Genomic DNA, 57671 nt, shown 5'->3' with positions numbered 1-57671 from the left:
CCTTGGACATCACGTCAGAAATCTCGGTTTTTGCAGGCACATTGGCGAGGGTTTCAGGACGATTAAGCTGTGGCTTGCCCTCGGTAAATGACCATAAAAACTGAGAAAAATTCTCACCATCCTGCTGCATTTTCATATAGGCATGGGCGTTAACCACGATGGCGTCTAATTTCAAACGATGACGGATAAGGCCAGCGTCCTGCATCAGTGCATCAATATCCTCATCCGTCATCGCCGCCACCTTGCGCGGATCGAAGTGATGGAAAGCATTACGATAGTTTTCGCGCTTCTTCAGCACGGGTATCCACGAAAGCCCCGCCTGTTGCCCCTCAAGACAAAGCAGTTCGAATAAATGAGCATCGTCGTAGACGGGCTGCCCCCATTCATTATCGTGATAGCTGATATACAGGGGATCGGATGAGACCCAACCACAGCGAGTTTTTTTATCTTCAAACGTCTGGCTCATAATCCTATTCCTTGTGAGAAACCCTTTGCGAATCATTGGGGTTTTAGTGCTGTTTGCAGGGCAACAATGCCAACAACGTGAGAGACAACTATAACGCTTCGCGAAGCGTTAACTATTTATTTCAACCCACCTTGACGCAGTCGCAACCTCGTCAAATAGTTAAGAGTGCAGCATCACAAAATAATAACGAATAACGCCTCCCTTTTAATGGAGTGGCATCAATGATTAGACCTCTGGCATCGGTTTGTTTAGTGAGTTGCGCCCTGCTCTCACTACCTGCTTTGTCGTATGATTTAAAAGATGTTTTTGTGAATAACAATGGCTCGAGCGATATCGTTCCGCTCGATCGCGCTTCAATGTCCATAGACCCTGGGTTTTCAACACATTGGGTAGGCAGCAATTCGCTGGCCTCTGCGGCGTTAAACCCAACCACCCAACAACAAGTGGGCTCTTTGGGCTGGCGGTTAGATTCCAATCTAGAATTGTTCACGCCCTATGCTGAAATCAGCTATCAGCGTTTATCGAGCAACGAGTCTTATAAACAGGTGGGAGAATTTAGCTCGCCGCAAAACTTATTTAGCCGTGAGATCCCCAATCAAGAAGCGCACTGGGTTGATGTCACCGTGGGTGCCAATATCCCGCTAACCAATTATATGGCCGCATTTGCCGAGCTATCGCAGACCAATCGCCTCAATAATAGCGAGCAATTTATGTACAACATTGGCGTTAGCGCCAACTTTTAACTCGACCTTCACGGAGAATGTTCCCAGCCTTTGCCATGTTTTATGGCAAAATACACGCAAAATCCCACCCTTTGAGACGGGATTCGGGCTGTATATCTTACGTTCAGGCGGTATACTGCAACATTCTATATAAATCCACTTGTATCGCGCGAACTCATCCAATATGCAAAAGTTTGATACCAAGACCTTTCAGGGGCTGATCCTGACTCTGCAGGACTATTGGGCGCGCCAAGGCTGCACCATTGTTCAACCACTGGACATGGAAGTTGGCGCTGGCACCTCACACCCAATGACCTGCCTGCGTGCACTCGGCCCAGAGCCGATGGCAACCGCCTACGTGCAACCATCCCGCCGTCCAACCGATGGCCGCTATGGCGAAAATCCTAACCGCTTGCAGCATTACTACCAGTTTCAGGTAGTCATTAAGCCATCACCAGAAAATATTCAGGAACTGTATCTGGGCTCATTGAAAGAGCTAGGTTTAGATCCGCTGGTGAACGACATTCGCTTCGTCGAAGATAACTGGGAAAACCCAACGCTGGGCGCATGGGGCTTAGGCTGGGAAGTATGGCTTAACGGTATGGAAGTGACTCAGTTCACTTACTTCCAGCAAGTTGGCGGCTTGGAATGTAAGCCGGTAACCGGTGAGATCACCTACGGTCTGGAACGTTTGGCGATGTATATTCAGGGCGTAGACAGCGTTTACGATCTGGTCTGGAGCGACGGCCCGCTGGGTAAAACAACCTACGGCGACGTGTTCCATCAAAACGAAGTGGAACAGTCCACGTATAACTTTGAATACGCAGACGTCGATTTCCTGTTCTCCTGCTTCGAGCAGTATGAGAAAGAAGCCAAAATGTTGTTGGAGTTGGAAAAACCTCTGCCTCTGCCAGCGTATGAACGCATTCTGAAGGCCGCACACAGCTTTAACTTGCTGGACGCCCGCAAGGCGATTTCCGTCACCGAGCGTCAGCGCTACATTCTGCGAATCCGTACCCTGACCAAAGCGGTCGCTGAAGCCTACTATGCCTCTCGTGAGGCGCTAGGCTTCCCAATGTGTAAAAAAAGCGACGATTCTAAATTAGAGAATATTTGAGGCAGCCATGACCCAACAAACTTTTCTGGTGGAAATCGGCACCGAAGAGCTGCCACCGAAAGCGCTACGCTCTCTGGCAGAATCTTTTGCAGCTAATTTTACCGCTGAACTAGACAACGCAGACCTCGCCCATGGCGAAGTGACTTGGTTCGCTGCACCGCGCCGCTTAGCACTGAAAGTCGCAGCGTTGCATGAATCTCAGCCCGATCGCGAAATTGAAAAACGTGGTCCAGCCATTGCTCAGGCATTCGATGCTGAAGGCAAACCAACCAAAGCCGCCGAAGGCTGGGCTCGTGGTTGCGGCATCACCGTCGATCAGGCTGAACGTCTGACCTCCGACAAAGGTGAATGGCTGTTGTTCCGCGCGCACCAAAAAGGTCAGAGCGCACAGCAACTGCTGCCAACGCTGGTGACCAATGCATTAGGCAAGCTGCCAATTCCAAAACTGATGCGCTGGGGCGACAACGATACTCAGTTCGTGCGTCCGGTTCATACCGTTACGCTGCTGCTGGGTAGCGAAGTGATCCCTGCCACTATTCTTGGTATACAGTCCGATCGCGTGATCCGCGGCCATCGTTTCATGGGCGAACAACAGTTCACCATCGATAACGCTGAGCAATATCCGCAAATTTTGATGGAACGTGGCAAAGTCATCGCTGATTACGCCACCCGTAAAGCCATCATCAAACGTGACGCCGAACTGGCTGCGCAGAAAATCGGCGGCATCGCTGATATGAGCGAAAGCCTGCTGGAAGAAGTGACTTCTCTGGTTGAATGGCCAGTGGTGTTGACCGCCAAGTTTGAAGAAAAATTCCTCGCCGTACCTGCTGAAGCGCTGGTTTACACCATGAAAGGTGACCAGAAATACTTCCCTGTGTATGACGCTGCCGGCAAACTGCTGCCAAACTTTATTTTCGTCACCAACATCGAATCTAAAGACCCACAGCAGATTATCTCTGGTAACGAGAAAGTTGTTCGTCCACGTTTAGCCGATGCGGAGTTCTTCTTCAAGACCGACCGTAAACAGCGTCTGGAAGATAACCTGCCTCGTCTGGAAACCGTTCTGTTCCAGCAACAGCTGGGAACGCTGCGTGACAAAACCAATCGTATTGAAGCCTTGTCCGGCTGGGTTGCAGAACAAATCGGCGCTGACGTCAATCTGGCGACCCGCGCTGGCCTGCTGTCCAAGTGTGATTTGATGACCAATATGGTCTTCGAATTCACCGATACACAGGGCGTTATGGGCATGCATTACGCACGCCACGACGGTGAGAACGAAGAAGTTGCCGTTGCCCTGAATGAACAGTATCAACCACGCTTCGCCGGTGATGCACTGCCAGATTCTCTGGTGGCATGTTCTGTCGCGATTGCCGATAAAATGGATACCCTTGCCGGTATCTTCGGCATTGGTCAGCACCCTAAAGGTGATAAAGACCCATTTGCTCTGCGCCGTGCTGCGCTGGGTGTGTTGCGTATTATCGTTGAGAAAAAGCTGCCGCTGGATTTAGTGACGCTAACTGAAGAAGCTGCGCGCTTATACGGACAGAAGCTGACTAACGCGAACGTCGTTGATGATGTAGTGGAATTCATGCTGGGCCGTTTCCGCGCTTGGTATCAGGAAGAAGGCCACAGCGTTGATACTATTCAAGCTGTACTGGCTCGTCGTCCAACCAAACCAGCAGACTTTGATGCGCGCGTGAAAGCAGTTTCACATTTCCGCACGCTGCCTGAAGCCGCTGCGCTGGCTGCTGCCAACAAGCGTGTTTCCAATATTCTGGCTAAATCAACCGAAGTGCTGGGCGATCACGTTCATGCTTCTGTATTGAAAGAAGCGGCAGAAATCAAACTAGCAACCCATCTGGTTGTTCTGCGCGATAAGTTGGAACCGCTGTTTGCTGAAGGTCGCTACCAAGAAGCCTTATCAGAACTGGCCGCGCTGCGTGAACCCGTAGATAACTTCTTCGAACAAGTGATGGTTATGGCTGACGATGAGCAAGTGCGCATCAACCGCCTGACTCTGCTGAGCAAGCTACGCGATTTGTTCCTACAGGTTGCGGATATTTCTGTTCTGCAGTAATCCCGAGAGTAAAATAAAGCCCGCCTTTCGGCGGGTTTTTTACTTTCTGGCTGTTATCCCAAAATTATCAGGTTAAACTAACTTGATGAGTAGAATTTCAACAGAATGATATCGACCGAATTTTTTCGCGTGGTTACAGGAGTAATTACATGTCATTTGCAGTAACTAAACAGGCACAGCGTTGGTTGATGCCAATTTTCGCCGTCATTATGGCGTTTCAACTAGCTGGCTGTGGCGACAACGATAAAGAACAACGTAAAGCTTTCATCGACTATCTGCAAAATACCGTCATGCGTGGCAGCATCACCGTGCCAACCCTGAGCGAAGACCAAAAGCAGAAACTCGGCAACTATGTCAGCGATTACGCGATTTTAGTGACGTTTTCACAGAATTTCAGTCGTTCTATGGATAGCAGCTTAAATCCGCTGTTTACCACTATCGATCAGATCCGTGTTCCTCAGGACTACCTGCTCAAACGCGACGATCTGCGTCAGGAAGCTGGTGCACTAAACCTGCTCGGCCAACAGATTCAAAGTGCGAAATCGACCGCAGACACTGCGCGTGCCGCACTTAAACAGCCTGATGATGTGAAAGCAGTTTATGACCAAGCCTTTGCGAAAGTCGTCACCGATCCGGCGAATGCCGTGATGCCAATCATTCCTATGGCGGCTAGCCTGTCACAGGATTTGATTCAGGTCGGTGATTTCCTGCAAAGCATTGGGACTCAGGCGCGCTTTGATAACCAAAGCATCCAGCTACAAACCCAGCAGCAGGTAGATCAATACAATCAGTTAATGACCTCAATTGCTGCCAAGCATCAAGAATTGTTAAATGCGAAAAACCGCAGCGCGGCTATTTTCCAGAATTAATCTTTCTTGATCCAAATTCAGGCCCCTCAGGGGCCTTTTTTATACCCAAAAAACACTACATGTAATTTTATAACGCGCTGGGTGAAAACCTGAGGTGTGTTGATGACGTGCTGATGGGATGCAAAATAACTTGTGAAGAGAATCACAATTTAAAAACAAAACCACTAACAACTTAAGTGATTTACGTCACATAAATTCACCCATGACGGGCGATATTTTAACTTTGTAGCAGACTTTCAGCCTACTTATGTGATCAGTATCACCATAAACACCCCAATAGAGGGGGGCGTTACGAGATCAAGATCACAAATCCCCCACGGGGTACGCGAGATGAAAACGGCGTGATAGAGTCGATTTTGCATACAGAACGACAGGACGGTTTTTGGCGAAACCACCACAACTATTACGACGCGCAACATCTTAGCGCGCACCACGAGGGGTGTTTTATGTTATCACCAGATATCAAGGTCAAGGTACAGAATTTTGGCCGCTTCCTCAGCAATATGGTGATGCCCAATATCGGCGCATTCATCGCATGGGGTTTGATTACCGCTTTATTTATTCCTACCGGCTGGCTGCCAAATGAAACATTAGCCAAGCTGGTTGGCCCAATGATCAGCTATCTGCTGCCATTATTGATTGGTTACACCGGTGGCCGTTTAATCGGCGGCGAACGCGGTGGCGTCGTGGGTGCAATTACCACCATGGGCGTGATAGTTGGCGCAGATATGCCTATGTTCATGGGCGCAATGATTGCAGGCCCATTAGGTGGCTGGGCAATCAAACGTTTCGATCGCTGGGTTGACGGCAAAATCAAAAGCGGCTTTGAAATGCTGGTGAACAACTTCTCCGCGGGCATTATCGGTATGCTGCTGGCGATGCTGGCATTCATGGCGATTGGGCCTTTGGTAGAGTCGCTTTCAAAAATATTAGCGGCTGGCGTGAATATTATGGTGCAGAACAACCTGCTGCCATTAACGTCTATCTTCGTCGAGCCCGCCAAGATCCTGTTCCTAAATAACGCCATCAACCACGGTATCTTCTCACCGTTAGGTATTCAGCAGGCAACAGAAACCGGCAAATCCATTTTCTTCCTGATTGAAGCAAACCCAGGTCCAGGGTTAGGTGTTCTGCTGGCTTACATGTTCTTCGGTAAAGGCAGTGCAAAACAGTCCGCTGGCGGTGCCGCAATCATCCATTTCTTTGGTGGTATCCACGAAATCTATTTCCCATATGTGCTGATGAATCCACGTCTGATTCTGGCCGTGATTCTGGGTGGCATGACCGGCGTATTCACGCTGACCCTCTTTAACGCGGGCTTAGTTTCCCCTGCGTCTCCAGGTTCTATTTTTGCAGTCTTGCTAATGACACCAAAAGCATCTCTTATCGGCGTCGTGCTGTCGATTTTGGCTTCAACGCTGGTTTCATTCTTAACCTCTGCCATGTTGCTTAAACGCGCTCGCGTCGGTGATGAGGAAAGTAACGGCTTAGCGGAAGCCACTCGCCGCATGCAAGGTATGAAGCAACAGTCTAAATCGGGTGGCAAAGTGACTGGCATAGAACCTCAGCCAGCCATGCGTGCCACGCTTGATTTATCTAAAGATTTACACCATGTGCGTAAAATTATCGTGGCCTGTGACGCCGGAATGGGCTCAAGTGCAATGGGCGCGGGGGTACTGCGTAAAAAGGTAAAAGACGCAGGGCTGAGCCATATTTCCGTAGTAAACTGCGCGATTAACAGCCTTCCTGAAGACGTTGATCTGGTGATCACTCATCAGGATTTAACCGAACGCGCAATGCGCCACGCACCACAGGCGATGCATATTTCATTAAGCAATTTCCTTGATAGCGGCCTGTATACCGATCTTACAACCCGTTTACTGGCGGCTAAACTACCGCAGGCGGCAAACGACAACCGCCTAATCAATCAAACTATCATCGCCGCTAACGATGACTCATTTGAATCAACCGATCGCGAAGAGAATCTGTTTAAACTCAGCGCGGCCAACATCTTCCTGAACTTAACCGCCAACAACAAAGAGCAAGCCATTCGCTTTGCCGGTGAAATGCTGGTATCTGGCGGCTATGTCGAACCGGATTACATCGACGCCATGCTCGCCCGAGAAGCACTTACCTCAACCTATCTAGGAGAATCTATCGCCGTTCCACACGGCACCGTAGAAGCCAAAGACCGCGTATTACGCACCGGGATCGTCATTTGCCAATACCCTCACGGCGTTCGATTTGGTGACGAACCAGACGATGTCGCTCGACTGGTTATTGGCATCGCCGCGCGTAATAACGAGCACATTCAGGTCATTGCCCGCTTAACCAACACACTGGATGACGAAGGCGTAATCGAACGTCTAGCGCAAACCACCAGTGTTCAGGAGATCTTAGATCTTCTGTCTGGCGAACAAGCGGCATAAGGCAATTACACGGCGTCGTTCACCGCAGCCAGACGGCCTTAAAAAAGTGCCGTTGCTGTCGACGCTGTTCTTGGGGGCTCCCCCGCCCCCCTTTTTACGGATAGGTTTGAGGTCAAAAACATGAAAGCGATTCATTTTGGTGCAGGTAATATCGGTCGTGGCTTTATTGGTAAACTATTGGCAGATGCACAGGCGGAACTCACTTTTGCTGACGTAAACCAGCCGTTGGTCGATCAGCTTGCTCACCAACAAAGCTATCAGGTCAACGTCGTGGGTGAAAATGCACGCGTCGAACAGGTTAACCGCGTAAGCGCCATTCATAGCAACAGCGCTGATGCCATTCAACAAATTGCACAAGCAGATATCATCACCACCGCCGTTGGCCCGCAGGTTCTTAGCAAGATTGCCCATACGCTAGCGCAGGGGTTAATGGCTCGTCATAGCAATGGTAACCAACAGCCTATGAATATCATTGCGTGTGAAAATATGGTGCGTGGCACTAGCCAACTCAAACAGCATGTCCTCGAGGCAATACCCGCCGAGCTTCACACTTGGGTGGAAGAACACATCGGTTTTGTCGACTCTGCGGTAGACCGTATCGTGCCACCGAGCGCCGCAGCGAACGACGATCCGCTGGAGGTCACGGTTGAAACCTTTAGTGAGTGGATCGTTGATAGCACACAGTTCAAAGGCCAGTTGCCGCAAATTACCGGAATGGAGTCTACCGCTAACTTAATGGCCTACGTTGAGCGTAAACTCTTCACTCTTAACACTGGGCATGCGATCACCGCTTATCTTGGCCAGCTTGCGGGTTATCAAACCATTCGTGAAGCCATTCTCGATCCCGCGATTCGTACCGTGGTAAAAGGCGCAATGGAAGAAAGCGGTGCGGTGCTGATCAAGCGCTACAGCTTTGACCCCCAACAGCATGCGGCCTATATCGAAAAAATTCTTGGCCGTTTTGAAAACCCTTACCTGCATGATGATGTCGAACGTGTTGGGCGCCAACCACTGCGTAAACTTAGCGCCGGCGATCGCCTGATTAAGCCGCTACGAGGAACGCTTGAATACGGTCTTACCAACCACAATTTGATCATCGGTATTGCCGCCGCCTTGAGCTACCGCAGTCATCAAGATCCTCAGGCGTTAGAAATGACAACGCTCCTTAACGAAATAGGCGTAAGCAACACCGTGATGCAAGTTTGTGAGCTGGAAGATCAGCCAGAACTTGTCGCACAGATCGCTAATGTGTATAACGCCATGCAGCGCAAAGCATGATGTAACCCATATGATTGGAGTTGCGGCGAAGCGGCAACTCCAAATGAGAAGGGTAAAATGAAATTAAATCGCGTGCGTAACAGTGCACAACCTGAAAGAGAAAGGGAACTTCCGAGTGTCGCCGCCCCAGAAAAGCAACGATATCCGGGAAGTGAAGCAATGACTATGGCAACAATGGAAGAATCTGACCTTTATAAAAGCCAAGCTTTTGAAAACCGTATTCTTGAGCGCTTGAACGCTCGACAAACGGTAGCGGGTTTTATTCAGGCCACCGTAGGGCTGCTCGCCGAAGCGGTAGATCTTTTGGTTCTTCAAGCCTTTCGTAAAGATGACTATGCGGTGAAATATGCGGTGGAGCCCCTGCTGGAAGGAAGCGGCCCACTGGCTGATTTGCCCGTGCGGCTAAAGCTTATCTACGCGCTAGGCGTGATTAGCCGTGATGAATATGAAGACGTTGAGCTTCTACTCGCCCTCAACAACGAATTGAAGCATGAGAACAAGATCTACAGCTTTACCGACGATGAAATACTCGGGCCAATCAACATGCTACACAGCATGACCGCGCTTCCTCCGCAGCCCACGCTTCATTTGCCCGAAGACGTTGTTGATGATCTGCTAGTGAATATGCAAGAACAGCGTTATCAACAAATGGTTCGTTCAACGCTGGTGCTCAGCATCACCGATTTAGTCACTCGTTTGTGCCATAAGAAAGCCTTCTAATCTCCCCAGTTTTCAAGACTGGGGCGTCTTCTTTTCAGCCAATCCCCACATTAACGCCGACAGCTGTTAAACTATCTCCTAATCCCTAAAAGTATTGATGACCGGAAGATATGTCATGAAAGAAAAAGCAGAAATTAAACGCCTGAGCGACAAGCTGGACGCACTGCGTCGTAAAGAAGCTGGCCTGCTGTTACAAGAGATTGATTCTGTAACTACGCACGCGCTAGATGAGAACCGCACCGAGCAAGAAAAATTGAACGCAGAGATCGAGCGCCTGCGTGCCGTTCAAGCAAGCCATTTCAGCACCAAAGCACAGCAGCTTTTAAAGATGCCATTCAGCCGTGAAATCACCAAAAAAGAACAGGCTGATATGGGTTCTTTGAAAAAGGCCGTACGTGGTATCGAGGTGGTTCACCCAATGACGGCGCTAGGCCGTGAAATGGGCCTGAAAGTGGTTACTGGCTACGCGAAAAAAGAGTTCTAATCTTTTACTCTTAGCTGAAACAAACCCCGCACTGCGGGGTTTGTTTTATAACGCGATTAACTACCGATTACCGACGTAGCGTTTCTTCTTACCCGCATCTTCTTGATGTGCGCGTTCAATCTCTTCAGCAAGAATCTGCACACCCTTCTCGATTTGATCCGGTTCAGGAACATAGTTCATGCGCATACACTGATGCGTATGTGGCCACTCGTGTTCCAGACCAGGGAAGAAATAGTGCCCCGGTACCATCAATACGCCGCGTTGTTTAAGCCGCTGATACAAAATTTCCGTACTGATCGGCAGATCGATAAACCATAGCCACAGGAAAATCGCCCCCTCTGGCTTATGAATCAAACAGCGCTCTTCCGGTAAATAGCGACGAATCACTTCGATCGTCTGCTCTACACGCTGGCGATAAAACGGTTTGATCACCTCGTTGGATAGACGCAGCAAATCACCACGCTCAATCATCTCGAGCGCAATTGCGGGGCCAAGACTGCCAGGGGAAAGGCTGATAATTCCGTTCATGTTACTGATTGCGCTGATCACTTTCTCGTCAGCAATCACGATGCCGCAGCGAGAACCCGGTAATCCCAACTTCGACAGGCTCATGCACAGAATAATGTTAGGGTTCCACAGCGGATTTACATCAGAGAAGATAATTCCTGGGAACGGTAAACCGTAGGCGTTATCGATCAACAGAGGAATGTTGCGCTGCTGAGCCAGAGCATCAAGGCGAATAAGCTCTTCGTCGGTTAAAACATTCCCCGTTGGGTTAGTCGGACGAGAAACGCAAATCAGCCCAACATCATCGCCAATATTGAGATGTTCAAAATCAACGTGATATTTAAACTGGCCTTCAGGCAATAGCTCGATAGTGGGTTTCGCTGAAACAAACAGATCTTCGTCTAACCCAGCATCGGCATAACCAATATATTCGGGTGCCAATGGGAACAAAACCCGACGACGAGAACCGTCAGAAAGACGCCCGGCATACAAATTGAATAAGTAGAAAAACGCGCTTTGGCTGCCGTTTGTTAGTGCAATATTTTGTGCTTCTATTTGCCATCCAAACTCATCGCGCAGCATTTTGGCCAACGCCTGCAACAGCGCATCTTTACCTTGTGGGCCATCATAGTTGCACAACGCATCGGTGAGTTTGCCTTCATTCAACATATCCGCACAAAGTTGAGTGAAATAATCTGTCATCTGAGGGATTTTAGCCGGATTGCCGCCGCCAAGCATTATGGCGCCCGGCGTACGCAGGCCATCATTCAGATCGTCCATCAAACGGGTGATCCCCGCGTAGCGGGTAAATTTGTCGCCAAATACAGAAAAAGTCATGATAGCAATCACAGGTAATTATTAGGAAAAGACAACCGACACCATACCTGCTACACCCTGTACGAACAACCCGCATAAAATCATCGGTTTTTTATATAATTCTACATAAAACGTAAGATACAGAATAAAAAAAGGGCGCAGTTTCCTGCGCCAAAGAATGATTAGAGAGGGGTAGATCAGAGATGCTTATTAGTTACTAGTTTCAGCGTCACTTGCTGGGGTCTGGGCCTGCTCCAGTGCTGGAGTCGTTGTTTGCCCACCGATAGCAATATGCTGAGGCTGCAACGCTTCCGGTACATTACGCACCAGATCGATATTCAACAGCCCATTTTCAAACTTAGCACCATCTACGGTGAGATGTTCAGCCAAGGTAAAGGTTAAGTCGAACGCCTTATAAACCAGCCCCTGATGTAAATACTCCACCGGTTTTTCCGGCTGGGTTGGATTACCACGCACGGTTAAGCGCGGGCCTTCAACTTCAATATCCAGTTCGCTCTGCTTAAACCCGGCCAATGCCAGAGAGATGCGATAGTGGTTGTCGTCACTTTTCTCGATGTTGTATGGCGGGAAGCCTTGAGGCTCTAAGCCGCTTTGCATCGCATTGGCCAATTTATCGAAGCCAATCCACTGACGAAGTAACGGAGAAAGATCGTGATTACGCATAGATATAAACTCCTTCTGAGAAGCGAGATATTATTTACGGCTGCTTTATCAAAGTATAACAGCCGACCATTAGCCCCCCGTAGGCAGGCTATTTAATTTGATCTTTAACAGCTATTAACTACAGTTAATTACTTAATTTCAATCTTACGTGGCTGCAATGTTTCAGGAACAATGCGCTCTAAGTCGATATATAACAGCCCGTTTTCCAAGTTGGCACCTTTAATTTGAATATGTTCAGCCAACTGGAATTTACGTTCAAAGTTACGCTCAGCGATACCTTGATATAAATAAGTGCGTTCTTTGTCTGATGATTCGTGAGAACCTTTAACAATCAGTGTATTAGCCTGCGCAGTGATATCCAATTCATGCTCAGCAAAACCAGCAACCGCAATAGAAATACGATAGTGGTTGTCATCAACCAGCTCAACGTTGTAAGGAGGATATCCCCCGTTAGACTGGTTTTGACCTGACTCAATCAGGTTAAATAAACGGTCGAAGCCGATAGCAGAGCGATAAAGTGGAGATAAATCGTAGTTGCGCATAAAAATATGCCTCCTAATAAAATCAGCGAGGAAAAAATAATCTTCCATCATGGACAGACTATATAATCATTAAGCCAGAAACACCCTTACGGCATATTTCTCATTGGCCTGCTAATAAGATGGAGTCGGTGCGAAATTTTTCAAGCGTAAAAATTTAATTTTTATGAGAGCGCACGAATTGTTCAAATCACTGTCATAAACAGGCAAGATACAATCAGGTACACTATTTTTGTGAAGTGAGATAGCTGCCACAGAGCCAACGGATGGTTTTGCCAGTTTCTCGACACAGATGCTATAACTCAACAACTCTGGCTTAAGCACAGTGCAGCCATTATTGGGATGGATTTATGAGACAACGGATTAGATGCTTGACGATAACTCTGCTTGCTGGCACCACGCTGCTTGCGGGAGGCTGTTCCAGCGTCATGACCCGTGTTGGACCGAGTCAGGGTTATTATTCTGGTGCCAAAAACGACATCAAAATGATCAAAGATGATGATACTGGTTGGGCGATGACACCGCTTCTTGCTCTGGATCTACCGTTTTCTGCCGTGGTTGATACGCTGCTGCTGCCTTACGACTACTACCGTTCAGGCTCAAATCCAGAAAATGATTCTCCGCGTGCGCGCGTTTTGCGCGACGAACAAATCAGCGGAGTCAACAATGTTGCTCCGCATTATGAGTAAAACCGAAATCATGCCCAAATAGCACACTTGGGGATCGTTATCCGTTTAAGCTCACCACAAAAATTTGTGGCCAACCTGCAATCTCTCGCATAAATGCAACGTGGTTTCCATCGGGGGAGACCACAACGGCCTCTGCGCACGGCGGTTGCTCTGAACGCGCTGTCAAACGAGTCATTTCGCCTGAATGTACGCTGCATCGCACAACGCTATTATCCATCACGAAAAACAGCGACTCCCCATCAGGATGCCAGCTCAATGTCGACTGCACTGAATGCTTACCGTGCGTTATCTGCCGTGGCTCTCCACCATTAGGCGAAATAGTCCAAAGCTGAACCACGCCCGCATCATCTTGCATCAGGAAAGCAATTTCGGCACCGTTTGGTGAAGAACGCAGCCAATGGCGTGGTGTCGTTGCAATTCCAGGGAAAACGCGCTGATGAGTGAAGGTAATTCGACGCTGATGTACGTTTGCAGGCGGCGCCGGCAACCTATCTACGGTGCCTTGCAATGGGTATTTTCCCGCCTGCGAATAGGCTGCATTTTGCTCTGGCAGATCGACGATAAAGATCTCAGGAACTTTAGCGCCGTTATCACCAACGGTATCGCCGATAAAAGCCAAAGCCCAGCGCTGGCGAGTTCCATCCGGCTTTAGATAGCCCTCATTGCCAATCCATCCCTCTTCATAGGCGCGTGAAATCTGATCGCTTCCTGCCTGAGGATTAAGCGTAGTTTGACTCACCAGAACACAAAAGTGGCTGCCGTCATATTCGCGTGGATGTTGTTTCGGCACGTTAACCGCATGCAAAGGTATAGCAATACCCACATTACGCTGATCGAGCGCCACATCCTTTTCATGCATAACGTGATCGTTGTAGGTAAAACTCAGACGAGTGGCATCTGGGCTAAACACATGGACATGCGTTCCACCGCGTAGGGCGCCTGCGGTATAAGGCTCGGTAATATCCATCGCATCAAGCGTTTCAGCCAATTCTCTGTCTGGCTCACTGACAATCACGCCGCGCCGATGATGGAAATCATAATGCCAGTGGGCATCTGGATGTTCTGGGCCATGAATAAAAACGTAGCGTGTGGGTTGTTGAGGGCTTACCGTCACCACGCCAACATGTGCGCCATGCTGTGCGCGGTAAACGACTTCCACACGTCCATCATGAACATTCACACGCTCAATGCACAGCCCGGTAAAAGAGGCACCGCTAGGCCGTACATCGTATGCCAGCCACTCACTGTCTGGTGTCCAAACATTAATGTTGGTGAGTTGGTGCCCACGCGGATCGAATGTGAGTTGCTTTTCAGCATAGCGAGACATGATAGATTCCTTTAGCAAGGTAACGCATATCTCATTAGCATAAACTAAGCGGGGTTTTCGATCACTGAAGCTTGCGGATGTATTCCTCGTTGAAATCATCTTTGTTCAACGGACGTGAGAATAAAAATCCCTGAGCTAGCCTAACGCCATGTTTTAACATCAGTGACGTTTGGGCAAAAGTTTCGATACCTTCGGCAACCACATCGGTATCAAGCGACTGCGCTTTATCAATCAACTTAAGCGTTTCATCCATCGCGCCCTTCTTGAAACAAGAGCGATCTAGCTTTATGAAGTTCGTTTTTACCAGCTTCATTTTTTGCTCAGCTTCGTCAGCGCTGGTCACGTCATCCCAAGCCAGAAGGAAACCATACTCTTGTAGCTGAGCGGCATTATGTTGCCCATTGATATCGGGATGCCCCTGCGTTTCAGTCAGTTCAAGCATCACTCTATCAGCAGGGATTTTATATTTTTCAGCCAGTTGAATAACGGTTTGTGCAAATCCCAGTTCATTAAGTTGCACAAGAGAAATATTGACGCTTAGGATATAGAGGAAATTATTAGGGATCAGTACTTCAGACATATATTTAAATGTCTGATCAATAACATAGCTGCCTAAATAAATTATGCCGCCGTTCTCTTCTAGCTGATGAATAAATAAATTCGGCGCAACAATATTGCGACGATAAAAACCTCGAACTAAAACCTCTGCCCCTACACATTTAAAGCTAGAGAGATCAAAGACTGGCTGTAAGAAAATATCCACCGTCAGGTTAAGGCTATTTTCCATGACTTTTTTTATAACAAAATTTGCACTTTTTTCCATTGCGAGTTCCAGCCGAGTGTCCAATCTAGGTTAGAGGCGACACGTCGGCCAGAAAACTTAATGAAATAGCGCTATTTAGAAAAGTCTTATTAATGATGAAGTTTGAATATCAATCTATTCGTTTCACATCCCCGACTAAGAATATGTATGAGAGAGCACCAATCAATGCCACAGAGGCAATGTAGGTTAATGAAGGCGCAAAACCATAATATTGAGCCAAATAACCCACAACCAGTGGAACGGTAATGCCGCCTAAACCACCAATGAAATTAAACACGCCTCCGGTGAGCCCAATTAACCGCATCGGCGCCAAGGACGAAATTAGCGACCACGTAATAGACGCAAACCCGTTGCCGAAGAATGCCAATGCCATCAGGATCATAATCCACATAGGGTCATTGGTATAATTCGCACCAATAATGCAGGTGGATAACAACAGGCCACAGATAATTGGAGTTTTTCGAGCAAAACCAATCGATTTCCCGCTTTTCAGTAATTTATCCGCCACAATACCAGAAAGGATCACCCCAAAAAAAGCAGCCATAAACGGCACCGTTGTCATAAAGCCAGCGGTCAACGCGGTAATATGCTTTTCTTGAGTGAGGTAATTTGGGAACCACGTTAGGAAAAACCATAGCGTTGAGGCAATGGCGAACTGGCCAATATAAACCCCCACTAATTTGCGGTGAAACACCAGCTTCCAGTCTGCCGTTGTTAAAGGCGCAGTCTCTTTTTTCCCTGTCGCAACGTCGCCATCAACCATGCCACCACCGTTAGCAATATGGTCAATCTCAGCCTGATTGGCGAACTTACTTTTGCGTGGAGCCTGATAGGCGAAGCGCCATATTACAGCCCAAAGAATACCAACTGCACCCGTCACGATAAATACCCAGTGCCAGCTGGTTTTCTCTTGCAACCAAATCAACAAAGGAGTTAAAAACGCTAAACCTACAAATTGCCCAGACGTATAAAATCCCACCGCAGAAGCACGTTCTTGCTCAGGGAACCAGCTAGTGACAATGCGGTTATTGGTTGGAAAAGCCGGAGCTTCAAACATGCCGGTTACCGCACGTAGGGTGATCAGCGATACCAACCCGTTGGCAAAACCTTGGAATAAGGTTCCAATAGACCATCCCATAATAGCGATAAAATAGGTGGTCTTGGCCCCCATACGATCGAGAAAGCGCCCGCCCGGTATTTGGCATAAAGTGTATGTCCATGCAAACGCCGAGAAAATATATCCCATCTCTGATTTACTAATCCCAAACTCCGCTTGAATATGCGCAGAAGCAACGGCCAGATTAGCGCGATCGACATAACAAATCACAACGGTAATAAAAATCATCAATAGCGTTAAATAACGCCTTTTTGTAGGAACAGAAGACAGTGTTATATCACTCATATTCTTCTCACTTATAATATCGGAGTATCTATATTTGAATAGCGTAATTATTTAACGCCGACTCTAGGCGTCACGATCCCCTGCGAGAAAGATACGCCGTTTAATATTTATTATTCTTTAATAACGCATCCCCTAAATAATTCGAGTTGCATAAAGGCGGCAACTGAGCGAATCCCTAGGAGCTTACATAAGTAAGTGACTAGGGTGAACGAAGGCAGCTAACGCATATGCGGCTCGAAGTATGACGGGGATCACCATTCGGCGATGGCACCATCGGGATACCGCCAAACCGGATTATGCCAGTCAGGAGCATTTTTGCTGCGCTCTATCACCATTTCTTCATTAATTTCAACGCCAAGGCCGGGCTTATTCAGAGGATAAAAATGACCATCAATCATATTGAAATCTTCTTTATTCACCACGTAATCAAGCAGTTCAGCACCTTGGTTGTAGTGAATGCCCATGCTTTGTTCTTGTAATACGGCATTACGAGCCACAAAATCCAAATGTAAGCACGAAGCCAGCGCAATCGGGCCTAAAGGACAATGTGGTGCAAGTGCAACATCATAGGACTCCGCCATGGCGGCAATTTTGAAGCACTCGGTAATACCCCCCGCGTGAGAAAGATCGGGTTGTACAATCGCCAAACCGCCATCAGCTAATACCCGCTTAAAATCAAAGCGTGAATACATACGCTCACCCGCGGCAATAGGGATATGTGTTTGAGCTGCTAGGCGAGAATAATATTCAGCTTGTTCAGCCAACACGGGCTCTTCGATAAATAGAGGACGATAAGGCTCTAACTCTTTAATAAGGATTTTAGCCATCGGCGCATCGACGCGACCATGAAAATCCAAACCAAACTCAATGTGATTACCAAATTCAGCTCGGATTTCTGCTACCACTTCAACCGCTGCATCCACTTTACGGGCGTTATCAATAATGCCCATTTCCTCACAGCCGTTGAGCTTAAAGGTATCAAACCCAGCCGCTGTGAGTTTTTTAATACCATCAATGACATCAGATGGCCGATCGCCACCAACCCAGCTGTAAGCTTTAATTTTGTCGCGAACTAATCCGCCGAGCAGTTGGTACACCGGTGCACCCAATGCTTTGCCTTTAATGTCCCACAACGCCTGATCAATACCTGAAATAGCGCTCATTAAAATAGGGCCGCCGCGATAAAAGCTACCACGGTAAAGCATTTGCCAAATATCATTAATTCGCGCAGGGTCTTGCCCAATTATAAACTCACCGAGCTCATGCACTGCGGCTTCAACGCTTTTAGCTTTGCCCTCGATAACGGGCTCACCCCAACCAACGATGCCTTCATCGGTTTCTATCTTTAAAAACATCCACCTAGGCGGTAAACGGTAGGTGGTTAATTTAGTAATTTTCATTGTATTGCATCCTTATATGCTTTCACGAAAGCCTTTGCTTGCTGAGCGGTTCGCTCTACGCTCTGCCCTGCACGATACAAATCACCGCCTAAACCCGCACCAATACAGCCCGCGTTAAGATATTCATGTAAGTTTTCCGGCGTAACGCCACCAACGGCAAACACGGGAATTTCAGCGGGAAGAACCGCTTTAAGCGCTTTCACATAATCAGGGCCAAATGCCGCCGAAGGAAAAATTTTTAACGCCTGCGCGCCTGCATCTATTGCATGAAACGCTTCTGTTGCCGTGGCGCATCCGCAACAGACCAACATCTGGCACTCAACCGCACGGCGGATAACATCAGGCTCAGTGTTTGGCGTCACAACCAGCTTGCTGTTCAGCGTATGTAACCGCTCAACGTGTTCTGGTTTTAATACAGTACCCGCACCGATCAGCGCTTGGTGTCCAAAAAGCGTCACCGCCAGTGCGATACTTTTTTCCCACTCCGGTGAATTTAGCGGGATCTCTATGGCATCAAATCCAGCGTCTAATAACGCGGTGATATGTGCTTCAACCTCTTGCGGCTTAATCCCGCGCAAGATGGCAATCAACGGCAGTTTAGTAACCCAAGACATTTGCAACACTCCTTATCCCAGCCTGAAACGCAATATCCCCTTCAATCGCTTGGTAATTTATACCGGCGAATTTCAATGCCAGTGCATAACGCTCGGTCAATTTTTGGCTACCGATCAGCGTAATATCATCGTGGGAGCTCAATGCGTAATCCTGCTGCATCTGGGCGACTTCATTGCCAATTAATATGCCGGACAACCAATCGCTCACCGTGCTTTTATCTCTTCTTCCCAGCAGATGCGCGGCACGTGTTTCAAATAAACAGCGCAAAATATTGGCGTCATTGAATCCTATTTCCATTCCCTGCTGGAACGCCTCTGGAGAAGCCAATTGTTCACCAATACCCACACCGATAAGGCCGTGTTGTAAAAGTAAATAGTGCAGCTCACCGGTAATCACCGTGCGGAAATCATCAACGCAGTCATCCGACAGATGTACCCATTTACTGTGGGTACCAGGCATAACATAACGAGAGGATGCATGTATTTTATGCGCACCGATAAGCTGTGTTTCCTCTCCCCGCATCACGTTGGAATTGTCAGGGCGATCGATACATAGCCCCGGAATAATGCGGATATCGGGCATATTCGGTGAATGGACGGCGGTAAGATGATGAGCAATTTCACCCAGTGAAACAGGGCAAGGGAGATAAGGAGCCGCTTGCCATCCTGCATTGCTCCCCACCATTCCAGCCATCAACGTGGGCAACTCGCCATAATCTTGAAACCATGGCTGCATGAGGCGAGCAAAAACCTGCTGCGGAGTTTGCCCTTGCAAACGGGTTACGCCAGATTCTGAATTAAGAGAATCCATGCATAACCCTTGCTTATAAATCCATGCTCGGAGATTGGTCGATCCCCAATCAATCGCTATAAAGCTTTCATTCATGTCTCATCCTTTAATCTCCTCGTCGAACTCGCAATCATTGCAAGCGCCGCCTGTTCTGCTGCATCCGCATTCTGATGACGAATCGCATCGTACAAAGCCTGATGCTCGCGCAGTGTTCTCGGCATATTGCCTTCATCGGGCATATACGTACGCTCAAAAACCGCCCGTTGTAGTGAGCTGATTGCCACATTTAACTGCTGTAAAACAGGGTTATGCACAGAGGACAATACGGCTTCGTGGAAGCGAATATCAGCCTCGTTAAATGCATTAAAATCTTGGTGATGCTGATTCATATCATTTAGCGCGGCCTCTATTGCCGCGAGTTCGCTGGAGGTTGCTCTCTCAGCAGCCCAGCGAGCAATCGAAGGTTCTACCAAATTACGCACCTCACTCAATGCACTAATCAGACGAGGGTCATAATCATTAGCAAGTACCCACTGCAGCACGTCTGTATCCAAGTAGTTCCATTGATTACGCGCAGCTACAAAGGCACCGCGATAGCGCTTCACCTCAACCAACCGTTTCGCCGTAAGCGCTCGAAGCACTTCACGAATAATGTTGCGTGAGGTTTGGAACTCCTCACACATCTCAGCTTCTGACGGCAGAGATGAGCCAGGCACATACTTCCCACTGATAATCTGCTGACCAATCTCAGCAATAATGCGATCGGTTTTACTCAATTCAGTCTTGTTCATAATTTTCCACTTGGAGGCTCGTAACGTTCCTCCTACTTTACCGTCAAGTGAGCAAAATAACTGCGCTAATGCAGTACAAAACCAAAACATCACCTCATAACCGCTGCACCATTGTAGTATCAAACTTAAATTTGGTACTACAATTTGGATCACAAAATAGACAATACGAATTCATTTTACGCCGTGGCTAAAACACTCTCACCGCAAACAGAAGTCATTGGGTGTTGGTCAGCGAAGAAGAGATCAAACGGGCCATGAAGCTTATTGCTGTGACCGATCGCGGGATGATTGAAGGGGCCGCAGGTGTTGCCTTAGCAGCTGAATATCAGGACAAAAAAATTGCGGTTGTTCTGCGCGGTAAAAACATCGTGTTGGATAATTATTTGAAGGCCGTAGCATAAAGCCTCCGTGAAAGGTTTCGAACGCCTATAGCACCAAGTATTACATCACCTCCGTGCAGGCGTCCGAGTTGGAGGGCCAATCGCCGCCCTCCAACACCTCGGCTTGGCACCACCTTCCAGCCCGCTCCGCGGGTTCCCTCATTTCATCATTACGGTTTTAACGGAACGAACGGCAATCGCCATCCTGGCTCCTCCGTTCTTTCGCCGACATCCCTGTCGGCGAATCCTAACCTTCATGATTCATTCGGCTGTAAGGTAACGTGCCGAGAAGCTCAAAACCAATATTCTGCGGCTTAGTTATCATGAAAGGCTAAATAAGTATTTTATTTCCCGAAGACAAATTTGTTAATGGCGATAGCCACGCCATCTTCCTGATTCGTTGTGGTAACAAATTGGGCAGCTTCTTTAATTGCCGGCTCGGCGTTACCCATGGCAACACCAACGCCGGCGTATTCCACCATGGCTAAGTCATTACCGTGATCACCAATGCACATTACGTTTTCGCGTGGGATATTCAGATATTGCGCCAAACGAGCAATGCCTTTCCCTTTGTCTGCATCTTTGTTCAATACTTCAAGAAAATAAGGGCTGCTTTTCATCATGGTATAGCGTTCATACGCTTCAGCTGGAATGCGAGCAATCGCCGCATCAAGCACTTCAGGATGGTCGATCATCATCACTTTTGGGAAGCGAATGCTTTTATCCATTTCATCTGCTGGGCAGAAATGCAGAGGAATGCCGGTAATAAACGATTCATGAACGGTATATTTGCTGACGTCACGGTTAGCCGTATATAGCTTGTGGTGATCGAGCGCGTGAAAATGCGAACCGACCTGACGCGATAGCGATTCGAGATATAAATAGTCGGCATTATCAAGCAGGGTTTCAAATAAAGGTTCCCCGTTTTCGGCATGAACAATCAGACCACCATTGTTGCAGAGGCAGTAGCATCCGGCGGTATCCAACTCCAATTCACGCAGATATTGCTGAGCGCCGATAAATGGACGTCCGGTCGCTAACACCACATGCACGCCTTGCGCTTTAGCCGCCAAAATAGCCTGTTTCACCGCAGGAGCAACCATCCGATCGTTATTAAGTAGGGTTCCATCCAAATCTATGGCAATCAATTTAATCGACATCACATTTTCCCTTCGGGTCAGAATAATAGTGTAACGGTAATCAATCTAGGCCAGGTTGTCATTGCTTATGCGAGGTAAAAATGAGGATCAAATACATAAAAAAAGGGACGATAAATCGTCCCTTCTCGCTAACTTCTTTAGGATTAGAAGTCTAGGTTTGCTGCACGCAGCGCATTCTCTTCAATAAATGCACGACGAGGTTCAACCGCATCGCCCATCAATGTGGTGAATAGCTGGTCAGCGGCCACAGCATCTTTCACAGTAACACGCAGCATACGACGGCTCTGCGGATCCATGGTGGTTTCCCACAGCTGCTCAGGGTTCATTTCACCCAGACCTTTGTAACGCTGGATAGCGAGGCCACGACGGGACTCTTTCACCAACCATTCCAGCGCCTGTTCGAAGCTGGTAATTGGCTGGCGACGTTCACCACGCATAACAAACGCATCTTCTTCGATCAGACCGCGCAGCGTACCACCCAAGTTACAAATGCGGCGATATTCCGCACCGTGAATGAATTCGAAGTCTAGAGGATAATCGGTATCAACCCCGTGAGTACGAATACGCAGCGACGGCTCAAACATCTGGCGCTCACGGTTTTCAGTCACAATTGCAGAGTAGGTGCTGCCGTGAACTTCTTTTTCGTTCAGCGTATTTACCAGTGATTCAATCCACTGCTGCACTTTAGCCTGATCGCCAAGATCGGCTTCTACCAGCGTTGGATGATAAATCAGCTGGTTCAGCAACGCCTTAGGATAACGGCGCTCCATACGACCAATCAGTTTTTGAACCTGATAGTGCTCGGTCACCAACTTCTCTAAATGCTCGTTAGACATCGCTGGCGCATCGGCATTGATGTGCAGTTCAGCGCCATCCAAAGCGATAGAAAGCTGATACTGATCCATCGCGTCGTCATCTTTAATGTACTGTTCTTGCTTACCTTTCTTCACTTTATACAGCGGAGGCTGAGCAATAAATACATGACCACGTTCGATAATTTCTGGCATCTGACGATAGAAGAAGGTCAATAGCAGCGTACGAATGTGCGAGCCATCGACGTCGGCATCGGTCATGATGATGATGCTGTGATAACGCAGCTTGTCAGGGTTATATTCGTCGCGACCGATACCACAACCCAGTGCGGTAATCAGCGTGGCAACTTCCTGAGAAGAAAGCATTTTATCGAAACGCGCTTTCTCAACGTTCAGGATTTTACCTTTCAGCGGCAGGATCGCCTGATTCTTACGGTTACGCCCCTGTTTTGCAGAGCCGCCCGCAGAGTCCCCTTCCACTAAGTACAGTTCAGAGTGGGCAGGATCGCGTTCCTGACAGTCGGCCAGTTTGCCCGGCAGACCGGCTAAATCCAACGCACCTTTACGACGAGTCATTTCACGAGCTTTACGGGCCGCTTCACGCGCGCGCGCAGCATCAATAATTTTGCCCACAACGATTTTGGCATCGCCTGGGTTTTCTTGCAGGTATTCAGCCAGCAGTTCATTCATCTGCGTTTCAACGGCAGTTTTAACCTCAGAAGAAACCAGTTTGTCTTTGGTCTGAGATGAGAACTTAGGATCTGGAACCTTAACAGAAACCACCGCAATCAAACCTTCACGCGCATCGTCACCGGTGGCGCTAACTTTGGCTTTCTTGCTGTAGCCTTCTTTTTCCATATAGCTGTTCAGGGTACGGGTCATCGCAGCACGGAAACCGGCCAGATGGGTACCACCATCACGCTGTGGAATGTTGTTGGTAAAGCAGTAGATGTTTTCCTGGAAACCATCGTTCCACTGAAGCGCAACTTCAACGCCGATATCATCCTTCACGGTTGAGAAATAGAACACGTTTGGATGGATCGGAGTTTTATTTTTATTCAGATACTCTACGAACGCTTTGATACCGCCTTCATAGTGGAAATGATCTTCACGGTTGTCACGTTTGTCGCGCAGACGAATAGACACACCGGAGTTCAAGAAGGAGAGCTCACGTAGGCGCTTAGCCAGAATATCGTACTGGAATTCGGTATGGTTAGAGAATGTCTGCAGGCTTGGCCAGAAACGTACGGTGGTACCGGTAATTTCAGTATCACCAACCACTTTCAGCGGGAACTGGGGAACACCGTGCGCATAGGTCTGCTCGTGAACTTTACCTTCACGGCGAATAACCAATTCCAATTTTTCAGACAGGGCGTTAACTACGGAAACACCAACGCCATGCAGACCACCGGAAACTTTATAAGAGTTATCATCGAACTTACCACCGGCGTGCAGCACGGTCATGATAACTTCAGCAGCAGACACACCTTCTTCTTCGTGCAGGCCAGTAGGAATACCACGGCCATCATCCTGTACCGACACTGAGTTGTCGCTATGGATGGTAACGATAATGTCTTTACAGTAGCCAGCGAGCGCCTCGTCAATCGCGTTGTCCACCACCTCGAATACCATATGGTGCAGACCGGTGCCGTCATCGGTATCACCGATGTACATGCCCGGGCGTTTACGCACGGCGTCCAGCCCTTTTAATACCTTGATACTTGAGGAGTCATAAGTATTTGACATCAGCCTTTCTCGCTCATTAAAAAACTGTGATTAAACCGCTATTTTACCCTGTTCCACGCGGAACATCTTGCCCTTTTCATCAACCATATCGGAGACCTGTTCTGCACTCACCGCACTCACAAAAACCTGTGCGCCAGTGGCTTTCAATCGGTCGGCTAATAAACGTCTGCGACCCGTATCCAGCTCAGAAGCAAAATCATCGATAAGGTAAAGGCAACGGCGACCGCTGTGGCGGGTAAGATATTCACCCTGTGCCAAACGCAGCGCGCACATCAGTAACTTCAGTTGCCCACGCGACAGCAAATCCTCAACCGGTGTACCTTCTGCCCGGATGCGGAAATCTGCCTTGTGTGGACCAACCGCGGTATAGGTCAGAGCTCTATCGCGTTCAAATTGACGCTCTAGCAACTCTCCGTAATCGCTCTCTTTATCCCAGCCACGCTGGAAAGAAAACGTCAGTGCAAATTCAGGCAAGAACTGCGCGCATGTTGCGCTGATATCTTCGGCAATCGCTGCGCTATATTGCGCTCGCAATTGGCTGATACGTTCTGCCAGCGGGATCAGTTCCTGATCCCATGGACGTAGTTGTCCATAGCGGGTTACCTGTCTTAACGCCGCATTGCGCTGCTTTAGCAGACGCTTGAGGTTGCTCCAGGCAACAAAGAAACCGGGATCGCTATGAAAGCAGCCCCAGTCGAGAAAAGCGCGCCGAAATTTTGGCCCGCCATTCAATAAGGTAAAACCTTCTGGCGTAATAAGCTGCATCGGCAACATCTGCGCCAGCTCAGCCACTTTATGGCCATCGCTGCCATCAATACGCACTTTGCTATCACCGGCACGGCTTTTACTAAGCCCGACAGACAACTCGCGTTCGGCACCGGTATCAATACGACCATGTAGAACAAACTCATTCTGGTCATGGCGGATCACTCTTCCCGCCTGCAAACTACGAAAAGCCCGCCCGTGCCCAAGCGTATAAATGGCCTCGAGCACACTGGTTTTTCCGCTACCGTTGGCACCGACCAGAAAGTTGAACCCCTCAGCAGGAGAGAGGTCCGCAGATTCAATATTGCGAAAATCGCGGATCGTCAGACGCGTTAAAGCCATCAAAAGCTATTCCGTGCAAAGCCAGCATTCGTATACCCTAAATAATTCGAGTTGCAAGAAGGCGACAACTGAGCAAATCCCCAGGAGCTTACACAAGTAAGTGACTGGGGTGAGCGAAGGCAGCCAACGCACGTGCAGCGCGAAGTATGACGGGTATGGTTATAAGCGCATTGGCATGACTACGTAGGCTGCTGACTGGCTCGCCGCGTCTTCAATCTGAACGCTGGATACGGAGTCAGTTAGTAACATATGCACGTCTTCACACTTGAGTGCGTTGAGGACATCCAGAACGTAACTTACGTTGAAACCAATTTCTAAATCGGTGCCTTCGTAATTCACATCCAGAATTTCTTCCGCTTCTTCCTGCTCTGGGTTATTCGCAGTAATTTTCAGCTGGTTATGGCTGACATAGAGGCGAACACCACGGAATTTTTCATTCGATAAAATCGCTGCACGCGCAAATGCTTGCTTGAGTTCGTCACAGCCAGCTTTTAGCGTTTTGTCCGGATTCTTCGGCAATACGCGGCGATAATCAGGGAAACGGCCATCAACCAGCTTGGAGGTAAAGATGAAGTCACCCACGTGAGCACGAATGTTATTGCTGCCAATTTGCAGGCGTAGCGGTGTTTCACCACCATCTAACAAACGAGACAGCTCCATGACGCCTTTACGCGGCACGATCACCGAATGACTCGGTAAACTCTGGCCAATAGGCATGGAGCAAACGGCAAGCCGGTGTCCATCGGTCGCGACGGTACGTAGCTCTTCACCTTCGGTCTCAAACAGCATACCGTTCAGATAATAACGCACGTCCTGATGAGCCATTGAGAACTGCGTGGCTTCAATCAGCTTTTTCAGCGTTGCCTGAGGCAGAGTAAATTCTACCTCGCTCTGCCAATCATCCAGATTAGGGAAGTCAGCGGCAGGCAGCGTAGACAGCGAGAAGCGGCTACGTCCAGAGCGAACCAACATGCGGTCGCCATCCAATATCACGGTGATTTCCGCACCGTCTGGTAGGCCACGGCAAATATCAAAAAACTTACGCGCAGGAACCGTTGTCGCACCCGTCTCATGCTCTTGAGCAAGAGGAACACGGGCGATCATTTCCATTTCAAGGTCGGTGCCTGTCAGCAATAGATGGCCGTCTTCAACCTGCAACAGCAGATTACCAAGAATAGGCAACGTTGGTCGGCCACCCAGCGGGCTGCTTACCTGTTGCAACGGCTTTAGCAGATGTTCACGTTCAACAATAAATTTCATATCGCTACGATGACTGTTATTTGATTAGGATGACAACGTTCTGATTAAATTAGAAAAATCTTCTTTGATGTCGTGGCTTTCTTCACGCAGCTGTTCAATCTTACGACAGGCATGCAAGACCGTAGTATGGTCACGACCACCAAATGCATCACCAATTTCCGGCAAGCTATGGTTGGTCAGCTCTTTTGCCAGCGCCATCGCCATCTGGCGTGGGCGAGCAACCGAGCGGGAACGGCGTTTAGACAGTAAATCTGCCACCTTGATTTTATAATACTCAGCGACTGTCTTCTGAATATTATCGATAGTGACTAATTTTTCCTGCAAAGCGAGCAGATCGCGCAATGCTTCACGCACGAAATCGATGGTAATTGCGCGGCCGGTAAAATTGGCATTCGCAATGACGCGATTCAGTGCGCCTTCGAGCTCACGTACATTAGAGCGTAGACGCTTGGCGATGAAAAAGGCGACTTCACCCGGCAGGCGAATATCATTTTCATCGGCTTTTTTCATCAGAATAGCGACGCGCGTTTCTAATTCTGGCGGCTCGATAGCGACGGTCAATCCCCAACCAAAGCGCGATTTCAGGCGATCTTCCACGCCATTGATCTCTTTTGGATAGCGGTCTGACGTCAGAATGATTTGCTGATTGCCTTCAAGCAGTGCGTTAAAGGTATGGAAGAACTCTTCCTGCGAGCGCTCTTTATTCGCAAAAAATTGAATATCATCGATAAGCAGAGCATCAACAGAACGATAGTAGCGTTTAAACTCTTCGATCGCGTTATTTTGCAGGGCCTTAACCATATCCTGAACGAAACGCTCAGAGTGCATATACACCACTTTGGCATTGGCTTTACGCGCCATAATGCCATTTCCCACCGCGTGCAAAAGGTGAGTTTTACCTAAACCAGTGCCGCCATATAAAAATAGCGGGTTATAGGCTCCGCCAGGGTTATCAGCCACCTGACGCGCCGCCGCGCGGGCCAGTTGGTTAGACTTACCCTCAACAAAGTTATCGAACGTATGCTTAGGATTTACATTCGAGCGATAAGACAGTTCAGGCTGCGCCGGTGAGTTATCCCAGCTAGGACGCATAGGTGCAATACTGCGAGCCGCGGTCTGAATAACAGGCGCAGAAACACTGGCCATAACCGGGCTTTGTGCCGGAATAGCCATTGCAGGTTTGGTGCCAACTTCAAAACGTAAAACCGGCGCATCGCTGCCACAAAAATCATTCAACAATCCATTGATATTGTTGAGATATTTGTCACGAACCCAATCCAATACAAAACGGTTAGGAGCATACAGCGCCAGGGTGTTGTCACTCAGTTCCGCCTGTAAAGGACGGATCCACATACTAAATTCTGTGGCAGGTAACTCATCCTGCAATCGGGCAAGACACTGCTGCCAAAGCGAAAGTGACACGGCGGACTCCACTCGAACAAGATCAAAAAGAAATGAATAGGATACTTAGACTGACTTTTTTTGACGCACGTGATCGTTTGAACCTCGTCAAGGCACTGTTCCGCACAAAAGATGCTGAGATCTTAATAAATGAAAAGATCATAAACAGGTTACCCACAAGCAAACCATCACATACGAATCGCTTTTAAATGCGATGTAATAAATTTCATTATCTCCAATGCACCAGAGATCTGGATCGCAATCGGAATGGCGGATCATAGCCTAAATCACACAGAAGATCCTCCCCTTCTGCACAGATTAGATCGTTTTTATCCACAGGCAACATTCAGAAAGGGAGTTTAAGCTTTTAAGCGATTTGTCCAGCGTTAAACAGCCCACAGATCCACTATTTTCAGATTTTGCGGGTGATAAATTCATCACGGATCTACACTTTATCAAGAAGGATCTTGGTTAGATCCTTGCGCTTTGATAGGGAGTCCGTATAATTTCCCACCCACGCGTTGCGCCTGAGTTCTGTTTAGTGATTTTTTTTCGTCACTTTTACAGGCCTCAAACCTATGTATCTCTTAGGGACTATTTAGGGATGCGACGGTGATTGAGGCTCACGTTAGTGAAATTCGGTTGAGCTATCTTGCGATGAGAATTGACTCAGGACTGTACAATTATTACAATCCCGCCTCTTTATATATGCGATTGAGGCGTCGGTCGTTCTCACGCCGAGTAGCCAAACGCGTTTACTGATCAGTAATTATTTAAGTTTAGGTAGAAATCGCTATGAAACGCACTTTCCAACCGTCCGTATTGAAACGTAACCGTTCACACGGTTTCCGTGCTCGTATGGCAACCAAAAATGGTCGTCTGGTTCTGGCCCGCCGTCGTGCGAAAGGCCGTACTCGTCTGACCGTTTCTAAGTAATAAAGCTAACCCTCTGTGGTTAAGCTAGCATTTCCTAGGGAGTTACGTTTGTTAACTCCCAATCATTTCAATTTCGTCTTCCAGCAACCGCAACGAGCCGGCACTCCTCAAATTACCATACTCGGCCGTATGAACACGCTGGGGTATCCCCGCATCGGTCTTACAGTCGCCAAAAAATATGTCAAGCGTGCGCATGAGCGTAACCGGATCAAACGCCTAACGCGTGAGAGCTTCCGTTTAAGCCAACATTCGCTGCCTGCCATGGATTTTGTGGTAATTGCTAAAAAAGGGGTTCAGGAGCTCGATAATCGGGCGCTGACAGAGATTTTGGAAAAGTTATGGCGTCGTCATTGTCGGCAAGCTCGCGTATCCTAATAAAGCTGATACGCGGGTATCAGCTTTTCATTAGTCCGCTGCTCGGACCGCATTGTCGTTTCAGACCAACCTGCTCACAGTACGGAATTGAGGCATTGAGCAGGTTTGGGATGATAAAAGGCAGTTGGTTGACACTGAAACGCGTATTAAAATGCCACCCATTGAACCCAGGTGGTGATGATCCCGTGCCGCCGAAAACTGACGATAACAGAGAACATTAAGATGGATTCGCAACGCAATCTACTCCTCATCGCTCTGCTGTTCGTGTCTTTCATGATCTGGCAAGCATGGCAAACGGATAACAATCCGCAGCCAACCGCTCAGACCGCAGGACAGACCGCGAACACCACGACAGCCGATGCATCCAGCCAGGCTGTGCCAGAAAGTGGCCAGGGTAAACTAATTACGGTTAAGACTGATGTGCTGTCTTTGACCATTAACACCCGTGGTGGTGATATCGAACAGGCTAACCTGTTGGCGTATCCAGCTACTTTAGGTTCTGACCAGCCTTTCCAGCTGTTAGAAACTACACCAAACTTCATCTATCAGGCTCAAAGCGGCCTGACAGGTAAAAATGGTCCAGACAATCCAGCTAACGGTGACCGTCCTCTGTACGCCGCCGATCAAACCAGCTTCGAACTGGTCAATGGTCAGGACGAGCTGCGTATTCCTTTGACGTACACGGCGAAAGACGGCGTGGTCTATACCAAGACCTTCGTTCTTAAACGCGGTGACTATGCCATTGGCGTGGACTACAAAGTTAAGAACGCCAGCGCACAGCCGTTGGATCTGACTCTGTTCGGTCAGTTGAAGCAGTCTATTGACCTGCCAAAACACAAAGATACCGGCAGCAGCAACTTTGCTCTGCACACCTTCCGTGGTGCGGCTTACTCTTCAAGCGATGATAAATATCAGAAGTACGCGTTTGATAAAGACCCGCTGAATATCACCACTAAAGGCGGTTGGGTTGCCATGTTGCAGCAGTACTTTGCAACCGCATGGATCCCAGAGACAAACGGTACTAACCAGTTCTATACCGCTAATCTGGGTAACGGACTCTCGACGATTGGCTTTAAAGCTGAACCTGTCGTTGTTGCTCCGGGTACCGAGAAAAACTTGAACGCAACCCTGTGGGTTGGTCCTGAAATCCAGAGTGATATGGCTGCCGTGGCACCACACTTGGACTTGACCGTAGACTACGGATGGTTGTGGTTCATTTCTCAGCCACTGTTTAAGCTGCTGCAGTTCATCCACAGCTTTATCGGTAACTGGGGCTTCTCGATTATCGTTATCACCTTCATCGTTCGTGGCATCATGTACCCGCTGACTAAAGCGCAGTACACCTCCATGGCGAAAATGCGTATGCTGCAGCCAAAACTGGCGGCAATGCGTGAACGCATTGGTGATGACAAACAGCGCATGAGCCAAGAAATGATGGCGCTGTACAAGTCAGAGAAAGTTAACCCACTGGGTGGATGTCTACCGCTCGTCATCCAGATGCCAATCTTCTTGGCACTGTATTACATGCTGATGGGCTCAGTAGAACTGCGTCAGGCTCCATTCGCGCTGTGGATCCATGACTTGGCTGCACAAGACCCGTACTACATCTTGCCAATTCTGATGGGTATCACGATGTTCTTCATTCAGAAGATGTCGCCAACCACAGTCACTGACCCGATGCAGCAGAAGATTATGACGTTTATGCCTGTCATCTTCACGGTGTTCTTCCTGTGGTTCCCATCAGGTCTGGTGCTGTACTATATCGTCAGCAACCTGGTGACCATCCTCCAGCAACAGCTGATCTACCGTGGTCTTGAGAAACGTGGCCTACACAGCCGCGACAAGAAAAAATCATAATCCACGTGATGATATGAGTTGAGTAAGGCGGTCAATTGACCGCCTTTTTTTATGCCCTGTTTTATGACCTCATTGACCTATCGTCGTCTCAGCATGAAGGTCTATGGTGGGTACGTATTTCAATTTAGTAACGAGAGAGTATGACTATGAGCCAATCCGACACCATCGTTGCCCAAGCAACCCCTCCGGGACGCGGCGGCGTAGGCATTCTGCGCGTATCAGGACGTCAGGCTAAAGAAGTCGCTATGGCATTGCTGGGTAAATTACCTAAGCCACGCTATGCAGATTATCTACCGTTTAAAGATACCGATGGCAGCGTGCTGGATCAGGGGATCGCGTTGTACTTCCCCGGCCCAAATTCTTTCACCGGTGAAGACGTTCTTGAACTGCAAGGACATGGCGGCCCCGTTATCCTCGATCTACTACTAAAACGCATTCTACAGATGCCAGAAGTTCGCATTGCCCGCCCGGGAGAGTTCTCTGAACGCGCCTTTCTCAATGACAAACTCGATTTAGCGCAGGCCGAAGCAATTGCCGACCTCATCGATGCCAGCTCCGAACAGGCTGCCCGCTCGGCGGTAAATTCACTTCAAGGCGCATTCTCTAATCGCGTGAATCAGCTGGTAGAAGCGCTGACTCATCTGCGTATCTTTGTTGAAGCCGCTATCGACTTCCCCGACGAAGAGATCGATTTTCTCTCAGACGGTAAAATTGAAGCGCAGCTAAATGGAGTTATGGGAGAGCTACAGGCCGTGCGTGCCGAAGCACGTCAGGGAAGTTTGCTGCGTGAAGGGATGAAAGTGGTGATTGCTGGCCGCCCGAACGCCGGTAAATCCAGCCTACTAAACGCACTGGCAGGACGTGAAGCCGCTATCGTAACCGACATCGCAGGTACCACGCGTGACGTCCTACGTGAACACATTCATATCGACGGCATGCCGCTGCACATCATTGATACCGCAGGTTTACGCGAAGCCAGCGATGAAGTTGAACGCATCGGTATCGAACGTGCATGGAATGAGATCGAACAAGCCGACCGCGTACTGTTCATGGTTGATGGCACCACAACTGACGCCATTGAACCTGCCAGCATCTGGCCTGAGTTTATGGCTCGTTTGCCAAAAACGTTGCCGATCACCGTAGTCCGTAACAAAGCCGACATGACCGGCGAAGCGCTGGGGCTCAGCGAAGTAAATGGTTACTCACTTATTAGGCTCTCTGCGCGAACCGGTGAAGGCATCGACGTCCTGCGCGACCATCTCAAGCAGAGCATGGGCTTTACCAGCAACATGGAAGGTGGGTTCTTAGCCCGTCGCCGTCACCTTCAGGCGCTTGAAACCGCCGCAGAACACCTTGAACAGGGCAAAGAACAGCTTGTAAGTGCTTATGCAGGTGAATTACTGGCTGAAGAGCTGCGTCTTGCTCAGCAAGCGCTCAGTGAGATTACCGGCGAGTTCACCTCAGATGATTTACTGGGCCGTATTTTCTCTAGTTTCTGCATTGGTAAGTGATCACTTCTGCTCAAAAACCCGCCAGTGGCGGGTTTTATTTTTTCGCAAATCGTTTCCTGAAAACGTTACGCGTTAGCTGTGTCAAAACAAACAACAGCGCGCCGCACAAGAAGAGTTTTAACGTTACATTTAGCGTAATCCCATTTTCAGCCAATTCACTGGCCATAAACGTGAATATGAACGTTCCCGGCAGAAGGGTTAGACAGGAAACCACGCTGTAGCGCCAAAAAGAAATCGCCGTTAATCCATAAGCATAGTTTTGAATGTTGTAGGGAAAAAGCGGAATCAAGCGGGTAAAAATCAAAAAATCCACGCCATAGCGCTGAATACCACGCTCAATCTGCTCAAATTTTTGATTTCCACCAAAGCGGCGTAATAACCAAGCGCGGCCTAAATATCTAGCGACTAAAAATGAGAGCGAAGAAGCCAGCGTAGCGGCAAATAATGAGATGATCGTTCCGTAAAATACCCCGAAAACGACACCTCCGGCGATGACTAGCACGCTTCCAGGGAATAGGAAAAGTGAAGTGATAACAAACAAAAGAATGTAAGCCAAAACGCCCCACCAGCCATGCGAACTCACCCACTGTTGTAACGCCTCAACGTGCGATAACACGTCAGCTAGGGGGCTGTTATGTAAAAGGATAATCAGAGCCAGCAAAACCAGCAGGCCGATCCCTCGTTTAAGACTTCTTTTGCATCACCATTCCAACCCCTTGTTCTACTTGATATTTACAAAACATAATCGTTTAAGGTCATAGTCAGCGTTAAATTTATTAGCGAAATCAGTGCGCTGTTGCACAGTTCATACAAAATCGAGTTACTAAATATTCGACGAAGATAAATAATCTCATGAGCAAAAAAAGCTTACGCTATAGTTAGTACGTTACGTATATACCCTAAATAATTCGAGCTGCACTGAGGCGACAAGTCACGAGGCCAATAAAAATGCAGCTTGAAATATCACGGGTATATCCACCAATTCATCCGTAAATCAGGGAGCGACTATGGATAATCATTTTGCTTGGTGGTACCTATCCAACCAGCCTTTAAACGTGCATCGTCTCACAGACGATCTGATCACCACCTCGCTTCACTACTCGCCTAAACGCCGTGAACGTTTTTTGCATGGCCGAGCATTGCTTGCAGAGCTCATGTTTCAGCTTTATGGCTATGAAAAATTACCGCGCTTGGCCGTTGCGCCCAGCGGAAGGCCGTGCTTTGTTGATCCAACACTTCCCGACTTTAGCCTGGGGTACGCTGGTAGCGTCATCGCATTGATGCTTGGCACCAACGGGAAAGTCGGTATGGACGTCGAAATTATCCGAGCGCGTCAGGGCGGCTTTATTCATCTTCAGCAACAGTATATTACCAGCGGCGAAAAAATTTGGATCGATGGGCAAGCCGATCGCTTGGAAGCAACAACTCAGCTTTGGGCTATCCGTGAATCGGTTCTTAAGATCTCAGGGCTAGGTACCAGCGGTTTGCAAACGCTACGCCTTTTACCGGGCGCAGGAAAACTGCGCTCAACGGTAACGCCGCAGGTCGAAACCATTAGCGCGATACAAGGCGAGATCGCGTGGGCATGCAGTAAATCGCCCACGTTGGGACAGCTTAATTATTGGTTGATGGATCAAGAAGAAAACCAGCTGGTCAATATCACCGCAGAAAAGCAGGCTGAGCTAAAAGAGTCCGCATCCTATTTGCGCTTTACCAGCAACACGCCAATACAAACGGCTTAAATGATAAGTCTGATAACAACTTATCTACTCTATGATTGATTATTGATCTAAGATGAGTTCTACATATCCGGTTATATTACATCAAGAAATGGAGAACTTATGTCAGATAAACCACTGAAAATTGTTACTTTACTCGGTAGCCTACGTAAAGGTTCCTACAATGGGATCGTCGCCAATGCGCTACCAGATTTAGCGCCTCAAGGCGTAACCATTGAAGCGTTGCCATCCATTCGCGATATCCCTCTCTATGACGCAGATCGCCAACAGGATGAAGGCTTCCCTGCTCAAATTGAGGCGATTGCCGAGCAAATTCGTCAGGCTGATGGCGTTATCATCGTCACCCCTGAATATAACTATTCTGTTCCGGGTGGTCTGAAAAACGCTATCGATTGGATCTCTCGTCTGCCAAATCAACCGTTAGCTGGAAAGCCTGTGGCGATCCAAACCAGCTCAATGGGACCGGTTGGCGGTGCGCGCTGCCAATACCATCTGCGCCAAATTTTGGTGTTCTTAGATTGTCAGGTGATGAACAAACCTGAGTTTATGGGTGGCGTAATCCAGAGCAAAGTGGATGAGCAGAAGGGCACGTTAACGGATACTTCAACCATTGAGTTCTTAGGCAAACAGCTGTCTGCATTTGCAGATTATGTACGCCGCGTCGGTTGATAGATAAGTTATTGATAGAGAATTGATTGATAGAGAAGTGAATGGGTAAGCAGAACTAAAAGCCCCTTCCCAGCCTCTCTCTTCTCAGAGAGAGGCTAATCCCAGCAAACGGGATAATCAGAGGGGCTGACTTCAACCGCGATTAATGCGCATCAACAAATACAATCTTCAGCACAAACAGCAGCGCCACAATCACTACGCATGGGCTAATTTCACGCCAGCGGCCGGTGCCTAACTTCATGATGCAATAAGAGATAAAGCCAAGCGCGATACCTTCCGTGATCGAGAAACTAAACGGCATCATGACCGCAGTGATAAACGCCGGTACGGCTTCAGTCAAATCATCCCACTTCACGCGAGACAGACTAGACGTCATCAATACGCCCACATAAATCAGCGCGCCTGCCGCAGCATAAGCAGGAACCATTCCCGCCAACGGTGAAAGGAAAATAACCAGCAGGAACAGAATGCCGACGACCACCGCAGTTAAGCCTGTACGGCCGCCCACGGAAACACCAGAGGTACTTTCGATATAAGCCGTCACCGATGACGTACCAATGAAAGAACCCACGACGGAGCTGATACTATCGACATACAGCGCCTGCTTCATACGCGGGAATTTACCGCTCTTATCCGCCAGCCCAGCTTTATCCGTTACACCAATCAATGTGCCAGATGAGTCAAACAGGTTTACCAGCATGAAGGAGAAAATCACGCCCGCCAGACCAATGTTTAACGCGCCAGACAAATCTACCTGACCCACAACGCTGGTCACGTTCGGTGGCATAGAGAACAAACCGGAATACTGCACATCACCCAGCGCCCAGCCGATAAGCGTGGTCACTACGATGGACACCAATACGGCAGCATGGAAACTACGGGATGATAAAATCGCGATGATAAAGAAACCCAAAGCGCCCAGCAAAACGCTGTGGGAAGTCAGATTTCCAACGGCAACCAACGTATCTTTGTTCGGCACAACGATTCCGGCATTTTTCAGGCCCATCATCGCGATAAACAAACCAATACCGCTGGTGATACCCACGCGCAGGCTCATCGGGATATTCGCAATCATCCAATAACGGATGCGGAAAATAGTCAGCAGCAATAGGCCAACGGCACCCCAAAAAATAGCACCCATACCAACCTGCCATGTCAGCCCCATAGCGCCAACGACGACAAAGGCAAAGAAGGCATTCAGCCCCATAGCAGGAGCCAGCGCGACCGGTAAGTTAGCCAGCAGGCCCATGAAAATACTACCGAAAGCAGCGATCAAGCAGGTGGTAACGAATACAGCCTGTGTATCCATACCTGCAGCGCCGAGGATTTGCGGGTTGACGAAAACGATATACACCATGGTCAAAAACGTGGTGATACCGGCGATCACCTCAGTCCTTGCGGTGGTGCCATGCTCCTGCAATTTGAAGACACGCTCAAACATCCCCTGCCCTTGAGCAGAGTTTGAAGTTGAATTATTCATTCTATTAAATCCGGATGGATATTGGCTTTGGGAGAGTATCCTATACCAAAAGCGCTAAATAATGATCCCCGTCACACAGATTTCTAGATGTTTTTTTACTCGTCATTTTAGTGAGCGGTGTCACGTAGACCTATTTAGGCTCTCATATAATGCGTTCATATAAATAAAAACAGATTAATATCAATATGATAAAAACAATTTCAAGGAGCATGAATTAACATGGAAGGGATAAATAATAAGCATACGCAATCGCTTTCGCGTGAAGAAATGATCCGCCTTCTAGCCGTTTCACGCGGCGATGAGGCAGCTGACTGCATTATTGACAATGTTCGTATCCTCGATCTGATAAACGGTGGTGAACTGCTAGGCCCTATTGTTATTTGCGGCGCCAATATCGCTGGCGTTGGTCCTGCCTATGCCGGTGCCGTAGCCCATCACAGGATTGATGCCAATAATGCTATTGCAGTACCAGGATTTATTGATTCTCACCTGCATATCGAATCCAGCATGATGACGCCAATAACGTTTGAAAGCGCAACGTTACCGCTGGGCGTCACCAGCATCGTCTGCGACCCGCACGAGATTGTGAACGTGATGGGCAAGCAAGGATTAGAGTGGTTCTTACGCTGCGCGGAACAGGCTCAGCAAAACCAGTTTGTGCAAATTAGCTCATGTGTGCCAGCGCTAGCGGGTAGCGACATCAACGGAGCCGAGTTTCCCTTAGATGAAATGCTGAAATACCGCGATCACTCGCACGTCCTTGGGCTAGCGGAAATGATGAATTTTCCCGGCGTTATTGCTGGGGACAGCGATATCATGGACAAGCTGGATGCCTTTCGCCATTTAACCCTTGATGGCCATAGCCCCATGTTAAGCGGCAAAGACCTTAACGGGTATCTCGCGGCTGGCGTAGAAAACTGCCACGAAACACTCATGCTACAAGAAGGGCGTAAAAAACTGTCTCTGGGCATGGCGCTCATGATGCGAGAAGGTTCCGCAGCGCGCAATCTGGATACGCTAGCGCCGCTAATTACTGAATTTAGTAGCCCGCAATGCATGCTCTGTACCGACGATCGTAACCCGTGGGAAATTGCACATGAAGGCCATATCAACGCCCTCATTCATCGCCTAATTAATCAGCATAGCATACCGGTTCATGTTGCCTATCGCGTCGCAAGCTGGTCTCCAGCACGGCATTTCGGCTTAAAACGTCTGGGGCTTATTGCTCCGGGCAAAAGAGCGGATATCGTTTTACTCAATGATGTGCAGCAGGTTGAAATTCAGCAGGTTATTGCTGGAGGAAAGCGGGTTAATGGCCGTCAACTCACCGCAACGAGCGAGCAGCGATATCAGCAAACCCAGCCACCGACGCAAAATACTATTCAACGCACACCGGTTGATGAATCTGCGCTAACGCTTCCATTGGAAGTCGGCGAACGCTATCGGGCAATACAGGTGATCCCAAATGAACTGATTACCTGCGAGCTTCCCGTTATTTGGCAGGGCGAGCGTTTCGATCACGATGATGTCTGCAAAATTGCGGTCATGGAGCGTTACGGTCATCAAAAACCACCCGCCTTAGGTTTGCTGCAAAACTTTGGCCTTAAACGCGGAGCCATGGCGGCAACCGTAAGCCATGATAGCCACAATATCGTGGTGATCGGTCATCACGCTCGCGATATGGCTATCGCCGTTAATCATTTGATTTCACAAGGTGGCGGCTTATGCGTTGCCGATGAAGGTGAGGTGAAAAGCCATCTTTCGCTGCCTATTGCAGGCTTGATGAGTGACAAACCTGCGGCTGAGATCGCTGATGATATCACCCATCTGAAAAATGCCTGTCGCCACTGTGGCGTGACGCTAAATGAGCCGTTTATTCAAATGGCATTTTTATCATTGCCGGTTATTCCCTCACTGAAATTAACCAGCTTAGGGTTGTTTGACGTTGATCGCTTCGCATTTACTGAGACTCGCTTTTCTGCCTTAAGCGATTAAACTGGGCACTGGTTTATCTCTGACGACGGCAGCGCTAGGCTGCCGTTTGCCATGAAAAACAAGGAAGCCCAATGACATCTATCAATTGTATTTTCTTCGACTGTGACGGCACGCTGGTTGACAGCGAATATCTGTGCAGCAAAGCTTACGTTCATATGTTCGCCCATTACGGGGTACATCTGTCATTGGATCGCGTTTTCAAGGAATTCAAAGGCGTTAAGCTGTATGAGATCATCGATCGTATCAAACAAGAACATGCTTTCGAGTCCGATCGTGATGAAATGGAGCAAATTTACCGCGACGAAGTCGCTCGCCTATTTGCCACTGAGTTGAAGCCGATTCCCCATGCAGAATCGTTGCTGTCGCAGATAACGGTGCCGATGTGTACCACGTCCAATGGACCGGTCAGCAAAATGCAGAACTCATTGGGCTCAACCGGAATGCTGGACTATTTTGGTGACCGACTCTACAGCGGCTACGATATTCAGAGCTGGAAGCCCGACCCTGACCTGATGTTCCACGCAGCCAAAGAGATGGGCGTCAATATTAAAGAGTGTATTTTAGTGGATGATTCACCATCAGGCGTGCAATCGGGTATCGCCGCCGGTATCCCGGTGTTCTACTACTGCGGCGACGCCCATAATCCGGTCATTGAGCATCCACTGGTGACCTCTTTTGACGATCTCAGCCTGCTACCAGAGTTATGGCGTGAACGTGGTTGGTCGCTGACCAAATAGTTTTAGCTTGCCGGTAACGCAGGTTTCAACTGCCACCAGCGGCGTTTTACTACGATATTTTGCGACGTAAAACGCCGACTCAGCTGGTTGGCAGCCACATCCAGCGCAAGACACATCACAAAATAGACACCCGCCACAAACATAAACACTTCCATCGGATACACCATGCTGCGGTTGTTAACCTGCGTAGCGAGGAACGTTAGTTCGCTCACACCCACGATATATGCCAGCGAAGTATCCTTAATCAATGAAATCCATTGATTAATAAACGACGGCACCATCATTCGCAGCGCCTGAGGCAACACCACATTGCCCAAAACCTGCCAGCGATTTAACCCCAGAGAAAGCCCTGCCTGCCATTGTCCACGCCCTACAGCATGTATACCAGCAGCAACGGCATGAGCCAGATAGGCTGAGGCGATCAACGCTAGCGCGCAAACCACCGTGGTGATCTCAGGGATATCAACGCCAAAGACGATTGGGAGGAGAAAGTAAGTCCAGAAGATCAGCATGATAACCGGAATAGCGCGGAAAAAACCTAGCACCGTTGCCAAGGCAGCACCCAGCCAACCCCGCGACATCGCCAAGCAAATCCCCAACAGCGTGCCCAACACGGCAGAAATTAGCCCGGCAATCAGGCTCATTACCAGTGTTAACGCTGCGCCCCCTAAGGGACCATCGGGAAATTGTCCCCACAGCAGATAGCTGAGGTTGTCATGAATAACGGTGAAATCCATTCTAATAGCGCTCCTGCATCCGGCGACGCTGCTGGTACCACATGCCCCAACCTTCCATCAGCGCAATAATTAAAACGTACAGTAGGGTTGCGACGCCAAACGCTTGGAATGTTTTTAGCGTTTCAGTCTCTACCTGCCGTGAAGCATACGAAAGCTCCGCCACACCGATGGCCATGGTTAATGAAGAGTTCTTGATGATGTTCATGTACTGCCCTAATAGCGGCGGCATAGCTATCTTCACCGCCTGCGGCAACACAACATAACGCATGCTCTGCCAAAGGCTTAGCCCTAGCGCCTGCGAGGCCTGTTTTTGCCCACTTGCCACACCGCGAATTCCTGCGCGGATCTCTTCAGAAATAAACGCTGCGGAATACAGCGTTAGGCCAACTAAACCGGCCAAAAACTCAAACGACGGCCATGCGAGAGTCCATCCACCGATCACCCATTCATGCGGCGTATTTAGCCACTGCATCACAACGGACGGTAGAAGCTGTCCTGCGCCGAAGTACCAGAAAAAGAGCTGAACCAGCAGCGGCGTGTTGCGAAAAACCGAGCTGTAAGCTACAACAGGCAAGCTCAGCCAGCGCTGCGGACTATCACGCAACGCCGCTAATATCAGGCCAAGCAAGGTGGCAAGAACGACCGTACACGCAGATATAACCAGCGTAATCAGAAATCCTGACCACAACCATTGCAGATACTGCGGTGCCAGAATTACATCGTAAAAAGATTGTCCGTTCATCATGCTCACCGATCGCGATATTCCCAAACCACTTGGAATAACCGCCTCGATAACGGCTATTCCAAGTCATACGGGAAATGCGACCACGCCTAGACACAGCAGCGCGGCCGCACTTATTCAGAATTGATTAGGACTTGCTGATATCAACAGGGCCAATTTTAAAATCACCACGTGGCTGGGCAGATTTTGTTTCTGGGCCAAACCAGCGATCGTAAATCTTCTCGGCCTGACCATCTTTCTCCAGACCTTCCAACACGGTATTCACTTTAGTCGTCAGACGATCTTCGCCTTTTGGCAAGCCAATGCCTTGATACTCTTTGGTGATGCTGAAAGGTGAGATTTCAAAATCCGCTTTTGCTGCTTCCGGTACGTTGGCTAACAGCCCAACCAATTTGGCATCGTCTTGGGTAATCGCCTGAACGTTGCCGTTTCTCAGTGCGGCAAATGCCAGCGGAGTGTCATCGTAGGAGATCACTTTAGCGGTTGGGTATTTGTCGCGTAGCGTAATTTCCTGCACGGTGCCTTTATCAGCGCCGATACGCAGCTTGGCGATATCGTCAGGCTGTTTCAACACGCCTTTGTGGGCAATGAATTTTTGCCCAGTACGGAAATACGGCACGCTGAAATTCACCTCTTTGGCGCGCTCTGGCGTAATGGTGAAGTTCGCAGCGATCAAATCGACTTTTTTAGACGCTAACAGTGGAATTCGGTTCGCAGGGTTAGTGGCGCGCAGTTCAACTTTCACCCCCAATGCTTTACCAATGGCATCGGCAACGTCTACGTCATAACCCACCAGCTTTTTGGTTTGTGGATCGACATAACCAAACGGTGGATTGCTATCAAAAACGGCGATACGCACAACGCCAGCCTTTTGAATATCATCGAGTTTATCGGCATGAGCCAAACCAGAAACAGCGGAAAGGCTGGCTAACAAGGACAGAACGAGAACGCGTTGCTTCATGGAAAAGCTCCTAAAAGTATTGTGCCCAGAAGTATGTTTTTGCGGCTTTATTTTTAGCGACAGGATTAAATTACGCTTAACCCACATAGAACTGGAAATACTATTAGAAGATATGGATAGATGAATTTGTTGTAAGAAGAAAAGCTGTGTTAGCGGAGTAGAGGAAAGAATATGTATGAGCGGTGTAATATTTCGTCCGCCTGCCAGCATGAGTACTTCCATGAAACAACTGGCGTAGGCGTCCGATGAGAGTCCCGTTGCGCGGGGACTCTCAACTCACGCGCTTTTTACCGAGCCGTTTGCCCGACCGGTCTCAGAGCGTACATCCTGTACGCCCTCGACCTGCCACCAGCATCCCTGCTGGCGGCTCTAAAATGCATTCTTTCAACACAAAAATGACAAAAGAAATTTTTATCTTCTTATTCTTTTGATTGTTTAAATCTTGGTAGAGAGAGCCGTCGGTACAGGGATGTACCGGCGGAGTTTGGGGCGCCCTGGATGGGCGATACCAAACCGGAGCGGAAATGGCATCTCGGATAAAAGCGCGCGGGTGTTGGGTGCGCGCGCTGGCGCACCCGACTCGTTCGCCTACAACAGTGGTTTCATGGAAACTTACTTATAGAATGGCGAACGAAACCATATACCGCATTTATATGTACGATCTGCACACTCCCCTTACATCAAGTCGGCTTATTCCCATCCTTCGCCAACAGCTGATCTAACTCATCACCACCAAGGTGACGGAAATCCTGCCCTTTAACGAAGTAGAAAATAAACTCACAGATATTCTGGCAGCGGTCGCCAATACGCTCAATGGAGCGCGCACAGAACAGCGCAGTGAGAACGCTTGGAATCGTGCGCGTGTCTTCCATCATGTAGGTCATCAGCTGGCGCACAATGCCTTCATATTCCTGATCGACCTTTTTATCTTCACGATAAATACGCACCGCCTCATCCAGATCCATACGGGCGAACGCATCCAGCACGTCATGCAGCATCTGTACGGTGTGGCGACCCAGAGACTCTAGGCTAACCAACAGCGGTTGATGCTGATGAGAGAATTTCTCTAACGCCGTACGGCAGATTTTATCGGCTACGTCACCAATACGCTCCAACTCGGAGATCGTTTTAATGATCGCCATGACCAAACGTAAATCACTGGCGGTGGGCTGACGCTTAGCGATGATCTTCACACAGGCCTCATCGATCGCCACTTCCATCATGTTAACTTTTTTATCGCCTTCAATAACGCGTTTTGCCAGCTCACCGTCTTGGTTGTGCATAGCGGTAATCGCATCTGAAAGCTGCTGTTCAACCATCCCGCCCATGGTCATCACCTGAGTGCGGATGTGCTCCAGCTCGGCGTTAAACTGACCGGAAATATGTTTGTTTAGGTTTAAATTATCCATGATAAGTCCCGTAATCAGCCGTAACGGCCAGTGATGTAATCTTCCGTTTGCTTCTGCGCCGGAGAGGTAAACAGAGTGTCAGTATCGCTAAATTCAATCAGTTCGCCCAGATACATAAACGCGGTATGGTCTGAACAACGGGCAGCCTGCTGCATGTTATGCGTTACGATCACTACCGTGTAGTCTTCTTTCAGTTCGGTGATCAGCTCTTCAATTTTGCTGGTGGAAATCGGATCCAGCGCGGAGCAAGGCTCATCGAGCAATAAAACCTCAGGGCGAATAGCAATTCCACGCGCAATACACAAACGCTGCTGTTGTCCACCAGACAGGCTGTAGCCGCTCTGATGGAGCTTATCTTTTGATTCATTCCATAGTGCCGCTTTGGTTAATGCCCACTGGACGCGCTCATCCATCTCGGCACGCGACAGCTTTTCAAACAAACGCACACCAAAGGCGATGTTATCGTAAATCGACATCGGGAAAGGCGTTGGCTTTTGGAATACCATGCCTACTTTGGCACGCAGCAGGGCGATATCTGAGTTATCAGTCAGAATATTGTGTCCATCAAGCAGGATTTCACCCTCTGCGCGCTGCTCAGGATAGAGCTGGAACATTTTGTTAAAGGTACGCAGCAACGTGGATTTGCCACAGCCTGACGGGCCGATAAACGCCGTCACCTTGTTCTTTTCAATATCCAGCGAAATATTCTTCAGCGCATGGAACTTGCCGTAGTAGAAGTTAAGATCGCGAACCTGGATTTTGCTGTTGGTCGTGTCTGTAACAATACTCATCTCTAATCTCTCTTTTTCACGACGCTGCTTTTCTTACAGATAAGCAACGCCTGCAATAATTAATGCTTTTTCTTAGCGCTTCTTCTGAGCAAAAACAACGCGCGCCAGAATGTTCAGCAGCAGAACACATAGGGTAATCAGTAACACCCCAGCCCAAGCCAGCTCTTGCCACTCGGCAAACGGGCTCATTGCAAACTTAAATATGGTGACCGGGAGGTTAGCAATCGGCTGCGACATATCGGTGCTCCAAAACTGGTTGGAGAGCGATGTAAACAGCAGCGGTGCGGTTTCACCGGCAATACGCGCAATCGCTAACAGCACGCCGGTGATAATGCCAGAAACCGATGCTTTTAACGTGATGGCAGAGATCATCTTCCATTTTGGTGTTCCCAGCGCATAAGCCGCTTCACGCAGGCTATCGGGCACCAGTTTCAGCATGTTTTCGGTGGTACGAATAACGATAGGGATCTGCAACAGCGCCAGCGCAATCACACCCGCCCAGCCGGAGAAATGCTGCACCTTGGCAACAACAATGGTGTAAACAAATAGCCCAACCACAATAGATGGCGCGGAGAGCAAGATGTCATTAATAAAGCGGATAAAATTCGCCAACCATCCTTTGCGGCCATACTCGGCTAAATAGATACCAGCCATAATTCCTAGCGGAGTACCAATCACCGTCGCCCATAGAATGAGCAAACCTGAACCGGCAATGGCGTTAGCCAAACCACCGCCTTCACTGTTTGGTGGAGGTGTCATTTCGGTAAACAGCGCGATGGACATGCCATCAACGCCTTTCGTGATTGTCGAAAACAAAATCCACACCAGCCAGAACAGCCCAAAGGCCATCGTGACCATCGACAAAAACAGCGCAATGCGGTTTTTCTGACGACGCCATGCCTGCATTTTTCGGCGTGAACTGGCTAAAGCCTGTGCGTCATTCATATCAATCATCGCCATCTTAACGTCCCTCATTCTTATCAAGACGTAAAATCATCAGCTTGGACAAAGCCAACACAATGAACGTGATAACAAACAGGATCAGGCCTAACTCCATCAGCGCCGCTGTATGCAGGCCTGACTCAGCTTCAGCAAACTCGTTCGCCAACGCAGAAGTAATGCTGTTCCCTGGCATAAACAGAGAAGCGCTGTCGAGCTGGTAGGTATTACCAATGACGAAAGTCACCGCCATGGTTTCCCCCAGTGCACGCCCTAAACCCAGCATGATGCCGCCGATCACTCCATTTTTGGTGAACGGCAGAACGATGCGGCTCATCACTTCCCACGTCGTACAGCCAATGCCGTAGGCTGATTCCTTCATCATCACCGGCGTTTGCTCAAAAACATCACGCATTACGGCGGCAATATAAGGAATGATCATGATGGCAAGAATCACACCGGCAGCCAAAATACCGATACCAAACGCAGGGCCAGCAAATAGGTCACCCACAATCGGAATACCGGAAAGCACATCACCCACCGGCGTTTGGAAATATTCGGCAAACAGCGGAGCAAAAACAAACAGCCCCCACATACCATAAACAATGCTCGGAATAGCAGCCAACAGTTCAATCGCAACACCCAGCGGGCGGCGCAACCAAGTTGGTGCGAGTTCAGTGAGGAACAACGCGATCCCAAAGCTCACCGGTACGGCAATCACTAAGGCGATAATAGAGGTGACGATCGTGCCGTAAATCGGCACTAAGGCCCCAAACTGCTCCGCTGGTGCGTCCCACTCTTTGGACCACAGGAAAGCAAAGCCAAACTTCTGAATGCTCGGCAGCGACGCGATAAACAGCGAAACAATGATGCCGCCCAACAACAATAGAGTAATCAGCGCTGCTAGTTTGACTAGAGCACCAAAGATAACGTCACCGTTTTTGCTCGGTGGTTTTATTTTTGATTCTTTCTTGGGCAACGAAGGCTTAGATAACGGATGATCAGCCATGTGATTCTCTTCTTAAACTAGAGTTCCGCTTCCAAAGCATCGGCTCTGGAAGCGGATGAAACATTAGTACAGCGCTTTACCTGAACTGTCTTTTACGTTGGTCTTCCATGCTGCACGGATTTGCTCAACGACAGCGTTAGGCAACGGTGCATAGTCCAAAGCGCTGGCTTCTTTGCCGCCATTTTTATAGGCCCAGTCAAAGAATTTCAGTACCGCTGCGCCCTGCTCTGGTTTCTGCTGATCTTTGTGCACCAGAATGAAGGTGGTGGAGCTGATAGGCCATGCATTAGCGCCTTTCTGGTTGGTCAGGTCTTGAGCGAAGGATTTGCTCCAGTCAGCGCCTTTAGCCGCGTTGCTAAAGCTCTCTTCCGTTGGTAGAACAGCATCGCCATCAGCAGAGATCAGCTTGGTATAAGCCAGTTTGCTTTGCTTAACGTAAGCATACTCAACATAGCCAATGGAGCCTGGCAGACGCTGGATGAACGCAGCAACGCCGTCATTACCTTTGCCGCCCAAACCGGTTGGCCAGTTAACGGTAGAACCTGCACCAACTTTAGATTTCCAATCTGGGTTCACTTTCGCCAGATAGTTGGTGAAGACGTAAGAAGTACCAGAACCATCAGCGCGGCGAACCACGGCAATATTGGTATCTGGCAGTTTTAAGCCTGGATTTAATTTAGTGATCGCTGGGTCATTCCATTTTTTGATGTTGCCCAGATAGATATCACCCAGAGTTTTGCCATCCAGCGTCAGTTCGCCAGATTTCAATCCCGGAATATTCACCGCCAGCACCACACCACCGATAACGGTTGGGAACTGGAACAGGCCATCTGCGGCCAGTTTTTCATCGGTCAGAGGCGCATCAGAAGCACCGAAATCAACGGTGTTAGCAATGATTTGCTTAACACCGCCGGAAGAACCAATACCTTGATAGTTAACTTTGTTACCAGTTTCTTTCTGATAGGTATCTGCCCACTTAGCATAAACAGGCGCGGGGAAAGTCGCACCGGCACCGGTCAGGCTGGTCGCGGCGAATGCAGACATTGTAGTCAGAGAGCAAGTTGCAGCAACAATGGCAGCAACAGTCTTATGGGTAACCATTTTTTTAGTGACAACCAAGGAACGCATCGGCTTCATATTCCCTCCACAGGGAGTGTTATTCATCAGCATCAGTGTGAACAATCAAGTTTAAGTATGGTGCAGGAGGGAAAATAAGGCAGTTTGATGACAGTAAAATGTATGGAATATGACAGTTTTATTACAGATGAAATGTTTGTTGGCGGGGAAAAATGAAAAAGCCCCGCGAACGGGGCTTAGAGACGGGTTTACTCAACGGTTACCGATTTAGCCAGATTTCGTGGCTGATCGACATCAGTACCTTTGATGAGCGCCACATGATATGAAAGCAGTTGAAGCGGAACGGTATAGAAGATCGGTGCAATCACTTCTTCTACGTGCGGCAGAGAAATAATGCGCATACCTTCGCTATCGGTGAAACCAGCGTCTTTATCGGCAAAGACATACAGCAAACCGCCGCGCGCGCGAACTTCTTCAATATTGGATTTCAATTTTTCCAGCAGTTCGTTATTTGGCGCAATCACAACCACTGGCATATCGGCATCAATCAGCGCCAGTGGTCCGTGTTTGAGTTCACCAGCCGCATAGGCTTCTGCATGGATATAGGAGATCTCTTTAAGCTTTAGAGCACCTTCCATTGCGATGGGATACTGATCGCCACGGCCAAGGAACAAGGCATGCTGTTTATCCATGAAATCTTCGGCCAGTTCTTCAATACCTTGATCCATCGATAACATCTGCTCAATACGCGCAGGCAGTGCTTGCAAGGCGTGAACGATATCGTGCTCAATCTGCTCAGGCATCGCATGCAGGCGGCCAATACGCGCCACCAGCATCAGCAAAACGGTTAACTGAGTGGTAAACGCTTTGGTAGATGCGACGCCGATTTCTGTTCCCGCTTTGGTCATCAGAGCCAAATCAGATTCACGCACCAGCGACGAACTTGCCACGTTACAGATAGCCAACGAGCCTAAATAGCCAATCTCTTTGGACAAACGTAAAGCTGCTAACGTATCCGCCGTTTCACCCGACTGAGATAACGTAATGATCAGGCTATTTTTGCGTACCGCAGACTTGCGATAGCGGAATTCAGAAGCAATCTCCACGTCACAAGGCACACCAGCCAGAGATTCAAACCAATAGCGCGCCACCATACCCGAGTGGTATGAAGTCCCACAGGCGATAATCTGGATATGCTCAACCTTCGCCAGCAGCGTATCGGCTTTCTCACCAAGTTCGCTCAGATCAACTTTACCATGGCTAAAACGCCCCTCGAGGGTATTTTTGATGGCTAACGGCTGCTCATAGATCTCTTTTTGCATGTAGTGGCGATATGCGCCTTTGTCACCCGCGTCATATTGCACGTTGGATTCAATTTCTGCGCGTTCAACGGCATTGCCTTCTTTATCAAAGATCTTGACCGTGCGGCGCGTCACTTCAGCAATATCGCCTTCTTCCAAGAAGATAAAACGACGGGTCACAGGCAGCAGTGCCAGCTGATCGGAGGCAATAAAGTTTTCGCCCATCCCGCAACCAATTACCAGCGGGCTACCAGAGCGGGCTGTGACCAGTACATCTGGATGACGGGCATCCATTACGACGGTACCGTAAGCACCGCGCAGCTGTGGGATAACGCGTTGAACAACTTCTAATAGCGAACCACCCGCCTGTTGCTGCTCCCAATGGGTGAGGTGCGCGATCACTTCGGTGTCTGTTTCAGACGTAAAGTGATAGCCACGCTCAATCAGCAACGCGCGCAGGGATTCGTAGTTTTCGATAATCCCGTTGTGTACCACGGCAATATGTTCAGAAACATGCGGGTGCGCATTATGTTCGGTTGGTTCACCGTGCGTAGCCCAGCGAGTATGCGCAATACCGGTTCCACCGGTCATTGGGCTTTCCGCTACGGCATCACTGAGAGCCTGCACCTTTCCAACGCGGCGGATACGCTGCATATGACCCTGATGATCAACGATCGCCAGACCCGCAGAATCATAACCACGGTATTCTAAACGACGCAGACCTTCTAACAGGATTTCTGCAATATCACGCTGCGCAACTGCGCCAACAATTCCACACATAGTGTTTGATTCCTATAACAAGAACAGCATTTCGTTTGCTGTTCTGTCGATGTCCGTACGATCTGATTTGATGCCCCGAGCCTGTAGAGATTGGGGCGATTCCCCTGTGGGGATATTATTTTTTACTGCTTATTTTGTTCTGTGCCTTGGTAAACAAGGCACAGTGCAAAATAGATTACCGTTGTAATCATCAACCGTGTTTAACGGGGATAACCTATCTTATTCGGCGGCTATTTCTTTACCGGACGCTTCCAGCCTTGGATATGTGTTTGCTTAACGCGACTCAAGACTAGCTCTTTTTCCGCCACGTTTTTCGTTACGGTTGTGCCCGCAGCAATCGTGACACCGTTGCCAATGGTGACTGGGGCCACCAGCTGAGTATCAGAACCCACAAACACATCGTCGCCGATAATCGTCTTGAATTTATTAGCACCATCGTAGTTACAGGTAATCGTACCCGCACCAATGTTCACGTTGTCGCCAATCTCCGCATCGCCTAAATAAGAAAGGTGTCCAGCTTTGGAGCCTTTGCCCAAGCGCGCTTTCTTCATCTCAACGAAGTTGCCAACATGCGCTTTCTCAGCTAAATCCGCACCTGGACGCAGACGAGCAAATGGCCCCACGGTACATTCCGTCGCTAAGGTGGCATTTTCAATCACGGTATAAGGGCTGATTTCGCAATCATCACCGATAACGCAGTCTTTCAGCACACAGCCGGTGCCGATACGCACGCGATCGCCCAGCTTAACGGTACCTTCGATAATCACGTTCGTATCAATGGAGATATCACGGCCGTGGATCAGTTCACCGCGCAGATCGAAACGAGCAGGATCAAGCAACATCACGCCAGCTAACAACAGCTTCTGCGCCTGTTCAGATTGATATTCACGCTCTAACGCTGACAGTTGCAGACGGTTATTAACGCCCTCAACCTCACTCAAACGGTCAGGATGAACGGCTTCGATACGGTGGCCTTCCTGATGCGCCAAGGCAATAATGTCAGTGATGTAATATTCACCCTGCGCGTTATTGTTGTTAAGTTTGCCTAACCAACGCTTTAGATCACGACCGCTAGCAACCAGAATACCGGTATTGATTTCATTAATTTTATGCTGCTCAGCAGTGGCATCTTTATGTTCTACAATGCCCACAACGTTGTCGTTCTCACGCACGATGCGGCCATAGCCCGTAGGGTTTGCAAGCTTAACGGTCAGCAAACCAATACCGCCCTGCGGCTTAGCAGCTAACAAACGTTGCAGCGTTTCACCAGATATAAGTGGCACATCGCCATACAGCATCAACACATCTTCATCATCAGAAAAATGTGGCGCCGCTTGTTGCATCGCATGCCCGGTACCCAGCTGTTCGGCCTGTAATACCCAGTTCAGCGGCTGGTCTGACAGTTTTTCTTTTAACAGATCTCCACCATGACCATAAACCAGATGCACGTTCTGTGCGCCCAACTTTAAAGCCGTATCGATGACATGCTGAACCATTGGCTTTCCAGCCAGAGGATGAAGCACTTTCGGAAGATCGGAATACATACGAGTACCCTTGCCTGCGGCAAGAATAACAACGCTTAAAGAACTGTTAGACATAAGCAACCTGATTCATTCAAATTGATGGGCAAAGTAAACCTGTTTGGTAACAGAATTACTACATATTTCTCAGCACAAAACTTTCGCAAGCCGCGCTGGCTGCGGAATAGACACATAATAAATAACAGCGGGCAGAATGGGAAAATATGTCTGCGAACAGAGACAAATAATAGGTTAATTGCACAACGTTTAGGCGGGTTTTGCTCTGGGGAAAGTCTTATTTTCAGAATAAAAAAAAGCGGCCTTTCAGCCGCTTTTTATTTGGAGTCTGCTTACATCGCTTTCTTGGTCAATTCGATAACGCGAAGTTTCGCGATCGCTTTGGACAATTCCGCTGATGCCTGAGCATAGTCAACATCGCCGTGCGAGTTATTGATGTGTTCTTCCGCTTTACGCTTAGATTCCATCGCTCGCGCCTCGTCGAGGTCTTGACCACGAATGGCGGTATCAGCCAACACAGTTACCGAGCTCGGTTGTACCTCAAGGATACCGCCGGACAGGTAGATGAACTCTTCTTCACCGTGCTGTTTAACAATACGCACCATGCCAGGCTTAATGGCAGTAAGCAGCGGGGCGTGACCAGGGAAAACCCCTAGCTCACCTTCACTACCTGTCACCTGGATTTTCTGTACCAGCCCAGAAAACATTTTCTGCTCTGCGCTTACAACGTCCAGATGGTAAGTCATAGCCATATCAACCTCCTCTCAAGGCGTTACAGTTTCTTGGCTTTTTCCACTGCTTCTTCAATGGTGCCAACCATGTAGAACGCCTGCTCTGGCAGATGATCGTAATCACCATCCAGAATGCCTTTGAAACCACGAATGGTATCTTTCAGCGAGACGAACTTGCCCGGAGAACCGGTAAAGACTTCAGCAACGAAGAATGGCTGTGACAGGAAACGTTGGATTTTACGCGCACGAGCAACGACCAGTTTGTCGTCTTCAGACAGTTCGTCCATACCCAGAATCGCGATGATATCTTTCAGTTCCTGATAACGTTGCAGAATAGACTGCACGCCACGTGCCACGTCGTAGTGTTCCTGACCCACAACCAGTGGATCCAGCTGACGGCTGGTGGAATCCAGCGGGTCAACGGCTGGGTAGATACCCAGAGAAGCGATCTGACGGCTCAGTACCACGGTTGCGTCCAAGTGAGCAAAGGTGGTTGCTGGTGATGGGTCAGTCAAGTCATCCGCAGGTACGTAAACGGCCTGAACAGAGGTGATTGAACCCGTTTTGGTAGAGGTGATACGTTCTTGCAGAACACCCATCTCTTCCGCCAGCGTTGGCTGATAACCTACCGCCGAAGGCATACGACCCAGCAGTGCAGATACTTCGGTACCGGCCAAGGTATAACGGTAGATATTATCGATGAACAGCAGTACGTCACGACCTTCGTCACGGAACTTCTCAGCCATAGTCAGACCGGTCAGCGCAACGCGCAGACGGTTTCCTGGTGGCTCGTTCATCTGGCCATAAACCAGTGATACTTTGTCCAATACGTTGGAGTCGGTCATTTCGTGGTAGAAGTCGTTACCCTCACGAGTACGTTCACCCACGCCGGCAAATACAGAGTAACCTGAGTGCTCGATTGCGATGTTACGAATCAGCTCCATCATGTTTACTGTTTTACCAACACCCGCACCACCGAACAGACCAACTTTACCGCCCTTAGCGAACGGGCAAATCAGGTCCATTACTTTGATACCGGTTTCCAGCAGTTCTTGCGAGTTAGACAGTTCTTCGTAGCTTGGAGCTTCACGGTGAATAGCCCAGCGATCTTCTTCGCCGATATCACCCTTCATATCAATTGGCTCACCCAGTACGTTCATAATACGACCCAAGGTCGCCTTACCTACTGGGACTTCAATCGGGTGCTCCAGGTCAACAACGTCCAGTCCGCGACGCAGACCGTCAGAAGTACCCATAGCGATACAGCGTACAACGCCGCCGCCTAGCTGCTGCTGAACTTCCAGTACCAATTTGGCACCGCCTTTCACCTCAAGTGCGTTATACACTTTAGGCACGGCATCTTGCGGGAACTCGACGTCCACCACAGCGCCGATAACCTGGATAATCTTTCCAGTAGCCATCTTGAATCCTCTACGTAATTCGTAAAACCTAGCTTAAACCGCGGAGGCTCCACCGACGATCTCGGTGAGCTCTTGGGTAATGCTGGCCTGACGAGCTTTGTTGTATACCAACTGCAGCTCTTTGATCAGGCTACCGCCGTTATCAGTTGCGGCTTTCATCGCAACCATTCGAGCGGCCTGCTCACTGGCCAGGTTTTCCACGACGCCCTGATAAACCTGAGATTCCACATAACGACGCAGCAAGGTATCCAGCAGCGCCTTAGGATCGGGTTCGTACAGGTAATCCCATGATTTCTTCTTCAACTCGCTATCATCAGACGGTGGCAGCGGCAACAACTGAAGGATCTGAGGTTCTTGAGACATGGTATTGATGAACTTGTTGCTCACCACATACAGTTTGTCCAGACGCCCTTCATCATAAGCCTGCAACATCACTTTTACCGGCCCAATCAATTCAGACAGGGAAGGGTGGTCACCCATACCGGTTACCTGTGCAACGATATTACCGCCCACAGAACCAAAGAAAGATGCTGCTTTGGAACCAATCAGCGCGAGATCAACTTCAACGCTTTTTTCGTTCCAGCTTTTCATATCCGTCAGCAGTTTTTTGAACAGGTTAATGTTCAAGCCACCACACAGACCACGGTCGGTAGAAACCACCAGATACCCAACGCGCTTAACGTCGCGCTCTTCCAGGTACGGGTGTTTATATTCCAGATTACCAAGGGCAAGGTGACCAATCACTTTGCGCATGGTTTCTGCATAAGGACGGCTGGCCGCCATGCGATCCTGCGTTTTACGCATTTTGGAGGCGGCGACCATTTCCATCGCTTTAGTGATCTTTTGCGTGTTTTGGACGCTTGCGATCTTACTACGTATCTCTTTTGCGCCGGCCATCTCTGCTTCTCCTCAAGACCTTACGGCCCGACAGCATTCTTTAACGAAAACCATCAGGCCGTAACGGTATTACCAGGACTGGGTTGCCTTGAAGGTATCGAGGATGCCTTTCAGCTTGCCCTCGATCTCGTCATTGTAAGCACCAGTTTGGTTGATTTGTTGCATCAGGTCAGCGTGCTCACGTTCAACGTAAGCCATCAGAGCAGCTTCAAAGCTGCCGATCTTAGCCAGTTCAACGTCTTCCAGATAGCCACGTTCAGCTGCAAACAGAACCAGAGACTGTTCTGCAACCGACATCGGTGCATACTGTTTCTGTTTCAGTAACTCGGTCACTTTCTGACCGTGATTCAGCTGTTTACGGGTTGCATCATCCAAATCGGAAGCGAACTGAGAGAACGCAGCCAGTTCACGATACTGTGCCAGAGCAGTACGAATACCACCGGACAGTTTTTTCATGATCTTGGTCTGAGCAGCACCACCAACACGAGATACAGAGATACCCGGGTTAACCGCAGGACGAATACCGGCGTTAAACAGGTTAGATTCCAGGAAGATCTGACCGTCGGTAATGGAAATTACGTTGGTCGGAACGAACGCGGAAACGTCACCCGCCTGAGTTTCAATGATCGGCAGAGCCGTCAATGAACCGGTAGCGCCTTTTACTTCACCCTTAGTGAAAGCTTCTACGTAATCGGCGTTAACACGCGCAGCACGTTCCAGCAAACGGGAGTGGAGATAGAAGACGTCGCCTGGGAATGCTTCACGACCTGGTGGACGACGAAGCAACAGGGAAATCTGACGGTAAGCAACCGCTTGTTTAGACAGGTCATCATAAATGATAAGCGAGTCTTCACCACGGTCACGGAAGTATTCGCCCATCGCACAACCGGCATACGGAGCCAGGTATTGCAGCGCAGCAGACTCAGAAGCAGATGCAACAACAACAATGGTGTTAGCCAATGCGCCGTGCTCTTCCAGTTTGCGAACGACGTTTGCGATAGTCGAAGCTTTCTGACCGATAGCGACATAAATACATTTGATGCCGGAATCACGCTGGTTAATGATGGCGTCAACTGCCAGAGCGGTTTTACCGGTCTGACGGTCACCGATCACCAGTTCACGCTGACCACGACCGATTGGGATCATGGCATCAACGGACTTATAACCAGTCTGTACAGGCTGATCAACGGATTGGCGTTCGATAACGCCCGGAGCGATAGCTTCAACGGCAGAGAAGCCGTCGTTGTCTACAGGACCTTTACCATCGATAGGTTCACCCAAGGTGTTAACCACGCGACCCAACAGGCCACGACCAACCGGTACTTCCAGAATACGGCCAGTACACTTAACTTTCATGCCTTCGGCTAAGTCAGCGTATGGACCCATAACTACCGCACCAACAGAGTCGCGCTCTAGGTTCAGTGCGATAGCGTAGCGGTTGCCTGGCAGCGCGATCATCTCGCCCTGCATAACATCCGCCAGACCATGAACACGGATAATACCGTCGCTCACGGACACAATAGTACCTTCGTTGTGAGCTTCGCTCACCACATTGAACTGAGCAATGCGCTGCTTGATCAGTTCGCTGATTTCGGTGGAATTCAGTTGCATGCTCCAGTCCCCTTAAGACTGCAAGACGTCTGCAAGGCGCTCAAGACGGCCGCGTACGCTGCCATCAATGACCATATCACCCGCACGGATGATTACGCCTGCCATTACAGACTTATCGATTTTGCAATTCAGCTTCACTTTGCGTGACAGACGTTTTTCCATCGCTGCGCTAATCTTCTTAAGCTGCTCATCACTCAGTGCATTGGCAGAAGTGACTTCTACCTCAGAGATAGCCTCACTGGCTGCACGCAGGTGAATAAACTGCTCAAGAACATCCGGGAGCGCATTCAGACGGTTATTTTCAGCCATTACCTTAATCAGGTTTTGGCCGCTTTCGTCCAGCTGCTCACCGCAGACGGCGATAAACGACTCAGCGAGCGTTTCCGGCGCCAGCGCGCCAGAGAGAAGCTCTGCCATTTGTTCGTTTTTCGTCACCTCAGCGGCAAACGTCAACATATCCTGCCAACGGTCAACGCTTTGGTGCTCAACGGCAAAGTCAAAAGCTGCTTTGGCGTAGGGGCGAGCTACCGTAATAAATTCAGACATCAGCCCCTCCCTCCTTACAGTTCAGCGACAAGTTTGTCCACGATGTCGCTGTTAGCAGCTTCATCCACGGAACGTTCGATGATCTTCTCGGCGCCAGCAACAGCCAGGATAGCGACTTGCTTACGCAGTTCTTCGCGAGCACGTTTACGCTCGGCGTCAATTTCCGCCTGCGCCTGTGCCACGATTTTAGTACGTTCCTGCTCTGCTTCAGTTTTGGCTTCGTCCAGGATCTGAGCGCGACGTTTGTTCGCCTGCTCGATGATTACCTGAGCTTCCGCCTTCGCTTTTTTCAGCTGGTCGGTCGCGCTGGCCTTTGCAAGGTCAAGATCCTTATGTGCTCGTTCCGCAGAAGCAAGACCGTCAGCAATTTCTTTCTGACGTTTTTCGATGGCTGCCATTAATGGCGGCCATACGTACTTCATGCAGAACAGAACGAACAGGACAAACGCGATGGCCTGGCCGAGGATTGTTGCGTTAAGATTCACAGCACAATGCCTCTTAAATAGTTAATTGGTATGTGTTTCTTTACGGTAGAAGAGCCAAGGCTCTTTTACGCGACAGCAAACATGACGTACAGACCCAGACCAACAGCGATCATTGGGATAGCATCCACCAGACCCATAACGATAAAGAACTGTGTACGCAGCAGAGGAATCAGGTCAGGTTGGCGTGCAGCGCCTTCCAGGAATTTACCACCCAGGATGCCGATACCGATCGCAGCACCGATTGCCGCTAAACCCATCATCACAGCGGCAGCCATGTACAGCAGATCCATACTCAGGTTTTCCATGACAGTCTCCAGTTTCTTTCAGTTTAAACGCAGTAGTGTTATTAAAAATATCAGTGCTCTTCAGACGCCATCGAGAGATAGACGATCGTCAGAACCATGAAGATAAAGGCTTGCAGCGTAATAATCAGGATGTGGAAAATAGCCCATGGAACATTGAGCACCCACTGTGACCACCACGGCAACAGACCGGCAATCAGGATGAAAATCAGCTCGCCGGCATACATGTTACCGAACAGTCGCAAACCCAGTGAAACTGGCTTAGACAACAGGCTGACGCCTTCCAGAATAAGGTTGATTGGAATAAATACAGGATGATTGAACGGCTGCATGGTCAGTTCTTTAACGAACCCACCGAAGCCTTTCATCTTAATGCTGTAGAACAGAATCAGGATAAATACGCCCAGCGCCATCGACAACGTAACGTTTACGTCAGCCGTTGGTACCACACGCAACGCTGGTAAACCAAGGATATGCTCGCCGATGTAAGGCAAGAAATCGATTGGCAGCAAGTCCATCAGGTTCATCAGGAAAACCCAAACAAACACGGTCAGAGCCAGAGGGGCAATAACCTTGCTTTTACCGTGATACATGTCGCGCACACTGCTATCGACGAAGCCGACAACCAGTTCAACCGCACACTGTAATTTACCCGGAACACCGCTAGTCGCGTTTTTAGCCACTT

At 49.0% G+C, this 57671-nt stretch carries 54 protein-coding genes and 1 pseudogene (1 of these 55 running past the window's edge); 19 read left to right on the top strand and 36 right to left on the bottom strand.

Translation table 11 applies throughout. The features are described from left to right. Positions 1–466, bottom strand: partial view of a DNA-3-methyladenine glycosylase I gene (locus RSC70_RS15165; protein ID WP_332542939.1) — the 5' portion only. It extends 113 nt beyond the left edge of the window; 466 of the gene's 579 nt are visible here — the first part of the coding sequence; it begins with the start codon at positions 464–466; its stop codon lies beyond the left edge, outside the window. Between the two features lie 221 nt (positions 467–687). Here RSC70_RS15165 and RSC70_RS15160 point away from each other — a divergent pair, with 221 nt between their 5' ends. From RSC70_RS15160 to RSC70_RS15125, 8 genes are all read left to right on the top strand, one after another. Continuing rightward, positions 688–1209, top strand: coding sequence for an autotransporter domain-containing protein (locus RSC70_RS15160; protein WP_040045261.1), 522 nt, complete (start codon positions 688–690; stop codon positions 1207–1209). A 163-nt stretch (positions 1210–1372) separates the two neighbouring features. Next, positions 1373–2305, top strand: coding sequence for a glycine--tRNA ligase subunit alpha (gene glyQ / locus RSC70_RS15155; RefSeq protein WP_004094047.1), 933 nt, complete (start codon positions 1373–1375; stop codon positions 2303–2305). Between the two features lie 7 nt (positions 2306–2312). Beyond that, complete coding sequence (gene glyS, locus RSC70_RS15150; RefSeq protein ID WP_103008762.1) at positions 2313–4382, top strand: glycine--tRNA ligase subunit beta; 2070 nt, start codon at positions 2313–2315, stop codon at positions 4380–4382. Positions 4383–4531: 149 nt separating this feature from the next. Beyond that, positions 4532–5251, top strand: coding sequence for a DUF3053 domain-containing protein (locus RSC70_RS15145; protein ID WP_043490008.1), 720 nt, complete (start codon positions 4532–4534; stop codon positions 5249–5251). Positions 5252–5697: 446 nt separating this feature from the next. Then, positions 5698–7680, top strand: coding sequence for a PTS mannitol transporter subunit IICBA (locus RSC70_RS15140; RefSeq protein ID WP_332542938.1), 1983 nt, complete (start codon positions 5698–5700; stop codon positions 7678–7680). A gap of 120 nt (positions 7681–7800) precedes the next feature. After that, positions 7801–8958 carry a mannitol-1-phosphate 5-dehydrogenase gene (locus tag RSC70_RS15135; protein WP_332542937.1) on the top strand — a complete coding sequence of 386 codons (1158 nt, stop codon included), beginning with the start codon at positions 7801–7803 and terminating at the stop codon, positions 8956–8958. 159 nt (positions 8959–9117) lie between these two features. Beyond that, positions 9118–9678, top strand: coding sequence for an MltR family transcriptional regulator (locus tag RSC70_RS15130; protein ID WP_332542936.1), 561 nt, complete (start codon positions 9118–9120; stop codon positions 9676–9678). A 115-nt stretch (positions 9679–9793) separates the two neighbouring features. After that, the gene (locus tag RSC70_RS15125) at positions 9794–10162 is read left to right on the top strand and encodes a YibL family ribosome-associated protein (protein ID WP_282815140.1); all 369 of its coding nucleotides are present in this window, start codon (positions 9794–9796) and stop codon (positions 10160–10162) included. A 60-nt stretch (positions 10163–10222) separates the two neighbouring features. Here RSC70_RS15125 and RSC70_RS15120 read toward each other — a convergent pair whose 3' ends face one another. From RSC70_RS15120 to ibpA, 3 genes are all read right to left on the bottom strand, one after another. Beyond that, positions 10223–11506 carry a valine--pyruvate transaminase gene (locus tag RSC70_RS15120; protein ID WP_040045268.1) on the bottom strand — a complete coding sequence of 428 codons (1284 nt, stop codon included), beginning with the start codon at positions 11504–11506 and terminating at the stop codon, positions 10223–10225. Positions 11507–11695: 189 nt separating this feature from the next. Next, the gene (ibpB, locus tag RSC70_RS15115; protein ID WP_332542935.1) at positions 11696–12169 is read right to left on the bottom strand and encodes a small heat shock chaperone IbpB; all 474 of its coding nucleotides are present in this window, start codon (positions 12167–12169) and stop codon (positions 11696–11698) included. Positions 12170–12297: 128 nt separating this feature from the next. Beyond that, a complete protein-coding gene (gene ibpA, locus RSC70_RS15110; protein WP_332542934.1) occupies positions 12298–12711 on the bottom strand; it encodes a small heat shock chaperone IbpA in 414 nt (137 codons plus the stop codon). A 347-nt stretch (positions 12712–13058) separates the two neighbouring features. Between ibpA and RSC70_RS15105 the strand changes: the two genes are divergently transcribed. Further along, positions 13059–13397, top strand: coding sequence for a YceK/YidQ family lipoprotein (locus tag RSC70_RS15105; RefSeq protein ID WP_332542933.1), 339 nt, complete (start codon positions 13059–13061; stop codon positions 13395–13397). A 37-nt stretch (positions 13398–13434) separates the two neighbouring features. On the opposite strand, the gene RSC70_RS15100 is transcribed toward RSC70_RS15105, so the two are convergent. From RSC70_RS15100 to RSC70_RS15070, 7 genes are all read right to left on the bottom strand, one after another. Next, positions 13435–14724 (bottom strand): DUF3748 domain-containing protein, encoded by a 1290-nt coding sequence (locus tag RSC70_RS15100; protein WP_332542932.1) that lies wholly within the window; start codon positions 14722–14724, stop codon positions 13435–13437. Between the two features lie 61 nt (positions 14725–14785). Beyond that, positions 14786–15547: an EAL domain-containing protein gene (locus RSC70_RS15095; RefSeq protein ID WP_332542931.1), complete on the bottom strand. Its 762-nt coding sequence runs from the start codon at positions 15545–15547 to the stop codon at positions 14786–14788. 109 nt (positions 15548–15656) lie between these two features. Beyond that, on the bottom strand, positions 15657–16949 hold the full coding sequence (locus tag RSC70_RS15090; protein WP_332542930.1) for an MFS transporter: 1293 nt from the start codon (positions 16947–16949) through the stop codon (positions 15657–15659). A 251-nt stretch (positions 16950–17200) separates the two neighbouring features. Continuing rightward, positions 17201–18349 (bottom strand): galactonate dehydratase, encoded by a 1149-nt coding sequence (gene dgoD / locus RSC70_RS15085; protein ID WP_282815144.1) that lies wholly within the window; start codon positions 18347–18349, stop codon positions 17201–17203. Continuing rightward, a complete protein-coding gene (locus tag RSC70_RS15080) occupies positions 18346–18963 on the bottom strand; it encodes a 2-dehydro-3-deoxy-6-phosphogalactonate aldolase (RefSeq protein WP_103008757.1) in 618 nt (205 codons plus the stop codon). Before RSC70_RS15080 ends, dgoD begins: the two co-directional genes overlap by 4 nt. Further along, positions 18947–19849: a 2-dehydro-3-deoxygalactonokinase gene (locus tag RSC70_RS15075; RefSeq protein ID WP_234618848.1), complete on the bottom strand. Its 903-nt coding sequence runs from the start codon at positions 19847–19849 to the stop codon at positions 18947–18949. Before RSC70_RS15075 ends, RSC70_RS15080 begins: the two co-directional genes overlap by 17 nt. After that, a complete protein-coding gene (locus RSC70_RS15070; protein ID WP_063586120.1) occupies positions 19846–20544 on the bottom strand; it encodes a FadR/GntR family transcriptional regulator in 699 nt (232 codons plus the stop codon). The genes RSC70_RS15075 and RSC70_RS15070 overlap by 4 nt, the downstream gene beginning before the upstream one ends. Before the next feature lie 221 nt (positions 20545–20765). On the opposite strand from RSC70_RS15070, the pseudogene RSC70_RS15065 reads away from it, so the two are divergent. After that, positions 20766–20945 (top strand): annotated as a pseudogene (locus tag RSC70_RS15065) (threonine/serine dehydratase); the annotation flags it as partial. Positions 20946–21268: 323 nt separating this feature from the next. Here the strand turns inward: RSC70_RS15065 and yidA are convergent. From yidA to dnaA, 5 genes are all read right to left on the bottom strand, one after another. Continuing rightward, a complete protein-coding gene (gene yidA, locus RSC70_RS15060; RefSeq protein WP_332542928.1) occupies positions 21269–22084 on the bottom strand; it encodes a sugar-phosphatase in 816 nt (271 codons plus the stop codon). Between the two features lie 143 nt (positions 22085–22227). After that, the gene (gyrB, locus tag RSC70_RS15055; protein ID WP_025797338.1) at positions 22228–24642 is read right to left on the bottom strand and encodes a DNA topoisomerase (ATP-hydrolyzing) subunit B; all 2415 of its coding nucleotides are present in this window, start codon (positions 24640–24642) and stop codon (positions 22228–22230) included. A 30-nt stretch (positions 24643–24672) separates the two neighbouring features. Then, positions 24673–25749: a DNA replication/repair protein RecF gene (gene recF / locus RSC70_RS15050; RefSeq protein ID WP_025797341.1), complete on the bottom strand. Its 1077-nt coding sequence runs from the start codon at positions 25747–25749 to the stop codon at positions 24673–24675. Between the two features lie 159 nt (positions 25750–25908). Further along, positions 25909–27009, bottom strand: a complete 1101-nt coding sequence (gene dnaN, locus RSC70_RS15045; RefSeq protein ID WP_025797343.1) for a DNA polymerase III subunit beta — start codon at positions 27007–27009, stop codon at positions 25909–25911. A gap of 24 nt (positions 27010–27033) precedes the next feature. Next, the gene (gene dnaA / locus RSC70_RS15040; RefSeq protein ID WP_071892157.1) at positions 27034–28431 is read right to left on the bottom strand and encodes a chromosomal replication initiator protein DnaA; all 1398 of its coding nucleotides are present in this window, start codon (positions 28429–28431) and stop codon (positions 27034–27036) included. Between the two features lie 774 nt (positions 28432–29205). Between dnaA and rpmH the strand changes: the two genes are divergently transcribed. The 5 genes from rpmH to mnmE all read left to right on the top strand — a co-directional run bounded on the left by rpmH (position 29206) and on the right by mnmE (position 33089). Further along, positions 29206–29346: a 50S ribosomal protein L34 gene (rpmH, locus tag RSC70_RS15035; RefSeq protein ID WP_025797346.1), complete on the top strand. Its 141-nt coding sequence runs from the start codon at positions 29206–29208 to the stop codon at positions 29344–29346. Positions 29347–29361: 15 nt separating this feature from the next. Next, on the top strand, positions 29362–29721 hold the full coding sequence (rnpA, locus tag RSC70_RS15030; RefSeq protein WP_332542926.1) for a ribonuclease P protein component: 360 nt from the start codon (positions 29362–29364) through the stop codon (positions 29719–29721). Continuing rightward, positions 29685–29942 (top strand): membrane protein insertion efficiency factor YidD, encoded by a 258-nt coding sequence (yidD, locus tag RSC70_RS15025; RefSeq protein ID WP_008815724.1) that lies wholly within the window; start codon positions 29685–29687, stop codon positions 29940–29942. Before rnpA ends, yidD begins: the two co-directional genes overlap by 37 nt. Before the next feature lies 1 nt (position 29943). Continuing rightward, positions 29944–31578: a membrane protein insertase YidC gene (gene yidC / locus RSC70_RS15020; protein ID WP_043489972.1), complete on the top strand. Its 1635-nt coding sequence runs from the start codon at positions 29944–29946 to the stop codon at positions 31576–31578. Between the two features lie 146 nt (positions 31579–31724). Continuing rightward, positions 31725–33089, top strand: coding sequence for a tRNA uridine-5-carboxymethylaminomethyl(34) synthesis GTPase MnmE (gene mnmE, locus RSC70_RS15015; RefSeq protein ID WP_025797354.1), 1365 nt, complete (start codon positions 31725–31727; stop codon positions 33087–33089). Between the two features lie 34 nt (positions 33090–33123). Here the strand turns inward: mnmE and RSC70_RS15010 are convergent, their stop codons facing one another. Beyond that, positions 33124–33645, bottom strand: coding sequence for a TVP38/TMEM64 family protein (locus RSC70_RS15010; protein WP_432707196.1), 522 nt, complete (start codon positions 33643–33645; stop codon positions 33124–33126). A gap of 451 nt (positions 33646–34096) precedes the next feature. On the opposite strand from RSC70_RS15010, the gene RSC70_RS15005 reads away from it, so the two are divergent. After that, positions 34097–34831, top strand: a complete 735-nt coding sequence (locus tag RSC70_RS15005; RefSeq protein WP_130970764.1) for a 4'-phosphopantetheinyl transferase family protein — start codon at positions 34097–34099, stop codon at positions 34829–34831. A gap of 99 nt (positions 34832–34930) precedes the next feature. Further along, positions 34931–35497: an NADPH-dependent FMN reductase gene (locus RSC70_RS15000; RefSeq protein ID WP_282808026.1), complete on the top strand. Its 567-nt coding sequence runs from the start codon at positions 34931–34933 to the stop codon at positions 35495–35497. Positions 35498–35639: 142 nt separating this feature from the next. Here the strand turns inward: RSC70_RS15000 and RSC70_RS14995 are convergent, their stop codons facing one another. Continuing rightward, on the bottom strand, positions 35640–36977 hold the full coding sequence (locus RSC70_RS14995; RefSeq protein WP_304183934.1) for an NCS2 family permease: 1338 nt from the start codon (positions 36975–36977) through the stop codon (positions 35640–35642). Between the two features lie 219 nt (positions 36978–37196). Here RSC70_RS14995 and adeD point away from each other — a divergent pair, with 219 nt between their 5' ends. Together adeD and yieH are read left to right on the top strand one after the other, a co-directional pair. After that, positions 37197–38972, top strand: a complete 1776-nt coding sequence (gene adeD, locus RSC70_RS14990; protein ID WP_332542921.1) for an adenine deaminase — start codon at positions 37197–37199, stop codon at positions 38970–38972. A 71-nt stretch (positions 38973–39043) separates the two neighbouring features. After that, entirely contained in the window at positions 39044–39709 is a 666-nt protein-coding gene (gene yieH, locus RSC70_RS14985) for a 6-phosphogluconate phosphatase (RefSeq protein WP_130933614.1), read from the top strand. 2 nt (positions 39710–39711) lie between these two features. On the opposite strand, the gene RSC70_RS14980 is transcribed toward yieH, so the two are convergent. The 18 genes from RSC70_RS14980 to atpB form a co-directional block, all read right to left on the bottom strand. After that, entirely contained in the window at positions 39712–40446 is a 735-nt protein-coding gene (locus RSC70_RS14980; protein WP_096388694.1) for an amino acid ABC transporter permease, read from the bottom strand. Between the two features lies 1 nt (position 40447). Then, complete coding sequence (locus tag RSC70_RS14975) at positions 40448–41188, bottom strand: amino acid ABC transporter permease (protein ID WP_130998126.1); 741 nt, start codon at positions 41186–41188, stop codon at positions 40448–40450. Positions 41189–41315: 127 nt separating this feature from the next. After that, on the bottom strand, positions 41316–42149 hold the full coding sequence (locus tag RSC70_RS14970; RefSeq protein ID WP_025797372.1) for an ABC transporter substrate-binding protein: 834 nt from the start codon (positions 42147–42149) through the stop codon (positions 41316–41318). A 680-nt stretch (positions 42150–42829) separates the two neighbouring features. Next, positions 42830–43558: a phosphate signaling complex protein PhoU gene (gene phoU / locus RSC70_RS14965; RefSeq protein WP_025797374.1), complete on the bottom strand. Its 729-nt coding sequence runs from the start codon at positions 43556–43558 to the stop codon at positions 42830–42832. Between the two features lie 14 nt (positions 43559–43572). Next, positions 43573–44349 (bottom strand): phosphate ABC transporter ATP-binding protein PstB, encoded by a 777-nt coding sequence (gene pstB, locus RSC70_RS14960; RefSeq protein WP_025797376.1) that lies wholly within the window; start codon positions 44347–44349, stop codon positions 43573–43575. Positions 44350–44421: 72 nt separating this feature from the next. Beyond that, positions 44422–45309, bottom strand: a complete 888-nt coding sequence (pstA, locus tag RSC70_RS14955; protein WP_040045286.1) for a phosphate ABC transporter permease PstA — start codon at positions 45307–45309, stop codon at positions 44422–44424. 1 nt (position 45310) lies between these two features. Continuing rightward, positions 45311–46297 (bottom strand): phosphate ABC transporter permease PstC, encoded by a 987-nt coding sequence (pstC, locus tag RSC70_RS14950; protein ID WP_052439903.1) that lies wholly within the window; start codon positions 46295–46297, stop codon positions 45311–45313. A gap of 63 nt (positions 46298–46360) precedes the next feature. Continuing rightward, positions 46361–47398, bottom strand: a complete 1038-nt coding sequence (gene pstS / locus RSC70_RS14945; protein WP_040045313.1) for a phosphate ABC transporter substrate-binding protein PstS — start codon at positions 47396–47398, stop codon at positions 46361–46363. A 224-nt stretch (positions 47399–47622) separates the two neighbouring features. After that, positions 47623–49455 (bottom strand): glutamine--fructose-6-phosphate transaminase (isomerizing), encoded by a 1833-nt coding sequence (gene glmS, locus RSC70_RS14940; protein WP_304183955.1) that lies wholly within the window; start codon positions 49453–49455, stop codon positions 47623–47625. A 230-nt stretch (positions 49456–49685) separates the two neighbouring features. Then, positions 49686–51053 (bottom strand): bifunctional UDP-N-acetylglucosamine diphosphorylase/glucosamine-1-phosphate N-acetyltransferase GlmU, encoded by a 1368-nt coding sequence (gene glmU / locus RSC70_RS14935; RefSeq protein ID WP_063586127.1) that lies wholly within the window; start codon positions 51051–51053, stop codon positions 49686–49688. Between the two features lie 272 nt (positions 51054–51325). Continuing rightward, positions 51326–51745, bottom strand: coding sequence for a F0F1 ATP synthase subunit epsilon (locus RSC70_RS14930; protein ID WP_004093913.1), 420 nt, complete (start codon positions 51743–51745; stop codon positions 51326–51328). Between the two features lie 20 nt (positions 51746–51765). After that, positions 51766–53145, bottom strand: coding sequence for a F0F1 ATP synthase subunit beta (gene atpD, locus RSC70_RS14925; protein ID WP_004093912.1), 1380 nt, complete (start codon positions 53143–53145; stop codon positions 51766–51768). Positions 53146–53178: 33 nt separating this feature from the next. Further along, positions 53179–54042 (bottom strand): F0F1 ATP synthase subunit gamma, encoded by an 864-nt coding sequence (gene atpG, locus RSC70_RS14920; protein ID WP_025797385.1) that lies wholly within the window; start codon positions 54040–54042, stop codon positions 53179–53181. 69 nt (positions 54043–54111) lie between these two features. Then, the gene (gene atpA / locus RSC70_RS14915) at positions 54112–55653 is read right to left on the bottom strand and encodes a F0F1 ATP synthase subunit alpha (protein ID WP_025797387.1); all 1542 of its coding nucleotides are present in this window, start codon (positions 55651–55653) and stop codon (positions 54112–54114) included. Positions 55654–55665: 12 nt separating this feature from the next. After that, complete coding sequence (gene atpH / locus RSC70_RS14910) at positions 55666–56199, bottom strand: F0F1 ATP synthase subunit delta (RefSeq protein WP_332542915.1); 534 nt, start codon at positions 56197–56199, stop codon at positions 55666–55668. Positions 56200–56213: 14 nt separating this feature from the next. Next, positions 56214–56684: a F0F1 ATP synthase subunit B gene (gene atpF, locus RSC70_RS14905; RefSeq protein ID WP_003827022.1), complete on the bottom strand. Its 471-nt coding sequence runs from the start codon at positions 56682–56684 to the stop codon at positions 56214–56216. A 65-nt stretch (positions 56685–56749) separates the two neighbouring features. After that, the gene (gene atpE / locus RSC70_RS14900; RefSeq protein ID WP_004093904.1) at positions 56750–56989 is read right to left on the bottom strand and encodes a F0F1 ATP synthase subunit C; all 240 of its coding nucleotides are present in this window, start codon (positions 56987–56989) and stop codon (positions 56750–56752) included. Between the two features lie 50 nt (positions 56990–57039). Continuing rightward, a partial coding sequence (atpB, locus tag RSC70_RS14895) for a F0F1 ATP synthase subunit A (RefSeq protein ID WP_332542913.1) occupies positions 57040–57671 on the bottom strand: 632 nt, incomplete at its 5' end.

The organism is Hafnia sp., assembly GCF_036648275.1.
Classification (GTDB): domain Bacteria; phylum Pseudomonadota; class Gammaproteobacteria; order Enterobacterales; family Enterobacteriaceae; genus Hafnia; species Hafnia alvei.
Note: the sequence above shows the minus strand (reverse complement) of the source record. Positions and strands in the feature narration are given on the sequence as shown.

Coding starts and splice junctions, on each gene's coding strand:
- RSC70_RS15075 (WP_234618848.1), bottom strand. CDS start 19,849: ATGAATGAAAGCTTTATAGCGATTGATTGGGGATCGACCAATCTCCGA.
- RSC70_RS15100 (WP_332542932.1), bottom strand. CDS start 14,724: ATGTCTCGCTATGCTGAAAAGCAACTCACATTCGATCCGCGTGGGCAC.
- adeD (WP_332542921.1), top strand. CDS start 37,197: ATGGAAGGGATAAATAATAAGCATACGCAATCGCTTTCGCGTGAAGAA.
- RSC70_RS15140 (WP_332542938.1), top strand. CDS start 5,698: ATGTTATCACCAGATATCAAGGTCAAGGTACAGAATTTTGGCCGCTTC.
- yieH (WP_130933614.1), top strand. CDS start 39,044: ATGACATCTATCAATTGTATTTTCTTCGACTGTGACGGCACGCTGGTT.
- yidC (WP_043489972.1), top strand. CDS start 29,944: ATGGATTCGCAACGCAATCTACTCCTCATCGCTCTGCTGTTCGTGTCT.
- pstS (WP_040045313.1), bottom strand. CDS start 47,398: ATGGTTACCCATAAGACTGTTGCTGCCATTGTTGCTGCAACTTGCTCT.
- RSC70_RS15135 (WP_332542937.1), top strand. CDS start 7,801: ATGAAAGCGATTCATTTTGGTGCAGGTAATATCGGTCGTGGCTTTATT.
- RSC70_RS15005 (WP_130970764.1), top strand. CDS start 34,097: ATGGATAATCATTTTGCTTGGTGGTACCTATCCAACCAGCCTTTAAAC.
- RSC70_RS15090 (WP_332542930.1), bottom strand. CDS start 16,949: ATGAGTGATATAACACTGTCTTCTGTTCCTACAAAAAGGCGTTATTTA.
- RSC70_RS15145 (WP_043490008.1), top strand. CDS start 4,532: ATGTCATTTGCAGTAACTAAACAGGCACAGCGTTGGTTGATGCCAATT.
- RSC70_RS15125 (WP_282815140.1), top strand. CDS start 9,794: ATGAAAGAAAAAGCAGAAATTAAACGCCTGAGCGACAAGCTGGACGCA.
- atpD (WP_004093912.1), bottom strand. CDS start 53,145: ATGGCTACTGGAAAGATTATCCAGGTTATCGGCGCTGTGGTGGACGTC.
- atpG (WP_025797385.1), bottom strand. CDS start 54,042: ATGGCCGGCGCAAAAGAGATACGTAGTAAGATCGCAAGCGTCCAAAAC.
- RSC70_RS15070 (WP_063586120.1), bottom strand. CDS start 20,544: ATGAACAAGACTGAATTGAGTAAAACCGATCGCATTATTGCTGAGATT.
- mnmE (WP_025797354.1), top strand. CDS start 31,725: ATGAGCCAATCCGACACCATCGTTGCCCAAGCAACCCCTCCGGGACGC.
- gyrB (WP_025797338.1), bottom strand. CDS start 24,642: ATGTCAAATACTTATGACTCCTCAAGTATCAAGGTATTAAAAGGGCTG.
- RSC70_RS15120 (WP_040045268.1), bottom strand. CDS start 11,506: ATGACTTTTTCTGTATTTGGCGACAAATTTACCCGCTACGCGGGGATC.
- pstC (WP_052439903.1), bottom strand. CDS start 46,297: ATGGCTGATCATCCGTTATCTAAGCCTTCGTTGCCCAAGAAAGAATCA.
- RSC70_RS15160 (WP_040045261.1), top strand. CDS start 688: ATGATTAGACCTCTGGCATCGGTTTGTTTAGTGAGTTGCGCCCTGCTC.
- ibpB (WP_332542935.1), bottom strand. CDS start 12,169: ATGCGTAATCACGATCTTTCTCCGTTACTTCGTCAGTGGATTGGCTTC.
- dnaN (WP_025797343.1), bottom strand. CDS start 27,009: ATGAAATTTATTGTTGAACGTGAACATCTGCTAAAGCCGTTGCAACAG.
- glmS (WP_304183955.1), bottom strand. CDS start 49,455: ATGTGTGGAATTGTTGGCGCAGTTGCGCAGCGTGATATTGCAGAAATC.
- pstB (WP_025797376.1), bottom strand. CDS start 44,349: ATGAGTATTGTTACAGACACGACCAACAGCAAAATCCAGGTTCGCGAT.
- RSC70_RS15095 (WP_332542931.1), bottom strand. CDS start 15,547: ATGGAAAAAAGTGCAAATTTTGTTATAAAAAAAGTCATGGAAAATAGC.
- glyQ (WP_004094047.1), top strand. CDS start 1,373: ATGCAAAAGTTTGATACCAAGACCTTTCAGGGGCTGATCCTGACTCTG.
- atpE (WP_004093904.1), bottom strand. CDS start 56,989: ATGGAAAACCTGAGTATGGATCTGCTGTACATGGCTGCCGCTGTGATG.
- atpA (WP_025797387.1), bottom strand. CDS start 55,653: ATGCAACTGAATTCCACCGAAATCAGCGAACTGATCAAGCAGCGCATT.
- RSC70_RS15105 (WP_332542933.1), top strand. CDS start 13,059: ATGAGACAACGGATTAGATGCTTGACGATAACTCTGCTTGCTGGCACC.
- RSC70_RS14975 (WP_130998126.1), bottom strand. CDS start 41,188: ATGAACGGACAATCTTTTTACGATGTAATTCTGGCACCGCAGTATCTG.
- yidD (WP_008815724.1), top strand. CDS start 29,685: ATGGCGTCGTCATTGTCGGCAAGCTCGCGTATCCTAATAAAGCTGATA.
- yidA (WP_332542928.1), bottom strand. CDS start 22,084: ATGTCGATTAAATTGATTGCCATAGATTTGGATGGAACCCTACTTAAT.
- dgoD (WP_282815144.1), bottom strand. CDS start 18,349: ATGAAAATTACTAAATTAACCACCTACCGTTTACCGCCTAGGTGGATG.
- glmU (WP_063586127.1), bottom strand. CDS start 51,053: ATGTCTAACAGTTCTTTAAGCGTTGTTATTCTTGCCGCAGGCAAGGGT.
- RSC70_RS15080 (WP_103008757.1), bottom strand. CDS start 18,963: ATGTCTTGGGTTACTAAACTGCCGTTGATTGCCATCTTGCGCGGGATT.
- RSC70_RS14970 (WP_025797372.1), bottom strand. CDS start 42,149: ATGAAGCAACGCGTTCTCGTTCTGTCCTTGTTAGCCAGCCTTTCCGCT.
- RSC70_RS15000 (WP_282808026.1), top strand. CDS start 34,931: ATGTCAGATAAACCACTGAAAATTGTTACTTTACTCGGTAGCCTACGT.
- RSC70_RS15130 (WP_332542936.1), top strand. CDS start 9,118: ATGACTATGGCAACAATGGAAGAATCTGACCTTTATAAAAGCCAAGCT.
- phoU (WP_025797374.1), bottom strand. CDS start 43,558: ATGGATAATTTAAACCTAAACAAACATATTTCCGGTCAGTTTAACGCC.
- rpmH (WP_025797346.1), top strand. CDS start 29,206: ATGAAACGCACTTTCCAACCGTCCGTATTGAAACGTAACCGTTCACAC.
- ibpA (WP_332542934.1), bottom strand. CDS start 12,711: ATGCGCAACTACGATTTATCTCCACTTTATCGCTCTGCTATCGGCTTC.
- RSC70_RS14995 (WP_304183934.1), bottom strand. CDS start 36,977: ATGAATAATTCAACTTCAAACTCTGCTCAAGGGCAGGGGATGTTTGAG.
- RSC70_RS14930 (WP_004093913.1), bottom strand. CDS start 51,745: ATGGCTATGACTTACCATCTGGACGTTGTAAGCGCAGAGCAGAAAATG.
- glyS (WP_103008762.1), top strand. CDS start 2,313: ATGACCCAACAAACTTTTCTGGTGGAAATCGGCACCGAAGAGCTGCCA.
- RSC70_RS14980 (WP_096388694.1), bottom strand. CDS start 40,446: ATGGATTTCACCGTTATTCATGACAACCTCAGCTATCTGCTGTGGGGA.
- pstA (WP_040045286.1), bottom strand. CDS start 45,309: ATGGCGATGATTGATATGAATGACGCACAGGCTTTAGCCAGTTCACGC.
- recF (WP_025797341.1), bottom strand. CDS start 25,749: ATGGCTTTAACGCGTCTGACGATCCGCGATTTTCGCAATATTGAATCT.
- atpH (WP_332542915.1), bottom strand. CDS start 56,199: ATGTCTGAATTTATTACGGTAGCTCGCCCCTACGCCAAAGCAGCTTTT.